Source organism: Lentzea albida, from assembly GCF_900111005.1.
Lineage (GTDB): Bacteria > Actinomycetota > Actinomycetes > Mycobacteriales > Pseudonocardiaceae > Lentzea > Lentzea albida.
This window is the reverse complement of sequence record NZ_FOFV01000009.1, coordinates 1-55,244: the sequence shown is the minus strand read 5'-3', so window position 1 is coordinate 55,244 and position 55,244 is coordinate 1. Positions and strand designations below refer to the sequence as shown.

55 protein-coding genes (1 of these 55 running past the window's edge) are annotated in these 55,244 nt (G+C 69.8%); 29 read left to right on the top strand and 26 right to left on the bottom strand.

Features of this window, described 5'->3' with window-relative positions; all coding sequences use genetic code 11:
- The 3 genes from BMY74_RS22790 to BMY74_RS22780 all read left to right on the top strand — a co-directional run.
- Positions 1-467: the final stretch of an ABC transporter family substrate-binding protein gene (locus BMY74_RS22790; RefSeq protein ID WP_245786303.1), read on the top strand. 1,228 nt of this gene lie to the left of the window's left edge; the window shows 467 of its 1,695 coding nt (coding positions 1,229-1,695); the start codon falls outside the window, past its left edge; it ends in the stop codon at positions 465-467.
- Positions 468-536: 69 nt separating this feature from the next.
- Complete coding sequence (locus tag BMY74_RS22785) at positions 537-1,415, top strand: hypothetical protein (protein ID WP_143091668.1); 879 nt, start codon at positions 537-539, stop codon at positions 1,413-1,415.
- Positions 1,416-1,457: 42 nt separating this feature from the next.
- Positions 1,458-3,842: a caspase family protein gene (locus BMY74_RS22780; protein ID WP_089919256.1), complete on the top strand. Its 2,385-nt coding sequence runs from the start codon at positions 1,458-1,460 to the stop codon at positions 3,840-3,842.
- Here BMY74_RS22780 and BMY74_RS22775 read toward each other — a convergent pair.
- Positions 3,821-4,753, bottom strand: coding sequence for a DNA polymerase domain-containing protein (locus BMY74_RS22775; RefSeq protein ID WP_089919255.1), 933 nt, complete (start codon positions 4,751-4,753; stop codon positions 3,821-3,823). The two genes, BMY74_RS22780 and BMY74_RS22775, sit on opposite strands and share 22 nt — an antisense overlap.
- Positions 4,743-5,687 (bottom strand): non-homologous end-joining DNA ligase, encoded by a 945-nt coding sequence (ligD, locus tag BMY74_RS22770; protein ID WP_089919253.1) that lies wholly within the window; start codon positions 5,685-5,687, stop codon positions 4,743-4,745. The genes BMY74_RS22775 and ligD overlap by 11 nt, the downstream gene beginning before the upstream one ends.
- A gap of 50 nt (positions 5,688-5,737) precedes the next feature.
- On the opposite strand from ligD, the gene BMY74_RS22765 reads away from it, so the two are divergent.
- Entirely contained in the window at positions 5,738-6,382 is a 645-nt protein-coding gene (locus BMY74_RS22765; RefSeq protein WP_089919251.1) for a maleylpyruvate isomerase N-terminal domain-containing protein, read from the top strand.
- Here BMY74_RS22765 and BMY74_RS22760 read toward each other — a convergent pair.
- Positions 6,379-6,741: a DUF5997 family protein gene (locus tag BMY74_RS22760; protein ID WP_218159714.1), complete on the bottom strand. Its 363-nt coding sequence runs from the start codon at positions 6,739-6,741 to the stop codon at positions 6,379-6,381. The genes BMY74_RS22765 and BMY74_RS22760 overlap by 4 nt on opposite strands.
- 56 nt (positions 6,742-6,797) lie before the next feature.
- On the opposite strand from BMY74_RS22760, the gene BMY74_RS22755 reads away from it, so the two are divergent.
- A complete protein-coding gene (locus tag BMY74_RS22755; protein ID WP_089919246.1) occupies positions 6,798-7,508 on the top strand; it encodes a LysR family transcriptional regulator substrate-binding protein in 711 nt (236 codons plus the stop codon).
- A gap of 8 nt (positions 7,509-7,516) precedes the next feature.
- Here the strand turns inward: BMY74_RS22755 and BMY74_RS22750 are convergent, their stop codons facing one another.
- Positions 7,517-7,939 carry a YciI family protein gene (locus BMY74_RS22750; protein WP_089919244.1) on the bottom strand — a complete coding sequence of 141 codons (423 nt, stop codon included), beginning with the start codon at positions 7,937-7,939 and terminating at the stop codon, positions 7,517-7,519.
- Positions 7,940-8,056: 117 nt separating this feature from the next.
- Between BMY74_RS22750 and BMY74_RS22745 the strand changes: the two genes are divergently transcribed.
- The 6 genes from BMY74_RS22745 to BMY74_RS22720 all read left to right on the top strand — a co-directional run bounded on the left by BMY74_RS22745 (position 8,057) and on the right by BMY74_RS22720 (position 11,877).
- Positions 8,057-8,449, top strand: a complete 393-nt coding sequence (locus tag BMY74_RS22745) for a CoA-binding protein (protein WP_089919242.1) — start codon at positions 8,057-8,059, stop codon at positions 8,447-8,449.
- Between the two features lie 76 nt (positions 8,450-8,525).
- A complete protein-coding gene (locus BMY74_RS22740) occupies positions 8,526-9,422 on the top strand; it encodes a ParB/RepB/Spo0J family partition protein (RefSeq protein WP_089919240.1) in 897 nt (298 codons plus the stop codon).
- Between the two features lie 76 nt (positions 9,423-9,498).
- Positions 9,499-10,038, top strand: a complete 540-nt coding sequence (locus BMY74_RS22735) for a YbaB/EbfC family nucleoid-associated protein (RefSeq protein ID WP_177229869.1) — start codon at positions 9,499-9,501, stop codon at positions 10,036-10,038.
- Positions 10,035-10,331, top strand: coding sequence for a hypothetical protein (locus BMY74_RS22730; protein ID WP_089919236.1), 297 nt, complete (start codon positions 10,035-10,037; stop codon positions 10,329-10,331). Before BMY74_RS22735 ends, BMY74_RS22730 begins: the two co-directional genes overlap by 4 nt.
- Positions 10,331-11,383: a hypothetical protein gene (locus BMY74_RS22725; protein WP_089919233.1), complete on the top strand. Its 1,053-nt coding sequence runs from the start codon at positions 10,331-10,333 to the stop codon at positions 11,381-11,383. The genes BMY74_RS22730 and BMY74_RS22725 overlap by 1 nt, the downstream gene beginning before the upstream one ends.
- Positions 11,380-11,877: a DUF6346 domain-containing protein gene (locus tag BMY74_RS22720; protein WP_089919230.1), complete on the top strand. Its 498-nt coding sequence runs from the start codon at positions 11,380-11,382 to the stop codon at positions 11,875-11,877. The genes BMY74_RS22725 and BMY74_RS22720 overlap by 4 nt, the downstream gene beginning before the upstream one ends.
- Here the strand turns inward: BMY74_RS22720 and BMY74_RS22715 are convergent.
- Positions 11,874-12,968, bottom strand: a complete 1,095-nt coding sequence (locus BMY74_RS22715) for a helix-turn-helix transcriptional regulator (protein WP_089919229.1) — start codon at positions 12,966-12,968, stop codon at positions 11,874-11,876. The genes BMY74_RS22720 and BMY74_RS22715 overlap by 4 nt on opposite strands.
- Before the next feature lie 128 nt (positions 12,969-13,096).
- On the opposite strand from BMY74_RS22715, the gene BMY74_RS22710 reads away from it, so the two are divergent.
- Positions 13,097-13,678, top strand: coding sequence for an NUDIX domain-containing protein (locus tag BMY74_RS22710; protein ID WP_245786302.1), 582 nt, complete (start codon positions 13,097-13,099; stop codon positions 13,676-13,678).
- 328 nt (positions 13,679-14,006) lie between these two features.
- Here BMY74_RS22710 and BMY74_RS22705 read toward each other — a convergent pair whose 3' ends face one another.
- Positions 14,007-14,966, bottom strand: a complete 960-nt coding sequence (locus BMY74_RS22705; protein ID WP_143091667.1) for a hypothetical protein — start codon at positions 14,964-14,966, stop codon at positions 14,007-14,009.
- 240 nt (positions 14,967-15,206) lie between these two features.
- Here BMY74_RS22705 and BMY74_RS22700 point away from each other — a divergent pair, with 240 nt between their 5' ends.
- Positions 15,207-17,030, top strand: coding sequence for a S8 family serine peptidase (locus BMY74_RS22700; RefSeq protein WP_245786301.1), 1,824 nt, complete (start codon positions 15,207-15,209; stop codon positions 17,028-17,030).
- A gap of 10 nt (positions 17,031-17,040) precedes the next feature.
- Here the strand turns inward: BMY74_RS22700 and BMY74_RS22695 are convergent, their stop codons facing one another.
- Entirely contained in the window at positions 17,041-17,661 is a 621-nt protein-coding gene (locus tag BMY74_RS22695) for an L-threonylcarbamoyladenylate synthase (protein WP_089919225.1), read from the bottom strand.
- A 267-nt stretch (positions 17,662-17,928) separates the two neighbouring features.
- On the opposite strand from BMY74_RS22695, the gene BMY74_RS22690 reads away from it, so the two are divergent.
- On the top strand, positions 17,929-19,575 hold the full coding sequence (locus tag BMY74_RS22690; RefSeq protein ID WP_089919223.1) for a glutamate--tRNA ligase: 1,647 nt from the start codon (positions 17,929-17,931) through the stop codon (positions 19,573-19,575).
- 677 nt (positions 19,576-20,252) lie between these two features.
- Positions 20,253-22,865: a glycoside hydrolase family 3 protein gene (locus tag BMY74_RS22685; protein ID WP_089919221.1), complete on the top strand. Its 2,613-nt coding sequence runs from the start codon at positions 20,253-20,255 to the stop codon at positions 22,863-22,865.
- A gap of 43 nt (positions 22,866-22,908) precedes the next feature.
- Here BMY74_RS22685 and BMY74_RS22680 read toward each other — a convergent pair whose 3' ends face one another.
- Positions 22,909-23,478, bottom strand: a complete 570-nt coding sequence (locus BMY74_RS22680) for a TetR/AcrR family transcriptional regulator (RefSeq protein ID WP_089919219.1) — start codon at positions 23,476-23,478, stop codon at positions 22,909-22,911.
- A gap of 90 nt (positions 23,479-23,568) precedes the next feature.
- Between BMY74_RS22680 and BMY74_RS22675 the strand changes: the two genes are divergently transcribed.
- On the top strand, positions 23,569-24,348 hold the full coding sequence (locus tag BMY74_RS22675) for an alpha/beta hydrolase (protein WP_089919217.1): 780 nt from the start codon (positions 23,569-23,571) through the stop codon (positions 24,346-24,348).
- On the opposite strand, the gene BMY74_RS22670 is transcribed toward BMY74_RS22675, so the two are convergent.
- From BMY74_RS22670 to BMY74_RS22650, 5 genes are read right to left on the bottom strand one after another with little or no spacing between them, the layout of a single operon-like run.
- Complete coding sequence (locus BMY74_RS22670; protein WP_089919215.1) at positions 24,345-24,950, bottom strand: YigZ family protein; 606 nt, start codon at positions 24,948-24,950, stop codon at positions 24,345-24,347. The genes BMY74_RS22675 and BMY74_RS22670 overlap by 4 nt on opposite strands.
- Positions 24,947-26,011 carry an ATP-dependent DNA ligase gene (locus tag BMY74_RS22665; RefSeq protein WP_089919213.1) on the bottom strand — a complete coding sequence of 355 codons (1,065 nt, stop codon included), beginning with the start codon at positions 26,009-26,011 and terminating at the stop codon, positions 24,947-24,949. The genes BMY74_RS22670 and BMY74_RS22665 overlap by 4 nt, the downstream gene beginning before the upstream one ends.
- Positions 26,012-26,026: 15 nt before the next feature.
- Positions 26,027-27,136: an MAB_1171c family putative transporter gene (locus tag BMY74_RS22660; RefSeq protein WP_089919211.1), complete on the bottom strand. Its 1,110-nt coding sequence runs from the start codon at positions 27,134-27,136 to the stop codon at positions 26,027-26,029.
- Entirely contained in the window at positions 27,136-27,648 is a 513-nt protein-coding gene (locus BMY74_RS22655; RefSeq protein WP_089919210.1) for an ImmA/IrrE family metallo-endopeptidase, read from the bottom strand. Before BMY74_RS22655 ends, BMY74_RS22660 begins: the two co-directional genes overlap by 1 nt.
- A 3-nt stretch (positions 27,649-27,651) precedes the next feature.
- A complete protein-coding gene (locus BMY74_RS22650) occupies positions 27,652-28,089 on the bottom strand; it encodes a helix-turn-helix domain-containing protein (protein WP_089919208.1) in 438 nt (145 codons plus the stop codon).
- A 146-nt stretch (positions 28,090-28,235) separates the two neighbouring features.
- On the opposite strand from BMY74_RS22650, the gene BMY74_RS22645 reads away from it, so the two are divergent.
- On the top strand, positions 28,236-28,634 hold the full coding sequence (locus BMY74_RS22645) for a hypothetical protein (RefSeq protein WP_089919205.1): 399 nt from the start codon (positions 28,236-28,238) through the stop codon (positions 28,632-28,634).
- Here the strand turns inward: BMY74_RS22645 and BMY74_RS22640 are convergent.
- A complete protein-coding gene (locus BMY74_RS22640) occupies positions 28,621-29,862 on the bottom strand; it encodes a ThuA domain-containing protein (protein ID WP_089919664.1) in 1,242 nt (413 codons plus the stop codon). The two genes, BMY74_RS22645 and BMY74_RS22640, sit on opposite strands and share 14 nt — an antisense overlap.
- Before the next feature lie 83 nt (positions 29,863-29,945).
- Positions 29,946-30,800, bottom strand: coding sequence for a lytic polysaccharide monooxygenase auxiliary activity family 9 protein (locus BMY74_RS22635; protein WP_218159698.1), 855 nt, complete (start codon positions 30,798-30,800; stop codon positions 29,946-29,948).
- A gap of 67 nt (positions 30,801-30,867) precedes the next feature.
- Between BMY74_RS22635 and ilvA the strand changes: the two genes are divergently transcribed.
- A complete protein-coding gene (ilvA, locus tag BMY74_RS22630; protein WP_089919204.1) occupies positions 30,868-32,103 on the top strand; it encodes a threonine ammonia-lyase IlvA in 1,236 nt (411 codons plus the stop codon).
- 157 nt (positions 32,104-32,260) lie between these two features.
- Here the strand turns inward: ilvA and BMY74_RS22625 are convergent, their stop codons facing one another.
- The 3 genes from BMY74_RS22625 to BMY74_RS22615 all read right to left on the bottom strand — a co-directional run bounded on the left by BMY74_RS22625 (position 32,261) and on the right by BMY74_RS22615 (position 34,918).
- Positions 32,261-33,496: a hypothetical protein gene (locus tag BMY74_RS22625; RefSeq protein WP_089919202.1), complete on the bottom strand. Its 1,236-nt coding sequence runs from the start codon at positions 33,494-33,496 to the stop codon at positions 32,261-32,263.
- A gap of 91 nt (positions 33,497-33,587) precedes the next feature.
- Positions 33,588-34,232, bottom strand: coding sequence for a DUF4360 domain-containing protein (locus BMY74_RS22620; RefSeq protein ID WP_089919200.1), 645 nt, complete (start codon positions 34,230-34,232; stop codon positions 33,588-33,590).
- Positions 34,233-34,294: 62 nt separating this feature from the next.
- On the bottom strand, positions 34,295-34,918 hold the full coding sequence (locus tag BMY74_RS22615) for a DUF4360 domain-containing protein (RefSeq protein ID WP_089919198.1): 624 nt from the start codon (positions 34,916-34,918) through the stop codon (positions 34,295-34,297).
- Positions 34,919-35,213: 295 nt separating this feature from the next.
- Here BMY74_RS22615 and BMY74_RS22610 point away from each other — a divergent pair, with 295 nt between their 5' ends.
- Positions 35,214-35,459 carry a mycoredoxin gene (locus BMY74_RS22610; protein ID WP_089919660.1) on the top strand — a complete coding sequence of 82 codons (246 nt, stop codon included), beginning with the start codon at positions 35,214-35,216 and terminating at the stop codon, positions 35,457-35,459.
- On the opposite strand, the gene BMY74_RS22605 is transcribed toward BMY74_RS22610, so the two are convergent.
- The 4 genes from BMY74_RS22605 to BMY74_RS22590 form a co-directional block, all read right to left on the bottom strand.
- Complete coding sequence (locus BMY74_RS22605; protein ID WP_089919196.1) at positions 35,456-35,938, bottom strand: DinB family protein; 483 nt, start codon at positions 35,936-35,938, stop codon at positions 35,456-35,458. The genes BMY74_RS22610 and BMY74_RS22605 overlap by 4 nt on opposite strands.
- A gap of 200 nt (positions 35,939-36,138) precedes the next feature.
- Positions 36,139-37,161 carry a glycoside hydrolase family 19 protein gene (locus BMY74_RS22600; protein ID WP_089919194.1) on the bottom strand — a complete coding sequence of 341 codons (1,023 nt, stop codon included), beginning with the start codon at positions 37,159-37,161 and terminating at the stop codon, positions 36,139-36,141.
- Between the two features lie 153 nt (positions 37,162-37,314).
- A complete protein-coding gene (locus BMY74_RS22595; RefSeq protein ID WP_089919192.1) occupies positions 37,315-38,004 on the bottom strand; it encodes a chitinase in 690 nt (229 codons plus the stop codon).
- Between the two features lie 119 nt (positions 38,005-38,123).
- Entirely contained in the window at positions 38,124-38,507 is a 384-nt protein-coding gene (locus BMY74_RS22590) for a VOC family protein (protein WP_089919190.1), read from the bottom strand.
- Between the two features lie 140 nt (positions 38,508-38,647).
- Between BMY74_RS22590 and BMY74_RS22585 the strand changes: the two genes are divergently transcribed.
- Together BMY74_RS22585 and BMY74_RS22580 are read left to right on the top strand one after the other, a co-directional pair.
- A complete protein-coding gene (locus BMY74_RS22585; protein WP_089919188.1) occupies positions 38,648-41,842 on the top strand; it encodes a GH92 family glycosyl hydrolase in 3,195 nt (1,064 codons plus the stop codon).
- Between the two features lie 45 nt (positions 41,843-41,887).
- Complete coding sequence (locus BMY74_RS22580) at positions 41,888-42,781, top strand: phosphotransferase family protein (RefSeq protein ID WP_089919186.1); 894 nt, start codon at positions 41,888-41,890, stop codon at positions 42,779-42,781.
- Here BMY74_RS22580 and BMY74_RS22575 read toward each other — a convergent pair.
- Positions 42,776-43,684 (bottom strand): RluA family pseudouridine synthase, encoded by a 909-nt coding sequence (locus BMY74_RS22575; RefSeq protein WP_089919184.1) that lies wholly within the window; start codon positions 43,682-43,684, stop codon positions 42,776-42,778. The two genes, BMY74_RS22580 and BMY74_RS22575, sit on opposite strands and share 6 nt — an antisense overlap.
- A gap of 93 nt (positions 43,685-43,777) precedes the next feature.
- On the opposite strand from BMY74_RS22575, the gene BMY74_RS22570 reads away from it, so the two are divergent.
- The gene (locus BMY74_RS22570; protein ID WP_089919183.1) at positions 43,778-44,641 is read left to right on the top strand and encodes an EamA family transporter; all 864 of its coding nucleotides are present in this window, start codon (positions 43,778-43,780) and stop codon (positions 44,639-44,641) included.
- Here BMY74_RS22570 and BMY74_RS22565 read toward each other — a convergent pair.
- Positions 44,544-45,431, bottom strand: a complete 888-nt coding sequence (locus tag BMY74_RS22565) for a LysR family transcriptional regulator (RefSeq protein WP_089919181.1) — start codon at positions 45,429-45,431, stop codon at positions 44,544-44,546. The genes BMY74_RS22570 and BMY74_RS22565 overlap by 98 nt on opposite strands.
- Before the next feature lie 80 nt (positions 45,432-45,511).
- Here BMY74_RS22565 and BMY74_RS22560 point away from each other — a divergent pair, with 80 nt between their 5' ends.
- Together BMY74_RS22560 and BMY74_RS22555 are read left to right on the top strand one after the other, a co-directional pair.
- Positions 45,512-46,114 carry a hypothetical protein gene (locus BMY74_RS22560; protein WP_089919179.1) on the top strand — a complete coding sequence of 201 codons (603 nt, stop codon included), beginning with the start codon at positions 45,512-45,514 and terminating at the stop codon, positions 46,112-46,114.
- 14 nt (positions 46,115-46,128) lie between these two features.
- Positions 46,129-46,782 carry a fibronectin type III domain-containing protein gene (locus BMY74_RS22555; RefSeq protein WP_089919177.1) on the top strand — a complete coding sequence of 218 codons (654 nt, stop codon included), beginning with the start codon at positions 46,129-46,131 and terminating at the stop codon, positions 46,780-46,782.
- A gap of 179 nt (positions 46,783-46,961) precedes the next feature.
- Here BMY74_RS22555 and BMY74_RS22550 read toward each other — a convergent pair whose 3' ends face one another.
- A complete protein-coding gene (locus tag BMY74_RS22550; RefSeq protein WP_089919174.1) occupies positions 46,962-47,606 on the bottom strand; it encodes a hypothetical protein in 645 nt (214 codons plus the stop codon).
- 187 nt (positions 47,607-47,793) lie between these two features.
- Here BMY74_RS22550 and BMY74_RS22545 point away from each other — a divergent pair, with 187 nt between their 5' ends.
- The 4 genes from BMY74_RS22545 to BMY74_RS22530 are packed head-to-tail and all read left to right on the top strand — an operon-like array spanning position 47,794 to position 54,300.
- On the top strand, positions 47,794-49,962 hold the full coding sequence (locus tag BMY74_RS22545) for an NHL repeat-containing protein (protein WP_143091666.1): 2,169 nt from the start codon (positions 47,794-47,796) through the stop codon (positions 49,960-49,962).
- Positions 49,959-50,924, top strand: a complete 966-nt coding sequence (locus tag BMY74_RS22540; RefSeq protein WP_089919171.1) for an AAA family ATPase — start codon at positions 49,959-49,961, stop codon at positions 50,922-50,924. The genes BMY74_RS22545 and BMY74_RS22540 overlap by 4 nt, the downstream gene beginning before the upstream one ends.
- The gene (locus BMY74_RS22535; RefSeq protein WP_245786300.1) at positions 50,921-52,027 is read left to right on the top strand and encodes a DUF58 domain-containing protein; all 1,107 of its coding nucleotides are present in this window, start codon (positions 50,921-50,923) and stop codon (positions 52,025-52,027) included. The genes BMY74_RS22540 and BMY74_RS22535 overlap by 4 nt, the downstream gene beginning before the upstream one ends.
- Positions 52,024-54,300, top strand: a complete 2,277-nt coding sequence (locus BMY74_RS22530; RefSeq protein ID WP_143091665.1) for a transglutaminase TgpA family protein — start codon at positions 52,024-52,026, stop codon at positions 54,298-54,300. Before BMY74_RS22535 ends, BMY74_RS22530 begins: the two co-directional genes overlap by 4 nt.
- A 4-nt stretch (positions 54,301-54,304) precedes the next feature.
- Here BMY74_RS22530 and BMY74_RS22525 read toward each other — a convergent pair whose 3' ends face one another.
- Positions 54,305-54,796 carry a hypothetical protein gene (locus tag BMY74_RS22525; protein WP_143091664.1) on the bottom strand — a complete coding sequence of 164 codons (492 nt, stop codon included), beginning with the start codon at positions 54,794-54,796 and terminating at the stop codon, positions 54,305-54,307.
- 252 nt (positions 54,797-55,048) lie between these two features.
- On the opposite strand from BMY74_RS22525, the gene BMY74_RS22520 reads away from it, so the two are divergent.
- The coding region (locus BMY74_RS22520) for a transposase (protein WP_245786322.1) at positions 55,049-55,244 on the top strand (196 nt) is incomplete at its 3' end.

Sequence of the window (55,244 nt, the reverse complement as noted above, 5' to 3'; positions counted from 1 at the left end):
CCCCGAACCCGACCTCGGACCAGATCTCGAAGCTCGTGCAGTCGCAGCTCAAGGAGGTCGGCGTCAAGGTCGACATCCAGGCCGTGCCGTCCGCCGACTTCTTCAAGCAGTACGTGAACGTCGGCAACTTCGACATCACCACGTTCCGCTGGCTGGCCTCCGCCCTGCCGATCTCGGACAGCAAGGGCATCTACGGGTACGACCCGAACAGCACCAACCAGAACTACGGTCGCATCGGTTCGGACGAGGTCAACAAGCTCCTGGAGCAGGCCAACGGCGAGCTCGACGACACCAAGCGCCTCGAGATCGCGAACGAGGCCGACAAGAAGATCTGGGAGCTCGGCGCGCAGCTGCCGCTGTACCAGATCCCGGGCGCGGTCGCGATCAAGAGCAACGTCGCCAACATGGGCGCCGTGGCGTTCGCGAACCGTCCGTACGACTACATCAACATGGGCTTCACCTCCTGATGTAGCCAGTGTCGTGAACGGCCCGGCGGGTCTCTCCGCCGGGCCGTTTCCTTCTGTTTGGAGCTCGTCTTGCTGCGTTCCCGGGTTCGTGCGTTGCGCCACGGTCTGCTCGCCACGGCGGTCGTGCTGGTCGTGTGCTTCGTGGTCGCGTTGTTCTCGTGGCTGTCCTATTCGGACTCGCGTGCGACGCTGACATCGCTCACCGCCCGCGCCACGGGTGAGGTCGTGTCCTTCGCGGACGGTGCGGTCGAGGTGCGCTGGCCGACCGGGAGCGCCCGCGTGGCGTACGAGAACGGCGACCGGGTCGTGGGCAAGCAGACGCAGATCGCGTTCGACCCCGCCGACCCGTCGCGTGCCGTGATTCCGGGCTCGGACCTGTTCCTCGAGACCGACCGGGCGCTGGGCGGCGTGACGTTCTCCATCGCCGTGGCGGTGCTGGTGCTGCTCGCCGGTGCGGTGCGGGTGCTGCTCGCGGTGCGCTCGGCACGCGCTCCTGCCGTGACGGTCTCGGTGCGGCGGATCCGGTTGCAGTCCGGCCTGATGGTCCGGTCGTGGCTCGAGATCGACGGACCGGTCGAGCGCTGGCTGCCCGTCTACTACGACCCCGTGCTCGTGACGCTGCCGTCGCCCGTGGACGTCGAGCTGCGCGGGGGCCGTGTCGCGGTGGTCGACGGCGTGACCGTGTACCCGTCCGGCCGGGCGGTGACGAAGCACCCGCGCGGCCGCCGTCTCGACAACCCCGTGCGGCCCGACCCGGAGACGCGCGCCCCGCGTGGCCTCGGCGCCCAGCTGCGGGTCGACGCGGTGTTCCTGGTGCCCGCGCCGATCGTCGGCCTGTTCTGGGCCTACCTCGACGGCAGCGGGTTCACCGGCTGGATCACGGCCACCGTGGTCGCCGCGGTGCTGGGTCTGTGGTGGGGCGCGTTCCGCGGGTCAGATCCCTCGTAATGTTTTCGCGCGGCGAGCGACCTCCCTCGGTAGGAGGCCGCTATGACCGAGGTCACACTGCGCGTGCACGAGGACGGCGCGGACGACGAGCGCATCGAGCAGCTCACCGCGTTCCTGGAAACCGAGCTGCGGGAACTCGTCGCGGTCGCCGCCGTTCCCGGTGAGGTGCCCGCGGGCGCCAAGAGCGTCGACATCGCCGAGCTCGGCACCCTGCTGACCACGATCTCGTCGTCCACGGTCCTGGCCGCGGTCATCAACGCCGTGTCGGCGTGGCTGGGCCAGCGCCGCGACCGGTCCGTGACGGTCGAGGCGGACGGCGAGCCCCTGGAGCTCACCGGCGCCCCCACGGAAGCGGAGCTCGCGCACCGCTCCGAGTGGCTCGGCCGGCACCTGCACCGCTACGCCCTGATCATCGCGAGCCACGAGTTCACCGACCCGGGCCTGTCGTCGTTGCGCGCCCCGGCCCACGACGCCGCCCGCCTGGGCGAGGTGCTCGCGGACCCGCGCATCGGCGGGTTCCACGTGCGCACTCTGATCAACACCCCGGCCGCCGAGGTGAACGAGGCCGTCGAGGACTTCTTCGCCGACCGGGAACCGGACGACCTCCTCGTCCTGCACTTCTCGGGCCACGGCGTGAAGGACGAGGCCGGCGAGCTGCACTTCGCCACCTCCAGCACCAAGCTCGCCCGCCTGGCGGGCACCGCCGTGTCCGCGGACTTCGTCGCCCGCCGCATGAACCGCTCCCGCTCCCGCCGCGTCGTGCTGCTCCTGGACTGCTGCTACTCCGGCGCCTTCGGCCGCGGCATGGTCGCCCGCGCGGGCGGTGCGGTGGACCTGGAAGAACAGTTCGGCGGCAGCGGCCGCGCCGTCATCACGGCCTCGTCGGCCATGGAGTACGCCTTCGAGGGCGCGTCGGTCGCGGACACCTCCGAGGCGGAACCGTCCGTCTTCACCTCGGCCCTGGTCGAGGGCCTCGAGTCGGGCGACGCCGACCGCGACCAGGACGGCCACGTGGGTCTCGACGAGCTCTACGAGTACGTCTACGACCGCGTGCGCCGCGTGACGCCGCACCAGACGCCCGGCAAGTGGATGCTGGACGTGCGGGGAGACCTGCGCATAGCCCGCCGCGCCCGTCCGGTGTCGGTGCCGGCCGCGCTGCCGTCGGAACTGCAGGACGCCATCGACCACTCGCTGCCGGGGGTGCGCGCGGGGGCGGTTCCGGAGCTGCGGCGGATGCTGTCGGTGGCGCACGAGGGGCGGGTGCTGGCGGCCCGGCTCGCGTTGCGGCGGCTGGTGGACGACGACAGCCGGATGGTGGCCGCGGCGGCGAGGGAGGCGCTGGGGGAGAAGCCCGCCCCGGCGGCCAAGGTGACGACGGGGTCCGTGCCGGCCGGGGAGAAACCGAAGGCGGTCACGGCACCCGCGCCCACCTCGCAGATCAGGCGGAAGCCGGAGGAACCGAAACCCCCGGAACCCCAGCGGCCGGCCGTCGACCGCGCCGCGCCGAAGCCGTTGGTCGCGAAACCCGCGCCACCATCCTCCGCCGCAGACCGCGCGTCCACCTCGGACCGCGCGTCCACTTCGGACCGCGCGTCCACCTCGGACCGCGCGTCCACCCCGGACCACGCGTCCACCCCAGCGCAAGCGCTCGCCGTCCTGCCCCGCCTCGCCGGGGGCCTCGCCCTCGTCCTCCTCGTCATCGCCCTGATGACGATCCCCGGCAGCAACCTCCGGGCCCTGGGCGAGGCCAGCCTCACCACGTCCGTCTTCATCGCGATCTGGCCGTGGGCCCTGGCGGCGGCCCTGTTCGTGATCACCTGCCGCGACCACCCGTGGGTCCCGGGCGCCGCGCTCGGCCTGCTCGCCGGCACCACCGGACTGCTCAGCGGCGGTGAGATCTACAGCTGGATCCCGTACGCGCTGGCCGCCGTCGTGCTGGCCGTCGCCGCCACCACGACCCCGTCGTGGCTGGCGCTCGCCGGCGGCGGGCTCGGCGCGCTGGGCGTCTTCGTGGTCGCGGCGATGGCCACCGACCTGACGCCGATCGACGACGACGGCGAGGAGTTCACCTACTTCGCCACCGCGGCCGCGCTGGTCGCCCTCGCCGGCTACCGCGTCTGGCGCGACCGGCACTGGCCCGCCGCGATCGCCCCGGCCCTGCTCCTGCTGGACGTGGTCCTCACCCTGAACGCGGAGGTCCCGCCGTTCGTCACGCACGCGAGCCTGGCCGGCCTGGTCGTGGTCCCGCTGATCGCGGTGCTCACCACCGGCACGGCCGCGTTCGCCGCGTACGCCGCCGTCGCGGCCGGACTGCTGGTCCGGGCGAGCGACTACGTGACCGGGCACGACCCGTCGTTCACCGGCGTCGCGCACGTGACGTTGCCGTTGGTGGCCGCGCTCGTCGCCTACTTCTCGCGCTCGCGCTGAGCCTTGCGGCGCTTGCCCTCGTGCATCGCGGCCACGCGGGCGACGGGGATGGTGTGGCCCTCGGCGACGAGGTCGTCGGGCAGGCGTTGCGGCGCGGGCATCAGCGAGGTCCACGGGTCGCCGTCGAAGCGCGTCCTGATGGTGAAGTCGGAAGGCTGCACGTCCTCCAGCGACTCCCACGGGACGGGGAACGAGATCGGCAGGCCCTCGCGCAGGCGGGGGCTGTAGGCGGCGACGACCGTGGCGCCCCAGGCGCGCGTCGAGTCGAGGAAGACCTTCCCCTCGCGCTCGTCCTTGATGTAGGCGGTGGTGGCCAGCGACGGGTCGAGCTTCTCGGCCCGTGCGGCCACCGCGCGCGTCGCCGCGGCCACGTCGTCGGGGGAGTGCTCCCGCAGCGGCACGAAGATGTGCACCCCCTTGGCGCCGCTGGTCTTCACCAGACCCTCCAGGCCCGCGTCGGCCAGCGCCTGCCTGATCAGCAGCGCGGAGCCGACCACGACGTCGAAGCCGGCGCCCTCGGGCGGGTCGACGTCGAGCACCATGTGGGTCTGCACGTGGTCCTCGCCGAAGTGGTCGCCGAGGTAGAGCGGCACGTGGTACTCGACGGCGCGCTGGTTCGCGAACCACATCAGCGTCCGCTCGTCGTCGCAGACCGCGTACCTGATCTTGCGGTGCGACGCCTCCGCCCACACCTCGACCGTGCGGACGAACGACGGCGTGTACTTCGGGACGTTCTTCTGCATGAACGGGTCCTGGCCGCGCAGGACGCGCCACACCGAGAGTTGCCGTCCGGCGAGCACCGGCACGAACCTGTCCGCCACGAACTCCAGGTACTCCACCAGGTCGCCCTTCAGCGCACCACCGAACAGCGGCTGGTCGAGCGAGGAGAACTTGATCGGGCTACTGCTCATCCGGGACCTCGAGTTCGTCGCGGGCGGCCCACTCCAGCAGCGGCTCGATCGACCACACCGCGTCGTCGATGCCGGCGTGCAGGTCGCCCAGTTCGGCGTAGCGCTTCGGCACGGTGGCGATGGTGAAGTCCCGCGGGTCGACGTCCGGGACCTCGTCCCAGCGGATCGGCGTCGACACCGTCGCCTCGGGGAAGCCGCGCACCGAGTAGGCGCTGGCGATCGTGTGGTCGCGCGCGTTCTGGTTGTAGTCCACGAAGACGAGCTTCGGGTCGCGGTCCTTGCGCCACCACGTGGTCTCGACGTCGTCGGGCGCCCGGCGCTCGACCTCGCGCGCGAACGCCAGCGCGGCCTTGCGCACGTCGGCGAAACCGTGGTCCGGCCTGATCCGCACGTAGACGTGCAGTCCCTTCGAGCCGGACGTCTTCGGGAACCCCGTCGCGCCCAGTTCGGCGAGCACCTCCTGCACCACCAGCGCGACCCGCCGCACCCGGTCGAACGTGCAGTCCGGCCCGGGGTCGAGGTCGATGCGCCACTCGTCGGGCTTCTCGGTGTCGGCGGCGCGCGAGTTCCACGGGTGGAACTCCACAGTGGACATCTGCACCGCCCAGATCACGTCGGCGACGTGCGTGACGCACAGTTCGTCCGCGTGGCGGTTGTAGCGGGGGAAGTGCACGCGCACGGTCCGCACCCACGGCGGCGCGCCGTTCGGCAGTCGTTTCTGGTGCACCTTCTCGCCCGTGACGCCCTCGGGGAAGCGGTGCAGCATGCACGGCCGTTCCCGCAGCGCGCGGACGATGCCGTCGCCGACGGACAGGTAGTACTGCGCGAGGTCCAGCTTCGTCTCCCCGCGCGCGGGGAAGTAGACGCGGTCGGGGTTGGAGATCCGCACGACGCGGTCCCGCACCTCGAGCTCCACAGCCGGGGACTTGCCCATGCCCACCAACCTAACCGGTAGTCCGCCCTCGATCCTTGTAGTTTGCGGCTGTGGACCTTTTTTCGCAGGCGCTGGGGGCGCTCCTGAGAGCGGTCGGCGAGCTCACCGACGACGACTTCGCCCGGCCTTCCGGGTGCGAGGGCTGGCTGGTGCGGGACCTGGTGTGCCACTTCGTGATCGACGCGCAGGACGTGCTGATCACGCTGGTGACGCCCACCGCCGACGCCGTCACGCACGACGAGGTGACGTACTGGGAGGTCTCGCACGAGCCCGCGGAGGACGACCCGCTGGCCGCGCTGACCGTCCGGCTGGCCGCCGCCTACGGCGAGCCCTGGATGTTGAAGCACCACGTCGACGACGTCGGCCAGGCGGCATTGCGCGCGGCGCAGCTCGCCGACCCGACGCTCAAGGTGACCACCCAGGACATGGTGCTGTGCACGTCCGGCTACCTGGGCGCGTACGTGTGGGAGTGGACGCTGCACCACCTGGACCTGGTCGCGCACCTCCCGCACCTGGAGGGACCGCCGCCGCAAGCGCTCGCGCGGTGCCGGAGGACGCTCGAACGGATCGCCGGAGCGTTCCCCGCCACGTGGTCCGACGTGGACGTGCTGCTCGTGGGAACAGGACGGCGCGCCCCGACCGGGCCGGAACGCGCCGCACTGGGTGGGATCGAGATCCCGTTCGTGCTCGGTTAGCTCTCCTGCTCCTCGAGGCGGGCCTTCTCCGCGAGGCGTGCCTCCTCGGCCTTGAACTCCTGGTAGGTGGCGCGCTCGCGCACCAGCCACTCGGGGTTCTCCTCCTTGAGCGCGTTGATCTGCTCGGTGGTGAGCGCCTCGGTGATGCCGGCGCGCACCAGGCCCGACGAGGAGATGCCGAGCTTCTGCGCGATGAGCTGCTTGGGGTGCGGGCCGTTGCGGCGCAGGTCCGCCAGCCACTGCGGCGGGTTGGCCTGCAGCTCGTTCAGCTCGTCGCGCGACACGACGCCGGCCTGGAACTCCTCGGGCGTGGCCTCGAGGTACACGCCGAGCTTCTTGGCGGCGGTGGCGGGCTTCATGGTCTGCTGCGACTTCATGCGAAAAGGGTAACGGGCTCGTCCGGTAGCCTCAGCACGTGACCGGATCGTTCACGCTCGCGTACGTCCCAGGCGTGACGCCGGGCAAGTGGGCGCGGGTCTGGCAGGACCGCCTGCCGGAGACCGAGCTGACCCTCGTGCAGGTACCCGCCGCCGAAGCCGCCGCCAAGGTGCGCTCCGGCGAGGCCGACGTGGCGCTGCTGCGCCTGCCCGGCGACCGGGAGGACCTGCACGCGATCCCGCTCTACACCGAGACGAGCGTCGTCGTGTTCCCCAAGGACCACGAGTTCGCCGCGGCCGACGAACTGTCCCTCGAGGACCTGGCGGAGCACGTGCTGTGGCAGCCGCTCGACGACGCGCTGGAGTGGGAGTCCGTTCCCGGTCAGCCGCCGGTGGAGCGCCCGGAGACCACGGTGGACGCCGTCCAGATCGTGGCGGCGGGTGTCGGCCTGCTGGTCGTGCCGCAGTCCCTCGCGCGGCTGCACCACCGCAAGGACGTGAAGTACGTGCCGCTGACCGACGCACCGCAGTCCCGCGTGGCGCTGTCGTTCCCGATCCGCGACGAGAACCCCGAACTCGTCGAGCACCTCATCGGCATCGTCCGCGGCCGCACGGTCAACAGCACCCGCGGCCCCGCGCCGGAACCGGCGAAGAAGCAGGCGCCGCGGCAGCACCAGCAGCGACGGGGTCCCGCGCCTGCCCAGAAGAAGCAGCCCGCCAAGCGCGGGAAGACCCGTCGCGGTCGCTGACCGTCCACTCAGGACCGCTGCGCGGCGATCTGCTCGCGCATGCGGTCCTCCTGCGCCTGGATCTCGGGCGTCAGCGCGTCACCGAACGCCTCGGGGCCGTGGACCTGCCGGATCTCGACCTCGCCCTCGGCGAACGGCGCCTTCTTCAGCCACTCGACGGCGTCCTGCAGCGACGGCAGCTCCCAGATCCAGAAGCCCGCGATCAGTTCCTTGGTCTCGGTGAACGGGCCGTCGATGACCGTGGTCGCGCCCTTGCCGTCGAACCGGACGCGCGCGCCCTTCTCGCTCGGGTAGAGGCCGTCACCCGCGAGCATCACGCCGGCCTTGACGAGCTCCTCGTTGTAGTCGCCCATGGCGGCGAGTTCCTCGGTCGTGGGCATCACGCCGTTCTCGGTGTCCTCGTTGGCCTTGACGATGACCATGAACCGCATGTCGATCTCCTCTGGCTCGTGTCCGGTGCGTTTCTACCGGGGCGTCGATCGGGCACCCCCGCCTTTCGACCGGCGCGCGGCAATTGTGACCGGGGTCACAGGATTAGTGTTGAAGGCATGCGCGAAGACGTCGACTGGATCCTCGGGAACTGCCAGGTCTGGGCCATCGTGGGCCTCTCGGACAACCCGTCCCGCGCGGCCCACGGCGTGGCCCGGTTCCTGCAGCAGCGCGGCAAGAAGATCGTGCCGGTGCACCCGTCCGCCGAGACCGTGCACGGCGAGCAGGGCTACGCGTCGCTCGCGGACATCCCGTTCGAAGTCGACGTCGTGGACGTGTTCCGCCGCTCGGAGGACGCCGGTCAGTTCGCCGACGAGGCGGTGGCCATCGGCGCGAAGGCCGTCTGGTTCCAGCTCGGCGTGGTGGACGACGCCGCGTACGCCCGCGCGAAGGACGCCGGCCTGCGCATGGTGATGGACGTCTGTCCCGCGATCGAGTGGCGCTCCCGTTGAACGAGTAGCTAACCTGGCGTGGTCGTCCGGACACCTGGGGGTTCCGGAGACATCAGCCTGGGGGGCTTGATTTCGCATGCTCGTAGACATCACCGCGCTGCGGTCCGCCGAGTCGCCGCGGCTGCGCGGCTGCAGCGACGACTTCATCCGTTCACTGGCGTCGTCCGGCGCCCAGCTGCCACCGATCGTGGTGCACCGCCCGACGATGAAGGTCGTCGACGGCACCCACCGCCTGAAGGCCGCGGCGCTGCGCGGCTGCCGGTCCGTCGAGGTCGAGTACGTCGACGGACCCGCGGAGGACCTGTTCGGCCTGTCGGTGTCGCTGAACCTCTCCACCCTGTCGACCGCCGACCGCGAGGCCGCCGCCCGCCGCCTGCTCCGGTCGCACCCGCAGTGGTCCGACCGCGCCATCGCCGCCTCGACGGGCCTCGCCGCCAAGTCCGTCGGCGTGCTCAGGCGCGCCGTGGGCGGCCAGGCCCCGATCAGGGTCGGCCGCGACGGCAAGGTCAGGCCGGTCAACTCCGCCGCGGGCCGCAGACTCGCGGGCAGGATCGTCGAGGAACGCCCGGACGCCTCGCTGCGCGACGTCGCCCGCGCCGCCGGCGTGTCCCCGGGAACGGTCCGCGACGTGCGCCGGCGCCTGAGCGCGGGCCTCGACCCGGTACCCGAGCGCATGCGCGCCGCCGAACGCGCGGAGGCCGTGCTGCCCTCCGGGCGCACCGAGGCCCGCGACCCCGACGCCACCCTGCCCATCCTGCGGCGCGACCCGTCGCTGAGGTTCAACGAGCACGGGCGGCTGGTGCTGCGGTGGCTCGAGGCGCACGCCGTGTCGTCGGGGGAGTGGGCGGGCGTCGTGTCCGGGGTGCCGTCGCACTGCCGGGAGCTGGTGGCGGACATGGCCCGCGGGGTCGCGGAGGCCTGGGTGGAGATGGCGGAGGCGCTGGAGCGGGAAGGGCGGCGGACCGCGGTCTAGGCCGATTAGCCCGTGTGGTCCATCCTGTTCCGCTACCGTCTGGTCGCATGATGTTCGAGGCGATCCTGGGGGACGCGTGATCGACCCTGACCAACTGCTCAGCCAGTACGAGGGCAAGCTCGCGGAGGCTCAGGCCAAGAGCGACGCCATCCGCGAGAACCTCGCGCATCTGCAGATCACCGAGCGCAGCCCGGACGGGCAGATCACGGTGACCGTGAACGACGCCGGCAACCTGGTGGGTCTACAGCTCGGGCAGGCGCTCCAGCGCAAGGACGGCACGGCGGTCGCGCAGGACATCCTGCGCACCTTGCAGGCCGCACAGAGCAAGGTTGCGGCCACGGTTCAAGAGGCCATGGCTCCCTTGATGGGCGCGGACTCCGAGGCCATGCACATGATGATGGACAAGCTGCGCAGCGCCCAGCCACCGCCCCCTGCCGAGCAGTACGTGCCGGGTGGCGGTGGCGGATGGGCGCCGACCGAGCGACGTCTTGGCGCCATTGAAGACGACGGCGTACCACCAGCGCCTCCGGCTCGCCCGCAGCAGCCTCCTCAGCCACCTCGTCGCCGGCCGGTCGACGATGACGACGACTTCAGCAACGGAGGGTTCCTCCGATGAACTACCGCATCGACCTCGGCGAGATGGAAAGCCATGCCGGACGGGTCAGCGAGATCGGAGGGCGCATCAACACCGCCCTCGGCGCGGGCAACTCGGCAGAGAACTCCGAGGCTTTCGGACTGCTCGGCATTCCGCTCGCGGCCATCTGCTTCGGCGCGCAGCACATGGCCATGAACGTGCTGAAGGAGGCGGCTCAGGCCGCCACCGACCACCACAAGCGTGTGCTCGCGTGGCGCGAGGACGTCAGGAACAACGAAGAGATGCAGCGCGATCGCTTCAAGGTCGAGGACTGATGACCACGCCGAGCGTGGGGCCCGCACCGGCCCCGAACCCGTTGATCCGCAAGGGTTCTGAGACCCCGGCCACCGAAGGCGCGGGAATGTTCCACGATGCCACCGAAGCCGTCAACGGCTTCGCCGACGGCAACTGGGCCGAGGGTCTGCTGAACGTGGCGAGCGCTGCCGGCGACTTCGCCAAACTCGCCACCGATCCGCTCGCGTACCTCGCGAGCGCGGGTATCGGCTGGTTGTTCGAGCACGTCAGCTTCCTCAAGGAACCGCTCGACTGGCTGACCGGTGACCAGCAGACGCTGGACGGCATGGCACAGACGTGGCAGTCCGTCGGCAGCTACATGGATGAGATATCCACCGACCTCAAGAGCGTGGTCGACAAGGACGCCGGGCAGTGGCTCGGCGACGACTCGGTCGCCTACCGCACGTTCGGCCACGACCGCGCGGACACCTACGGCGCCGTCGGCACCGCAGCCAGCGGCATGGGCATTTTGATCACGATCTGCAGGACGATCCTCAAGGTCGTCCGCGACATCGTGCGCGATCTCATCTCCGAGGCGGTCGGCAAGCTGATCAGCATCTGCCTGCGTTGGGCCCCTGCGATGGCGGCGTTCGGCGCAGGTGTTGCCGGCGCCATCGCCGAATGCGTGCCCACTGCGGTCCGCTACGCGAACAAGTGCATCGAGTGGTGCCGCAAGCTGACCAGTGCGTTCGGCAAGGCGGGCGGTCTGTTCAAGAAGCTCGACGACATCCTCGCCAACGCGAGCAAGAACCTGGCCAAGAGCGGGGACGACTTCGTCACGGTGTTGCGCGCGGGCCAGGCAGCGGATGTCGCCCGCCAGACGAGGGCGTTCAACTTCGGTGAGATGATGTCGGAGGCTGGCCAGGCCGCCAAGAAGGTCGTCGTCGACGGCGTCACCGGCCTGCCGAGAGACATCGGCCCCGCCATGGGTGAGGAGTTCCGCAAGGAGGTCGCCAAGGTCTGGGACAACGGCGGCTGGCTCGACTGGCGCCAGCTCAAGCAGAAGCAGGAAGAGGACGAGAAGAACTCATGAAGGTCTTGCACCGCGTCTTCGCCTTCTTGCTCATTCCCCTCCTCGGCTACCTGCTGGGCGCCACGATCTTCAACTTCTTCTGGGACAAGGCCGAACCCGGCGACCTGGCCAAGGCAGACATGGTGGCGGTGGCGAAGTCCTGCGAACGCAAGGGGCCCGTGGCCCTGCGGGGTTTCGGCTATTACCACGAGTGCACGATCGAACGGCGGTTCAAGAGCGGAACCGTCAACACTTCGACCGTGACCGGCTGGCTCGACCCGTCTGACATCGGCAAGGAGTACGCCGCCAACATTCCAAGACGTTCGCAGGCGCAGCCGGACGAACGGCCCCAGGTCTTCCTCGGCTGGCTGTGCACGTTCGTCTTCGCGATCCTGTTCCTGTTCGTGTGGGCAAAGATCGCTGCCCCTGCTTTCCCGAGCAGGTATCTGAAGACGCCTGAGCAGCCCGAGCCACCGCATGCCCCCGATCGCACGGACGCCCAGCCGCCCGTCTAGGCGAACAGGATCTCGCCGATCTCGCGCGCGACCTCCCGCCCCGCCGCGGGACGCAGGCGCGACAACAACCTGCTGAACGCCGTCAGGTCAATGTGGACGGTCGCCGACCGCACCTGACGGATGTCGTCGAGCAGGTCGGCGACCAGTTCGCAGGCGTGGTCCACCTCCCCGGCCTCGGCGTGGGCCAGGGCCCGGCGCAGGCCGAAGCGGGTGCGGGCGCGCAGGGCGGTCGGGGCGATCAGCGGCATCTGGGCGTCGAGGATCGCGGCGGCCTCGGCGTGGCGGCCCAGGTCGTGGAACGACCAGGCGCGGGCGACGGCGACCTGGTCGATGAGACTCGTTGTGCCGTAACGGGTTTCGCTGGCGGCGCGCTGGAGTTCCGCGGCGCGGTCCAGTGCGTTCTGGCAGCGGTCGGCGGCTCCGGCGAGGGCGTAGCCCTGGGCCTCGCGCAGGGCGGCCGCCGCCTGCACCGCGATCGAACGGGACTTGCCCGCCTGGCGCGCGTAGCTGACGGTGGCGTGGGCGTCGCCGCGGTACAGGGCGAACTCGGCCATGCGGACATGCGCCCAGGACCCCAGTTCCGGGTCACCGCCCTTCGCGGCGTACTGCACGGCGCGTTTGGTGAGCTCGGCGGCCGAGGCGTCGTCGCCCCGTTCCTGTTCCATCCAGCCCGCGTACTCGGCGTAGCGGGCCGCGAGCAGCCACAGGCCGCGGCCGAGACCCGGGTCGTCGGCGGAGCGCGCCATGGAGCTGAGGACGTCGACCTGGGGGCGCAGGCTCGGCAGCACCACCTCGGAGCTCAGGCGGTGGCCGAGTGCCCGGTGGTGGTCGAACATCGCGTCGAACGTGTGGAGCGTCGTGTGGTCGCTCGGGATCGGGCGGGCCGGCGCGTCGGCCAGCTCGATCAGGTGACCGCCGGCCTTCAGGACGTTGTCGAAGAGCCTCGCCATTTCGGGGTTCGGGTGAACCTGACCGTTCTCGATCTTGCTGAGGTGTCCCTTGCTGTACGGTACGAGATCGGTCATCTTGCTGAGCGAGAGCCCGCGCTCGTTGCGCAGGCGGCGAACCTCCTGGGCGAACGTGGGCGGCACGGCTTCACCCCCTCCCCCGGAAGTGTGGACGCCGAGGAAGAGCCTCCAGCCGAATGTCCATTAATTGGCCTGTGATTGACGATCAACTGGGATCAACTGGAGCGGTCGGCGATGGTTCCATGTGAGTCATGGTGATGACGCGCTCCGACGAGGCGGCTGGTGTGGTGATGGTCTGGCAGCGCTTGGCGACCAACGTGGTGCACCGGTCGCGTTGGTTCGAGGTGCGCTCCGACAGCGTCGTCAGACCCGACGGCGGGCACGGCACCTACACCCACGTGGTGGCGCCGGGGTCCGTCACGGTCCTCGCGATCCAGGACGACGACGAGGTCGTCCTCACCCGCCAGTGGATCTACACGCACGGCGGCACGGAGTGGCGGTTGCCCGGTGGCGCCGTCGACGAGGCGGACGCCGATCCGCTGGCAGCGGCACGTCGTGAGCTCGCGGAGGAGACCGGGCTGCGGGCGGGCCGGTGGGAGCGGCTCGGCCAGATCCACGGCGCGGACAGCCTGAGCAACCACGTCGACCACATCTTCCTCGCCACCGACCTCACCCAGGGCGAGCCGGCGCTCGAGCCCGGTGAGGCCGACCTGCGCGTGCGGACCATGCCGTTCTGCCGCGCGCTCGACCTGGTCCGCCAGGGCATGCTCCCGCACGCCGGCAGTTCGCACGCGCTGCTCGTCATGGCGTTGCGCCGCACGACCCAGAAATAACGCTGGCTCAGGGTTTCCTCATTCTGCACGCAACAGGAAACCCATTCTCATCCGGCTGACTGGAAGCCATTCTTGGTGCATCGGCGAGAACAACAGGCCGAAAGTCAGTCAGATGAGAAGGTGAATTTCTCGATGAGAATGATCTGCTCACTCGCCACCGTTGTGAAAGTTGCCGCGATCTGCCTTTTCGTGGGATTCATGGCCGGCAGCGTCTTCATCGCGACGGTGATCTGACCCGTCTTTCGGGCTGCGGTTCTCCCTGACCGTCAAAGGGAGGTGTCAGCCGTGGAACCGCACTTCTGCATCGAGATGATCTGAACGTCTCCGGCTATCCGCGTGGCGTCCACTGCACGCCGTAGCCGCGGCCCTGACGAGGGTGTGGGAACTGCACGTCGATCTCACCGATCTCGTCCAGCGGCAGCGTCTGCGGCCAAGGCGTCAGGTCATCGGTGTCGCGCGCGAGGGCTTCCTCGACGCGCCACACCGATGCCGGCAGGTCGTCCTGGTCGAACCGCACGCGCAACCGGAACGACTCGCACATCCGCTCCGGCCAGAACACGTAGGTCGGACGCATCGACTGTCCTCGTGGCACGCGCACTTCGAGCGCGAACTGGTGCGTTTGTCCCGCGTTGAGGGGTCGCGGCAACCGCAGCTTCATCAGGAAACGTCGAGGGGACGGACGTTCGTGGCCGATGAGCTCGACCCCGTGCAGCACCTCCACGTCCAGGTCACCTGGAGCACCGTCGGGCGTGGGTGAGGGGATCGTGATCGACCACGCGATCTCGTTGACACCGTCGGTGTCGGCCACCACGGTCCGGCGTTCCGTGCACGCGGGCGTCGGACCGTCCAGCTTCAGCAGCGCGTCGAACTCCTTGACGTGCCACAGTTCCGACGGCGCCACGTGCGTCGTCGAAGGAGCCGGCTGCAGCGCCACTTCCACCAGGCGCTGCAGCCCGGCGTCCATCCTCCTGCGCACCGTGCGCGCGCCCCGGTCCTGCTGTTTCGCGAGCCACTCGATGCGTTCGTTGAGGAAGCGGAACTGGGCGTCGTCGTGCAGGCCGAGCGGCGCCAGAACGGCGTTGCGGACCTCGACGGGGAATCCGCGCGTCGCGTTCGCCACCCAGTCGCGCAGTTTCGTGCGCACCGCTTCCGCGCCGTCCGTCTCCACGATGCCGCACACCTGGCGCAGCGCCGGTCCGACGTGCAAGTCGATACCGGGAGTCTGCACACCGCGCCCGCGGCACAGGGTGCGCAGCTCTTCCATCAGCTGCTCAGGTGAGACAGGCATCCGTCCTCCGCGCGGAAATGCTTTGCCGGGCATGTCGGGCTTACCTGATCGGACGTTACTCCGGATGCACCATCCGGGTGAACGCGAATGTCGGCGGGCGAGGGGATTCTTCTACACCGTCCCGCAAGATGATCACCGCCGAACGACTGATGTCCCGGCCACCTCGAAACCGGTAACGTGCTGGTCACGGGCAGTGACTCCCTCCGGTCGCCGCCACCCCTGCCGTTGGAGGTTTTCTCAGTGCTGCGCACAATATTGAGCGTCGCCGCGGTGTTCTCGCTGCTCAGCGGCGTGCCCGCCGTCGCGGCCCCGGCCGAGGGCGCGTACCTGCTGCAGTTCCGCGCCACCCTGTCCGACAGCCAGCGCGACCAGCTCGAGGGTCTCGGCGTTCGGCTCGGCGCGTTCGTCCAGGACGGCACCTACCTCGCCCGCATGACGGACACCGCGCGCGTCTCGAAGCTGGGCTACGTGCGGCAGGTGACGCCGTTCCAGGCCCAGCCGCGGGTCATGGCCCTGGGCGGTTCGTCGAACTACCTGATCACGCTGGTCGAGCAGGACGAACGCGACCAGCGCACCGTCGCCGCCAAGGTGAAGTCCTTGGGCGGCAAGGTGAACGAGGTCTCCGCGAGCCGTGAGCACATCATGGCCACCCTGGACGCGGGCCAGGTCGCGCAGCTCGCGAAACTGCCCGCCGTGATCGCGATCGACCCGGTGTCGGCACCCGAGACCGACATGGCGATCTCCCGCGAGTCTTCCGGCGCCAACTACATCGAGAGCGTCGGCGGCTACAAGGGCCAGGGCGTGCGGGGCGAGGTGATGGACGGCGGCCTGCGCACCACGCACCAGGAGTTCCGCGCTCGCCCGCCGCTGATGCACACCGGCAACTCGTCGAGCACCTCGCACGGCACGTCGACGTACGGGCAGATCTTCGCGTCCGGCGTCTCGTCCGCGCACCGCGGCCTGCTGCCCGAGGCGCAGGGCATCTTCGCGATCTACGGCTCCGGCGACCGCTACGCGCACACCCAGCAGCTCGTCGACCCGTCCGGCCAGTACCGGGCGGTGTTCCAGAGCAACAGCTGGGGCGACTCGCTCACCACGGCGTACAACTCGATCTCGCAGCAGATGGACAGGATCGTGTTCGACCACGACATCCTGATCTGCCAGTCGCAGAGCAACGCGGGCACCCGCAGCTCGCGCCCGCAGGCGTGGGCGAAGAACGTGCTCTCGGTCGGCGGCCACTACCACTACAACACCCTCGACCGCGCCGACGACAAGTGGAACGGCGGGGCGTCGATCGGCCCCGCCGCCGACGGCCGCATCAAGCCCGAGATCTCGAACTACTACGACCGCATCGACACCACGACGTCCACCAACGACACCGCGTACACCACGTCGTTCGGCGGCACGTCCGGCGCCACGCCGATCACCTGCGGCAACGCCGGCCTGATGTTCCAGATGTGGGCGGACGGCGTGTTCGACGGCGGCCCCGGCAAGGGCCGTGACGTGTTCGCCTCGCGCCCGCACGCCGCGACCGCGAAGGCGCTGCTGATCAACACCGCGAACCAGTTCACGTTCAGCGGCACCACGCACGACCAGACCCGCACCCATCAGGGCTGGGGCACGGCGTCCGTGCGCAACCTGTACGACCGCGCGAAGGCGGGCGGCTGGAAGCTGCCGGTGCTGGTGAACGAGACCGACCTGCTCACGACCGGTCAGTCGCGCAAGTACACGTTCACGTCCAACGGCCAGCAGCCGCTGCGCGCGACCCTGGCCTACACCGACCCGGCCGGCTCGCCCACCGCGGCCAAGGCCACGGTGAACGACCTGTCGCTGAAGGTCACCGCCCCCAACGGCACCGTCTACTGGGGCAACAACGGCCTGCTGGCCGGCAACTTCTCCACCTCCGGCGGCAGCGCGAACACCGTCGACACCGTGGAGAACGTGCTGCTCCAGACCGCGGCCGCGGGCACCTGGACGGTCGAGGTGGTCGCGACCGCCGTCAACGTGGACGGCCACACCGAGACCGCCGCGACCGACGCCGACTACGCGCTGGTCGTCTCCTAGGCCCTCGGGGCTATTCGAAGCGCTCGGGGTCGCCCGCGCCGTAGCGGATGATCTCGGCCTCGCCGCTCGAGAAGTCCACCACCGTGGTGGGCGTGGTGCCGCACTCCCCGGAGTCGATCACCGCGTCCACCACGTGGTCGAGGCGTTCCTTGATCTCCCACCCGTCGATCAGCGGCTCGGCCTCGTCGGGGAGCAACAGCGTGCTCGTGAGCAGCGGCTCGCCCATCGCCTGGAGCAGCGCCTGCGTGACGACGTGGTCCGGGATGCGCGCGCCCACCGTCTTCTTCTTCGGGTGCATCATGCGGCGCGGCACCTCCTTCGTCGCGGGCAGGATGAACGTGTAGTTGCCCGGCGTCGAGGCCTTCACCGCGCGGAACACCGCGTTGTCCACCACGACGAACTGGCCGAGCTGGGCGAAGTTCTCGCACATCAGCGTGAAGTGGTGCTTGTCGTCGAGCTTGCGGATCTCCCGGATGCGGTCGATGCCGTCCTTGTTGCCCAGGCGGCAGCCGAGCGCGTAGCAGGAGTCGGTCGGGTACGCGATCAGGCCGTCCTCCTGCAGGATCCGCACGGCCTGGTCGATGGCGCGCTTCTGCGGGTTGACCGGGTGGACGTCGAGGTACTTGGCCATGGCGTGTGAGCCTAGAGCCTGTCTGCCCAGTCCCGCCCGCGAGACCCGGGCCTGAGGTGGCTCCTGGGGGCACGGGCGGCCGACCCGAATACAACACCGGTATGCGGGTCGGCCGCCCGCACCGCCAGGAGCCACCTCAGGCGCACCTCTCGGGGACGGGACCGGGCAGACAGGCTCTGGGCCGATCATCCGGGGCCCGGCATTTCGGCTGGCCCGCGTTGCTAACCTGGGGAGACTTCTTCCACCCCGTTTTGGAGACCCCTAGCGATGCTCGACCGTGCCGTCGTCGACGCCCTGTTCCCCTCGGACCTGCCTGAGCCGTCCTTCTGGGAGGAGCAGTACCCGCCCCGCGGGCTGGGCGAAGGCGCGAAGGTCACCCGCCTGGGGCCGTCGCCGACCGGGTTCCTGCACATCGGCGGCCTGTACGTCGGCTCGATCGACCGCGACATCGCGACCCACTCCGGTGGCTCGTACATCGTGCGCGTCGAGGACACCGACCAGGCCCGTGAGGTCGCCGGCGCCGTCGAGCAGTTCAACCAGGCGTTCGAGTACTTCGGCATCCAGCCCGACGAGGCCGACGAGGTGGGCGCGTACGGCCCGTACCACCAGTCGCAGCGCGAGCAGATCTACCTGACGTACGTGCGCGAGCTGCTGCGCGCCGACAAGGCGTACCTCTGCTTCGCGACGAAGGAAGAGCTCGCGGACATCACCGCGCGCCAGCAGGCCACGAAGCTCCCCACCGGCTACTACGGCCGCTGGGCGATCTGGCGCGACAAGACCGCCGAGGACGTCCAGGCCGCTTTGGACGAGGGCCGCCCGTACGTCGTCCGCTTCCGCTCACCGGGCAAGGCGGGGGAGCGCACGTCGTTCGTCGACGCCATCCGCGGCCCGCTGGAGCACGAGGCCAACCGCAACGACGTGGTGATCCTCAAGGCGTCCGACCAGTCCCCGCGCCTGCCCACGTACCACTTCGCGCACGCCGTCGACGACCACCTGATGCGCGTGAACCTGGTGATCCGCGGCGAGGAGTGGATCTCCTCCGTCCCGACCCACCTGCAGCTGTTCGACGCCCTGGGCTTCGAGCGCGTCGAGTACGCCCACATCGCGCCGCTGATGAAGCAGCAGGGCGGCTCCCGCCGCAAGCTCTCGAAGCGCAAGGACCCCGAGGCCTCCGTCGAGTTCTTCATCGAGGCGGGCTTCCCGGCCGAGGCCGTCCAGTACTACCTGCGCGGCCTGGTGAACGCCCGCCTGGCCGAACTGCCGCTGGACGAGGCACTGGCGTCGCCGATCTCCCTCGCCGAGTGCGGCGTGGCGGGCCCCCTCGTCGACCTCGTCAAGCTGGACGACATCTGCGCCGACTACGTGGCCACCCTCTCCGGCGAGGAGATCATCGCCCGCGTCTCGGAGTGGGCCACCAAGTACGACCCCGAGCTGGTCGAGGTGCTGGCCGCGGAGCGCGACGCGGCCCTGGCCGCCCTGCGGGTGGAGCGGGGCCCGGAGGTCGCGAACCCGCGCAAGGACCTCCGCAAGTGGTCGGACTTCCGCACCGCCTACGGCTTCTTCTTCCCGTCGCTCTTCCCGCTCGTCTCCGACAGGACCGACGAGCGCCTCGGCGGCCTGCCGCCGGAGCTGATCTCCGCGTTCGCCGCGGACTTCGCCGACGGCTACGCCGACCTGGAGGACGGCCAGGAGTGGTTCGGCCAGATCCGCGAGCTCGCCACCAAGCACGGCTTCGCGCCGAACCCCAAGGAGTACAAGAAGAACCCGGACGCGTACCCCGGCTCGATCCGTGAGGCGGCGCAGCTCATCCGGGTGGCGCTGACCGGCTCCAAGGCGAGCCCGGACCTGCACGCGGTGGCCCGCACCCTGGGGGCGGACGAGGTGCTGCGCCGGGTGCGCGCGCTGGCAGGCTGACACCTCCGCACGACGGCCCCTGGCTCCTACGTGAGCCGGGGGCCTTCTGCTGTCCGACGGCACGGGCGAAAGCGATGCCGAGTCACCCGCCGTCGACGCAATGGCGAAGCCGAGGCGTCCCTCCACGACCCAACGGCCAACGGCGAAGCCGAGGCACCTGCCGCTAACGGCAATGCCGAAGGCGAGGCGTCCCTCCTTCTACCGGCCCGGGCAAGCGGTGGTGACTCAACCCCGACGGCGATTGGGGCTTGACTTCGGGTGCGAGGCCTTGAACTTGACCACTCGGCCGGGCTTCACAACCCCGGCTTTTCCAGGCCGAGGAAGGCCTCGCAAGGGCCCCGAAGTCAAGCCCCAATCGCGATCGTCGCGAAGCGGCGATGACCGGCACCGGCTCGACACGACCCAAGCCGACCACGCACCCAAGGTGACGCGACCGCAGAAGGCGACCCCTCCGCTGGAACCGGCACAGCCCACACAAGCTGACCCGCCGATACGCCGAGGACTCGGCCACCAGCACCCGCCACACGCCTCCACCCCACCCACCCGCCAAATCTCCCTCAAAACCGCACAGCACCGAACAAGCCCGCTATGGGACTTTCGTCCCGAAAGTTTCCGGAACAAAGTCGTGAGAGCGTTCCCATTGACGCGGACGTAACACGCCGTTGAGGATCGGCGGCATGCAATGGAGAAGCACTCTCGCCGCAGTGCTGGGGCTGACGCTCGCCGCCGGCACGACCTCGGCGGCCGTGGCGCAGGACGCGCAGCACTGGCCGCCGAAGCCGCCCAAGCAGACGGTCATCGGGCAGCCGAAGACGCAGAACGGCTGCGCTCGCATCGAGAAGTCCTTGCCGGAGCTCAAGGGCTGGCCGAAGGTCGAGAGCCAGCTCACGGGTGACCGCAAGGACGAGGCCCGGATCAAGGCGATCCTCAAGGACATGACGCTGGCCGAGAAGGTCGGCCAGATGACGCAGCCCGAGATCGCCGCGATCACGGCGGAGGACGTCAAGAACTACGGGTTCGGGTCCGTCCTCAACGGTGGTGGCAGCTGGCCCGGCGCGAAGAAGAACGCGACGCCGCAGGAGTGGCTCGCGCTCGCCGACGCGTACTTCGAGGCCTCGAAGCAGTCGCGCACCAAGATCCCCGTCATCTGGGGCATCGACGCGGTGCACGGCAACAACAACGTCTACGGTGCGACGGTCTTCCCGCACAACATCGGTCTCGGTGCGACGCAGGACCCGTGCCTCATCCGCGACATCAACGAGGCCACGGCCGAGCAGATCCGCGCGACCGGCCAGGACTGGGCGTTCGCGCCGACGCTCGCCGTCGTGCAGGACGACCGGTGGGGCCGCACGTACGAGGGCTTCTCCGAGGATCCGCGCATCACCCGCGCCTACGGCTACGAGGCCGTGAAGGGCTTGCAGGACAACGCGAAGAAGCGCATCGGCGAGGACGGCGTGATCGCCACCGCCAAGCACTTCCTCGGTGACGGCGGCACGACCGGCGGCAAGGACCAGGGCGTCAACGCCTCGTCCGAGAAGGACATGATCAACATCCACGGCCAGGGCTACTACGGTGCCCTCGCCGCGGGTGCGCAGACGGTGATGATCTCGTTCAACAGCTGGACGAACGACGTCATCAACGAGGGCAAGGTGCACGGCTCCAAGTACGTGCAGACCGGCATCCTCAAGGAGAAGATGGGCTTCGACGGCCTGCTCGTCTCCGACTGGAACGGCCACGGCCAGGTCACCGGCTGCACCAACGCGAGCTGCCCGCAGGCGATCAACGCCGGTCTCGACATCATCATGGTGCCGAACGACTGGAAGGCCTTCATCACCAACACGATCGCGTCCGTCGAAAAGGGCGAGATCCCGATGGCGCGCATCGACGACGCGGTGACCCGCATCCTGCGCGTCAAGCTGCGCGCCGGTGTGTTCGAGGCCGAGAAGCCGTCGCTGCGCGAGCACGCCGGTGACGCGAAGGCGTTGCAGCACAAGGAACTGGCACGCGAGGCCGTGCGCGAGTCCGCCGTGCTGCTCAAGAACGAGAAGCGCGTGCTGCCGCTTTCCAAGCGCAGCAAGGTGCTGGTGGTCGGCAAGAGCGCCGACAACATCGGCAACCAGACCGGTGGCTGGACGCTGTCCTGGCAGGGCACCGGCAACACCAACGCCGACTTCCCCAACGCCACCAGCATCCTCAAGGGCATCCAGGACACCCTGGGCACCTCGAACGTCACGTTCGCCGAGACCGCGGAGGGCGTCGACCCGAGTCAGTTCGACGCCGTCATCGCCGTCATCGGTGAGACGCCGTACGCGGAGGGCGTCGGCGACCTCGGCAAGCGCTCCTTCGAGGCCGCTCGCCTGCACCCGCAGGACATCGCCGTGCTCGACAAGGTCTCGGGCAAGGGCAAGCCGGTCATCACCGTCTACGTCGGCGGCCGTGCGCTCTACATGAACAAGGAGATCAACCGCTCCGACGCGTTCGTGGCGGCCTGGCTGCCCGGCTCCGAGGGCGGCGGCATCGCCGACCTGCTGATCCGCGGCAAGCACAACGGGTTCAGCGGCAAGCTGTCCTACTCGTGGCCCGGCGAGGCCTGCCCGGCGCTGCCCGGTGAGCCCGCGAAGAAGCCGCTGTTCAAGCTCGGCTACGGCCTGCGCGACTGGGAGACCGGCCGCGTCGGCAAGCTCGACGAGACGAGCCCCGGCGCGCTGTGCTCCGGTGGTGGCGGCGGCACCGCGACCGACGACCTCGAGATCTTCAACCGCACCGACATCGCGCCGTACCAGTCGATGATCGGCTCGGCGGAGAACTGGGGCGGCACGGTCATCGGGCCCGACGGCCAGGCCTCGCACGCCGAGATCAACGTCGTGCAGTCCGACGTCAACGTCCAGCAGGACGCGCTCAAGACCACGTGGACCGGCACCGGCCCCGCGCAGGTGTACCTGCAGAGCCCGGCGGTCAGCGACCTCCGCGGTTACGGCAACGCCAACGCGGCCATCCAGTTCGACGTGATCGTGCACCAGGCCCCGGCCAACCGCACGGTCATCAGCGCGCACTGCCAGTACCCGTGCATGGCCGAGATCGATGCCACGCAAGCGTTCCGCAACCTCCCGGTCGGGCAGAAGGCGACGGTCAAGGTGCCCGTCTCCTGCTTCTCCGACAAGGGACTGGACCTGGAGAGCGTCAACACGCCGTTCCTCGTCTACACCGACGGCGCGTTCCAGGCCTCGTTCGCGAACATCCGGTGGGTGCCCAAGGCGGGCGCCGATCCCGATGTCATCCCCTGCACGTAACCGCCCTTGTACGTGAGCACCAACGGGTGAACCGCGGCGCGCTTCAGGCTGTCTTCTCCAGCAGGAAGCGCGCCGCCACCTGTGCCTGCCGGGCGGGTTCGGACGACACCGTGATCGCCGTGTTCGTCATCGCCCCCTCGAACAGCAGGAAGATCGAGTCCGCCACCCACTCCGGCCGCCCGGTCGCCGCGACCATCGCCGCGATCGCGCCCCGCACGCCGGACTTCTGGTGGCGCACCACCGCCGTCACGCGCTCCGAGGACGGCCCCAGCTCCGCGTAGGAGTTGATGAACGCGCACCCGCGGAAGTCCGTCGTCCCGGACGAGTCCGCCATCCAGTCGAAGACCGCGAGGATCTGGTCCTCCGGCGTCGACGCGCGCAGCACGTACTTCATCGTCGCGGCGGTGATGGCCTCCTCGCGCCGCCGCAGCACCTCCTCGACCAGCGCCTCCTTGCCGTCGAAGAGCGAGTAGAGCTTCTTCAGGGAGACGCCGGCCTCCGCGCGCAGCTCGTCCATGCCGACCGCGTGCGCGCTCTTCGCGTAAAAGAGCCGGTCAGCGGCTTCCAGGACCCTTTCCCGGGCCTCGGCATCACCTTGTGTGGTCGTGGTCACTTCAATTACCCCTTGCCGTGGAGAACGCTCGTTCTCTACTGTAGCAAACACACCGGAGAACGATCGTTCTCCGCAGCTGGAGGAGACGAAATGTCGAAGATCGTGCTGGTTCACGGACTGTGGCTCACCGCGGCGAGCTGGAAGAACGTCGCCGAACGCTTCGAGGCCGCCGGCCACGAGGTGCTCACGCCGACCTGGCCCGGCTACGGCGAGGTCGCGCAGATGCGGGCCCACCCGGAGGTCGCGAACGGCCTGGGCGTCGTCGAGATCACCGACCACGTGGAGAAGTTCATCCGCGACCACCACGCCGAGGACGCGATCATCATGGGCCACTCGTTCGGCGGCCTGATCACGCAAAAGCTGCTCGACCGGGGCCTCGGCAAGGCCGGCGTCGCGATCCACTCCGCGCCCGCCAAGGGCACGCTGGGCCTGCCGTTCTCGTCGCTCAAGGCCGCGTTCCCGGTGCTCAAGAACCCGGCCAACGTCAAGCGCAACGTCGCCCTGACGGCCGAGGAATGGCATTACGCCTTCACGAACACGCTCCCGGAGGACGAAGCCGAGGCGCTGCGCGAGAAGTGGGCCATCACCGCGCCGGGACGTCCGCTGTGGCAGGCCGCGACCGCGAACTTCACCACCCACAACGCCACGAAGGTCGACTACAAGAACCCGAACCGCGCGCCGCTGCTGTTCATCGCGAGTGAGAGCGACAACGTCGTGCCCGCCTCGATGAACCGGGAGAACGCCCGTCGGTACAAGACGCCCACCGTCACGGAGATCAAGGAGTTCCCGAACCGCCCGCACTTCGTGATGGGCACGCAGGGCTGGGAAGAGGTCGCCGACTACGCCCTCGACTGGGCCGAGAAGTTCTAGTCGGCAACGTCCAGGTCGACCGGCTCGCCCCTGATCGCGGTGACCGCACCGCCGGTCTGAGCGGCGAGCCAGACCTCGAACGCCTCCGGGTCCTTCGTCAGAACGGTGAAGGTGACGTCATGACCGTAGTCGGTGTCCGCGACGTGGTGCCCGGCCGCGCGCAACGCGTTCTCCAGCTTCCCCGCCTGATCGTGGTCCACCGCCAGCAGCACGCTCTCGTGCCGTTCACGACTCAAGGTCCCCAGCGCGTCGACGGCCTCGGACACGGCCCGTCCGTACGCGCGGACCAGGCCACCGGCCCCGAGCTTGATCCCGCCGTAGTAGCGGGTGACGACGACGGCCGTGTCGACCAGGTCACGCCTGGTCAGGACCTCCAGCATGGGCACGCCGGCCGTCCCGGCGGGTTCGCCGTCGTCGGACGAGCGCTGGGTGTCCGCGGTCCGGAACGCCGTGCAGTTGTGCGAGGCCTGCCAGTGCTCCTTGCGGATCCGGGTGAAGAACTCCGAGGCCTCGGCGTCGGTGATGACGCGAGCGACGTGGCACAGGAACCGCGACCGCTGGATCTCGATCTCGTGCGTGCCGTCCCGCCTGATCACCTTCACGGTTCGATTGTGCGCCTGCGCTCGGCCTCGCCGAACAGGGCGTCCAGCTCGGCGGGCGGCACCTCCTCGAGCTGCTCGTACGTGCAGTCCAGGGGCTCCCTGTCGGGGCGGAACCGCACCAGCCGGGCCGTGTGCCGGAACCGCCCGCCCTGGACGTGCTCGTACCGCACCTCCGCCACCCGGCTGGGCTCCAGCAGCACGACCTGGAGCTGCTTGCCGGGGTTCCACCGGCTGTTCATGCCGGGACCCTCGTACGTCGCCCACGCGGCCCACGGGTGCTCGGCGGGGTCGAGCAACGGCGCGAGCTCGTCGACCAGCTCCCGCCGCCGCGCCGCCGTGAAGCTGCTGGCCACGCCCACGTTGTGCAGCTCGCCGTCCTGGTAGAGCCCCAGCACCAGCGACCCGACCGTCTCGCCGTCCTTGTGCAGCCGGTAGCCCGCGACCACGCAGTCGGCCGTCCGCTCGTGCTTCACCTTGAACATCACGCGCTTGTCGGGCTCGTAGACGCCGTCCAGGGCCTTCACGACCACGCCGTCGAAGCCCGCGCCCTCGAACCGGGTGAACCAGTCCTGCGCGACCTCGGGATCCGTCGTGGACGGTGTCAGGTAGATGCCCGGCACCTCGGTGACGGCCTTCTCCAGCAGGGACCGCCGCTCGGCCAGCGTCAGGCTGGTGAGGTCGGAGTCGCCCAGCGCCAGCAGGTCGAACGCCACGAAGCTCGCCGGTGTCTCGACCGAGAGCTTGCGGACGCGCGACGCGGCCGGGTGCAGCCGCAGCTGGAGGGTGTCGAAGCTCAGCCCGTCCGGCGTGACCAGCACGATCTCGCCGTCCACGACGCACCGCGGCGGCAGCGCCCGCTTCAGCAGCTCCACGACCTCGGGGAAGTACCGGGTGAGCGGCTTGTCGTTGCGCGAGCCGAGCTCGACCTCGTCGCCGTCGCGGAACACGATGCAGCGGAAGCCGTCCCACTTCGGCTCGTACGCCAGTCCGTCCCCGCGCGGCAGCTCGGGGACGGACTTCGCGAGCATCGGCTTCACCGGCGGCATCACGGGCAGGTCCACTGGGCGACCATAAGCTCAGCGCAGGGACACCGCGAGCTTTTCGAGTTCGCGCACGTCGGCGTCCATCCCGTCGTCCTCGGGGATGGCCAGTGCGATCGGCAGCCTCATCGTGACCGCTCCCGACCTGCGCGTCTCCAGCCCGGTCCGCAGCCGTTCGGACAGCGGCAGCTCCTCGGGCGTCTCCGCGACGTACGGGCTGATCCGCACGAGCCCGTCGCGGCACTCGATCACCCGCCGGTAGTAGCGCCGGTGCACGCCCCGCAACGAGAACGCGTCCCGGCGCGACGGCACGCGGTGCAGCGCGTCCTCCGGGAACGACTGGTGCAGCAACGTCCACAGTGGAGCCAGGCGGTGGTACGCGCGCAGGTGCCGCAGCCACAGGCGGCTCGCCGCGAACCGCATCGCCGCGATCGGGTAGATCACGCCGATGACGGCCAGCAGCACGCCCGGCAGCAGGAACCACACGGCGGTGGTCAGCAGCCAGCGGGGGAGCGGCTCGCCGAAGTAGCGGGAGATGTTCGACGACACGAAGATCGCGTCGGCGGGCACCAGCAGCGCGAGGCCCGTCGAGGTGATCAGCAGGCCGCGGCGCAGGCGGGGCTCGGCCTCGCGGGCGTAGCGGCGGGCCCAGACGAACATCGTCGCGAAGCCGTAGAGCAGGTAGCCGTTGCCCAGCGCGTAGAACACCGTGATCGCGAGGATCCCGGTCGGGCCGCCGCCGAGCGAGTTCGGCACGCGGGCCGCCGCCACGCGCAGCTCGTCGGGGATCGCGAGCACCGCCCACGTCATGATGCTGATGCACAGCACCAGGGGCGCGAGCTGGAGCAACGCCTGCCGTTTCGCGCGGGCGTCGTCCAGGGCGGAGAAGATGAAGAAGCAGATCAGCCCGTACACGCCGACCTGCAGCATCGAGTGCTGGATGAGCTGGCAGACCATCGGGTCGAGTCCGAACAACCACCGGCCGGCCGAGGCCGCCCGGCCGAACGGGTAGCCGATCGCCCAGCCCGCCACCAGCGCGGTCACCGATCGCAGGCGCGGGTCGCGGGGCCGGCGCACCAGCAGGTACAGCACGACCGCCAGCGCCGAGAACGCGACGATGCCCTGGGTCTCCTTGAGGTACTCCACTACAACCACCCCAGGCGGTCCGCGAGTGACGAGGACATGCGGCGCGCGGGGCCCTCCGAGGCCCGTGGCGCGACCTTGTCGAGCACCGACGCCCACTCGAGGATGATCGTCGCGACCGTCTCGGCCTCGCGCTCGTGCTCCGAGTCGTAGGAGGTGCGCCGCAGCGCCCGCCGCACCGCGTCCGGCTCGAGGTCCGGGTACAGGCCCGTGAGCAGGCCGTCGTCCTGCTCGTCGCTCGTGTGACCGGCCAGCAGGTGACCGAGCTCGTGCAGGATGATGTGGTTCTGGTGCGCCTTCGACGTCTCCTGCTGGTACAGGATGTAGTCGGCCTTCGCGGTCGCGATCCACACGCCGTACGGGCCGGGCACCGGGATCGGGTGCGCGATCAGCCGGATCGGCTTGCCGCGCTGGTCACCGACCCGGCGGCAGAGCTCCGAGACGTCGAGCGGAGGCTGGATGTCCAGCTCGTTCAGCAGGCGGCGGCACCGCTTGCGCAAATCCCGTTCGGCCACGAGTCATCCTTCACCGCGCTCGGCCTGTTCCTGTCGGTAGACCACGTCGAGCAGTTCCATGACCAGGCGGCGGCGGTCCGGTGACAGCTCCCCCGCGCGCATCGCCATGAGCTGCGCGTCACTGCCCGCGGCGATCTCGTTGAGGCGCGACTGCTCGTCCTGCAACGATTTCAGCTGCTCGTCGACGCGGTCGGTGACCTCGTCGTCGAAGAAGTAGCTCACGGGCACACCGAAGAAGCCTGCCAGGGCCTGCAGGTGCTTGAACGTCGGGTTGTCCTTCTTGCCCTTGCGCAGCTGCCAGATGTAGCTCTGGGAGATCGTCACGCCGGTCTCGGCGATCGCCGCGGCCACCTGTTCGTTGCTGAACTCGTGGCCGGAACGGGACGTGTACCTGGCGAAGAGGTGGTTGAGCCTGTCCGCCAGGGAGCGTTCCCCCGCCATCGCCTGATCCCCCCGGTTGCGCGGTGAGCGTCTCCACTCGTGGAAAGGGCCGAGCGGGTGAGTGGATTTTCACCAGTTGAAAGCCCTCCACTGGCCAACATAGACTCACGCCGTGCCTGTCTCAACTTCGCGGAGGACATCCGGACATGGCGCTTGCTGAACGACAGGACTCGTTCCACCGGTCGGTGATCGACGTCGTCTACAAGACCATGGACCGGCTCGCGCGGTCGGAATCGCCTCACGAGGCCTTCGAACTGCGCGAACAGCTCCGCGACGCCCTGCCGTGGTGGCGGGGGCTGCTGCGGATGCACGAGCCGAACGAGCGGCACCGGTGCAAGTCGTGCCGCACCTGGTACGGGCAGCACCGGGCGTGGCCCTGCCCGGTGTGGCGGGACGCGGTGCAGGCGTTGCACCAGCTCAACGACATGTACGGGTTCTTGGGCGCGCCGCACCAGAGCGTGCCGGTGCCGGGGGAGCGGGTGGTCGTGAGCGGTTCCGGCCGCCTGACCGGAACCGCTCCCGAACGCCCTGCTAACCGATCTTGAAGCTCTGCGCCGCCGACCCGTTGCACGTCGCCTGGACCAGTTGCACGCCGTCGGAGTTCCCGGCGGGGGCGCTGAGGCACTTGCCCGAGTGCCGGGCGGTCAGCGTCGAGTAGCCGTCGGCGCCGGTCGTGACGCGCCACTGCTGGTTGGTGCCGCCGCCGAAGTCCCACAGGTGGATGCCGGCGTTGTCCGCGTTCGACACGTTGCTCACGTCGAGCACCTTGAGCGGGTCGTTGCGGTACTCGACGCGCGAGTAGCCGTCGGTGGTCGCCACCGCGCGGAAGTTCTGCGCCGTGGTGCCGTTGCACGTGTACTGCTGGATGACGGTGCCGTTGCTCACACCCGCCGCGGCGGCGTCCACGCACTTGCCGTTGCCGCGGTTGACGACCGTCTTCCACTCACCCTGCGGCGGCGGGGTGCCGCCCCCGCCGAGCCACAGCAGACTGTCGATGAGGAAGTTGTTCTGCGTCTGGCTCGCGAACGTGGACGACAGCGGCTTGTTGGCCGCGTAGTCCATGGCGTCGTGGCCGAAGTTCGCGTAGATCATCTTGTAGTTCTTGTTCGTCCACATGATCGGGTAGTAGCCGCTGCGCCACTGCTGGTTCGGGTCGGTGCCGAGCGGGAAGCTCGACGGGTCGACGCTCGCCAGGACCTGGACGTTCGGGTTCTGCCGCAGGTCGCGGTCCCAGCTATACCACTCGCTGACCGCCGAGGTGAACCTCTCCGGCAGGCGCAGCGTCGAGGGGTGGGTGCGGGTCTCGACCTTCAGCACCGCGGTGGTCGGGCCCCACGTGTTGCTGACGAAGTTCCCCTTGGCCAGGAACGTGTTGTGGTACCACGACCACTCGTTCGCGTTCTGCGTGAACGCGCTGACGTGGAAGCCGAAGAACCCGCCTCCGGCCTCGACGTAGCGCTGGAACCCGGCGCGTGCGGCCGACCCGGTGGGCGCGTCGTCGAGGAACACCACGACCTGCGCCTGGGCCGGGGTCAGGTTGTTGAGCCGGTTCCAGTCCGTCGTGGACTCGTAGGTGAAGCCGTTCTCCTGACCCGCGCGGGTCAGCCAGGGGTTCGCCTCCTTGACGAACGCGATGTGCGCCGCGTCCCAGGTGCCGTTGTAGAAGGCGAGCACCTTGAACGGTGCCGCTTGTGCTGTGACGGTTGCCGAGAAGGAGACCGGGACGAGGGTGGCGACGAGCAATGCCAGTGACGCCAACAGTTTTCGTGCCATCGGGTACACACCTTCGTGTAGCAGGGGTTGCGCGCCCGAAGATCACGATAGAGGTGGTATAGACCTGTTGGGGACCGGTACGTTCACAGAATTCTTCTGCGCCACAACAGGAACCCGCCGAGCACGGCGAGACCGCCCAGGGCCGCGACCACGGCCGCCATGCCGAACCTCGTCGCGTCGGAAGGAGGTTGTTCGGCACTCGACGCAACGGGAACCGGCCGGGGAACGCTCGACTTCGGCGCGGACGGCTTGGTGGAGGGCGTCGTGGCCGGGAGTGCGGTCGGTGGCACCGTCTTCACCGGCGGGGCGGCGACGGGTGCGGGCTGGGCCTGCGGTGCCGGCTTCACGGCCGCCGCGATCTCCACGTCGGTGCACGAGTAGTAGGTGTCGGGCGTGTCCGTGTTCTGCCAGACCGTGTAGATCAGGTGGCGCCCGGTCCGGTTCTGCGGCAGCTGCACCTTGAACTCGTAGGAGCCGTTGACGAGCGGGGGCGACGGCACGTTCAGGAACTGGTCCAGGTCCGCCCACCGCAACGGCCTGTCCGGCGTGTAGCCGTCCCGCGTCACGTAGAACCGGAACGAGCCCTGGTGCGGGATCGTGGCCCTGTAGGTGAAGGCGGTGCCCTTGAGCTTCGTCACCGGCCAGGCGGCCGACGGCAGGTCCAGCCCGGCGTACGCCGGGAGCCCCGCGCTGCACAGCCTGCCGTCCGGGACCCTGGCCGCGTCCTGGCCGCGCACGTTCGCCAGCCGGATGTTGTCCCACTCCTTGGACGGCAACCCCGCCGCGATGGCGCTGCGGCAGGGCGAGGATGATGCTGTGGGTTGACCTGGCGAGCAGAGGAAAGCCCTGCTCGCGGGGTCGGTGGGCGCTCCGTGGGCGTGCGCGTGACCCGCGGACAGCACCATGAGCAGCGTCAGCACGCCCAGCAGACGGAACACGGCACCGCCCCCTTCCTTCTAGGGGTACGCGTGCCAGACCCGAGTCGTTCACGGAAGATGTACTGACATGTCCTTCGCTGATGAGGTGTCCGCCGCCGCAGCCCGGCTCGGCGGAGTCGCACGCACCACGCCGCTCGAGGTGAACCAGCGGCTGTCCGAACGGACCGGCGCCCGCGTGTGGTTCAAGCGCGAGGACCTCCAGGTCGGCCGCTCCTACAAGCTGCGGGGCGCGTTCAACCTGCTCTGCCAGACCGAGTTCGCGTTCGGCGGCGCCGTCTGCGCGTCGGCGGGCAACCACGGCCAGGGCGTCGCCTACGCGTGCCGCCGCCTGGGCATCGAGGGCCGCGTGCACGTGCCGCGGACCACCCCGCGCCAGAAGCGCGACCGCATCTCCGCGCTCGGCCAGGGCATGGTCCAGCTGGTCGTCGACGGCGACACCTACGACGACGCGGCCGCCCTCGCGAAGGAGTACGCGGAGGCCACGGGCGCCACGCTCGTCCCGGCCTTCGACGACGCCCGCACGGTCGCGGGCCAGGGCACCGTGGGCCTCGAGATCGTCCAGCAGCTCGGCGGCGCCCCCGACGTGGTCGTCGTGCCCGTGGGCGGCGGCGGCCTGCTCTCCGGCGTCGGCACGTGGTTCAAGGAGCGCTTCCCGCGCACCCGCATCATCGGCGTGGAGCCCGCAGGCGCCGCCAGCATGATCGCCGCGCTCCAGGCGGGCGGCCCGGTCACCCTGCCCGAGGTGGACTCGTTCGTCGACGGCGCCGCCGTGCGCCGCGCGGGCGAGGTGACGTTCCCGCTCGTTCGCGACTCCGGGGCCGAGCTGCTGACCGTGGCCGAGGGCGCGGTGTGCACGGAGATGCTGGAGCTGTACCAGATCGACGGCATCATCGCGGAGCCCGCCGGCGCCCTGGCCTCGGCCGCGCTGCTGGAGGAGATCTCCGTCGCCCCCGACTCGACCGTGGTGTGCTTGTTGTCCGGTGGCAACAACGACGTGTCCCGCTACGCCGAGATCGTCGAACGCTCGATGGTCCACCGCGGCCTGAAGCACTGGTTCCTGGTGGAGTTCCCGCAGGAGCCCGGCGCGCTGCGGCGGTTCCTCGACGACGTGCTGGGCAAGGACGACGACATCGTGCGGTTCGAGTACGTCAAGCGGGACAACCGGGAGACCGGGGCCGCGCTGGTGTGCATCGAGCTGGGGCGGCGCGAGGACTACGACCTGCTGTGGGGGCGGATGAAGGAGTCACCGCTGCGGATCCAGCCGGTGGAGCCGGGGTCCACGGCGTACCGGTTCCTGATCTAGTGGCGTGGCACAGAACGTTGGCGGCGCATCCGCGCTCAGCAGGATCCGTCGCGGCACCGCCCCCACGCCCCCGTACAACCAGTACGAGGCCGTGGGGGCGACACCCCGACACACCCGTCTGACCACGAATACACCGGCAACGTTCTGAGCCACACCACTAGGCGGTGTCGAGGCGGTGCAGCACCGCGCCGGTCGCGACGTCGATGATCTCGACCAGGTGCGGTGACCGTTGCACCGCCACCCACGGCAGTCCGTGGTGCAGGAGCACGGGGCCGTCGAACTCGACGACGGTGTGCACGGTGTCCCGCGTCCGGGCTCGGACGACGGAGCCTTCGCGGGTGAGCAGCACCGGTCCGCCACCGGCCTTCGTCAGGTGCAGCGCCTCCTCCTCGGGCGGAACGGGGATGAGCGTGTCCTCCCAGTCCGTGCCCGTCACCTCCCAGGCCGTGCCGCGGTCCCACGCGTAGCTGATGCTCGTCCCGCGCAGTCCGATGCCGGCGCCGTCGAGCTTGGTGTGGAACGGGAACGTGTCTGGCTGGTGGAGCTTCGAGTTCGACGGTTCGAGCAGCACGTGGCCGGGTGACCAACGCAGGTGCCACCACTCGCCGGCGCGGAGGAAGTAGACACCGATGTCCCAGGACTCGACGCAGTGCAGGTAGAGCGGGGACAGGTCGTGCTCGGCCACCTCGAAGTCGATCGGGGTGCGCAGCTTGACCAGGCCGGTGTCGCCGTCGCCGGTGACGTGCACGAGCAGCTCGCCGTCGACCTCGACCAGCGTGATCAGGGCGTCCAGGTGTGACTGGGACACGTAGGTGGCGGCCAGCACCGGGCCGGGCAGCCGGAACCAGGCGGTAGGCAGGCCCAGCCGCCACAGCACGATCTCGTCCGGCGCGTTCCCGCGTGCGAGCAGGGACGGTCCGGCGGCGGGGAAGACGGGGAAGCTCAGCGCCGCCCCGCGTGCCCCGGCGCCCAGCAGTCGCCGGCATTCCTCTTCGGCCGGGGGCTCGAACTCGAACCGCGCCTCGCCGACGGTGATGCGGACGGCTCCGTCGGGGCCGCCGACCACGGTTGCGGTGCGCTCGCGGGGCATCGTCTCGTCGTCGAGGAAGGTGAGGGCGGGAGGCGACTCCTCCCGGGACACCAGCCAGCCGTGGTCGGGCAGGTACCCGAAGGGGTTCGTGACCGGCACGGGGTGGACGGTTCCGCCCACCCGTTCCAGCGCGACGAGCACGGCCAGCCGCATCAGGTCCACCCGTGCCGACGAGTCGGGCAGGTCGTCGAGGAACACCGGCAGGTGCGGGTACCGCGGTGCCGGCACCACCGCTGCTATCGCGTCCACCACCGCGTGGAACGCCGGTCCCAGGTCCACTCCGGACAGCGCGTGCAGCTTCATCGTCCCCCCAGACGGTCGGCAGGGGACGATCTTCCCAGAACGGGGCGTGCCGGGCACCCCGTTCGCGGGATGCCCGGCACCTGGCGCGGTACTACGGCCTCGGAGGGGGACAGGTCTTCCAGGCGAAGTGGTAGGTCGTCTCGATGGACCCGTCCGTCGAGTCCATCGCGATGAAGCTCGTGAGCTTCTTGTCGGACGTGCCGGCCATGACCCGCAGCTCCGTGTTGATGTTGAAGTTCCGCTTCTCGCCGCACGGGTGGTAGACGATGGCGGCCACGTCGGTCGTGTCCGTCGCCTGCCAGTCGTCGCTGAACGGGCCCTTGTAGTTGTGCTGCTTGTACTCCGTCTGCGACATGCCCTGGAAGTAGTAGTTCGCCTTCTCCAGGGCGGTGGCGCCGCGCTCCAGGTGCGCGAAGCCGCGGTAGTCGGTGGAGGAGATGCCGTAGGTGAAGCCGGACGGCACGTTGACGCGCAGGTTCAGCTGGCAGTTCTTGCGGAAGTCGGTGGGCAGGGCCTGGGGGCCGACCTGCGCCATGAACTCGCTGTAGGTGACGGTGAACGCCTTGTTGTCCGGGCTGACGGCGACGGCGGCCGTTCCCGCCCGGCAGCCGGAGCCGTTGATCGTCACGACGTCGATGGTGATGTGGTCCGGCGGCGGGGTGTCGCCGGGGGCGCCGCCGGGCGGGAAGACGATCGTCGACATCGCGAGCGCGGCCGCGGCCAGTGTGTTCAGCATGGGGCACCTTTCCGTCGGGGATGTTCAACGAAATGAACGGGCGGCGGTGATCGGTGCCTTTGTCAGCAGCGCTTCCAGGAGAGCTGGTACTTCGTGCTCACGCTGCTGTCGGTGGAATCCATCGTCATGAAGCTGTTCGCCTTCGACGCGGTTCCGGCGTGCACGCGGAGTTCGGTGTTGATGTTCAGGTGACGGACTTCTCCGCAGGGCGCGTAGACGATTTCCGCGACCTGCGCGCGGTCGGTCGCCTGCCAGTTGTCGCTCTTCGGGCCGGTGAACGTGTGGCTGCGGCTCGCGCCCTGCGACATGCCCTGGAAGTAGTAGTTGCCCTTCTCGGTGCCGGTGGCACCCTGCTGGAGGTTCGCGAACCCGCGGTAGTCGGCCTGGGCGATGCCGAACGTGAAGCCCTGCGGGTAGCTCACCCTGATGTTGAGCTGGCAGTTCTTGCGGAAGTCGGTGGGCGCCGAGCCCTGGCCGGCCTGCGCGAGGTACTGGCTGTAGGTCACCGTGAACGCCGTGCGGTCGTCCGCGGCCGCGACCGCCGCGGTGCCGGCGGGACAACCGGAACCGTTGACGGTGACGACGTCGATCGTCACGAAGTCGGGTACGTCGGGCGCTGCGTGGGCGGCCGGCGCGGTGAGCACCGCGGACAGCGCGAGGGCAGCAGCCGCCACTGTTTTCAGCATGGCCAGCCTTTCTCATCAGTACTGCGGTAGCGGCGGCGGATTTCAGACGATATCCGAAACCCTGCGTGGTGGCGGGCCTCCGATTGGGTGACTGAATTAGTAGGTGGTGAAATGGGGAATGCACGACCAAGTGCACGGCCGAAATCTTCGGACGTGCGCGAACCATGCTCACCCGCGGTGGGAGGAATTGACCTGACGATTGTCTGACGATCGGGTCCGGGGCCGCGGGAAGAAGCGGGCGGCGCACGGCGTTGACCTGGGTGACACCGTCCGACCCCGACGAGGAGTGCGCCTGATGGCTCCCGACCAGCTGACCGTCTACTCGACCTCGTGGTGCGGCTACTGCCGCATCCTCAAGAGCTCGCTCGACCGCGAAGGCATCGAGTACGTCGAGATCAACATCGAGGAGACGCCGGGTGCGGCCGACTTCGTGATGAGCGTGAACGGCGGCAACCGCACGGTGCCGACCGTCCACTTCCCGAACGGCGCGGCGCTCACCAACCCGTCGCTGGCGCAGGTGAAGGAACAGCTCGCGGCCTAGAGCAGCGCCGTCGTCGACTGACCGTCGAGCGCTTCCCGGATGATGTCGGCGTGACCCGCGTGCTGCGCGGTCTCCCGCATCAGGTGCAGCACGATCCGCCGGACCGACATGGGCCGCGGGTCGGGATCCCAGGGAGCGCTGGGCAGCGGGACGAGCTTGTGCAACGAGGCGGTGCGCACGGCCTGATCGGTCGCGCGCGCCGCCTCGTCGTATTCGGCGAGCAACGCCTCGAAGTCGTTGCCCGCCCAGGTGTACTGGCTCTGGTCCAGCATTCCGGGCGGGGGCAGGGGTTGCTCGGTGATGATGTGGGTCCAGCCGCGCTCACCTTGGACGAGGTGGTTGAGCAACCCGCCCAAGGTGAGCTCGCTGACCGTGGTGCGCTTCGCCGCGTCGGCGGCGGTGAGACCCCGCATCGTGATGCGGAAGGTCCCGCGCTGGTCGTTCAGTTCGTGCAGCAGTTCTTCGAGCTCTTCGGTCATGGGGTGAAGCTAGGACCGAAGTAGGACAGCTCGGGTCCTAGTGGTGTGGCGCAGGAGGTTGCCGGGGGGATTCGCGGTCAGACGGGTGGATCGTGGTGCCGCCCCCACGTCCTCGTACTGGTGGTACGGGGGCGTGGGGGCGGTGCCGCGAGGCGCCCTGCTGAGCGTGGATCACCTCGCCGACCTCCTGGGGCGCGCCACTAGCAGTAGAGGTTTCCGCCCGGCGTCACACCGATGACTCCAGTGATCCGCTGGTAGTTCGACACGCGGCTCTGGACCTGCGCCGGGTTGCGGCCGTCGCACTCCAGGGAACCGTTGATGCTGCGGATCGTCTGGCCGAATCCGGCGCTGTTGACCATCGCGTCGTGCGCGGTCATCGAGCCGGGGCCGCGCTGCGTCATCCAGTACCAGATCGCCGTCCGCCACGCGGTCGTGGAGTTCTGCGCCACCTGGTACGGGTTCTGCAGCAGGTTGAGGCCGAGGTAGTCGCCCGCGGCCTTGTAGTTGAAGTTCCACGACAGCTGGATCGGGCCGCGGCCGTAGTAGGCGTAGGTCCCGGCCGGGCAGCCGTAGGGCTGGCTCTCGTCGCAGAGGTCGTTGTTCTTGTTGATCTCTTCGATGTAGACGAAGTTGCCGGTCTCGTGCGCGGTGTTCGCGAGGAACGCCGCGACTTCCTGCTTCTTCACCGTGTCGCTGCCGGACGTGCCGAACGCGGGGATGGTGCGTGCCGCGTCGACGAAGCCCTGGTAGGTGTAGAAGCTGTTGCGACCGGAGAACAAGCTGTTGAACTGCGACTCGCTGATGGGGAAGCCGGTGCCGGGGTTGCCGCCACCGCCGCAGTTGTGCGGCTCCCAGAACCACGTCGAGATCGTCGGGTCGTAACCGGGGTTGTCGTGCTCGGCGATGTAGTAGGAACCGTTGTAGCGCACGATGTTGCCGGTGTAGTACTGCCGTCCCGCGACCCAGTCGGTGGCGCTGGTGCAGGTGCCGCCGCCGCCACCTCCACCGCCGTCGCAGCCCGTCGGTTCCCAGTACCAGGTGGAGACCGTCGGGCTGTAGCCCGGGTTGTCGTGCTCAGCGACGTAGTAGTTGCCTTCGAATCTCACGATCGACCCGGCGGTGTACCACTGTCCCTGAACCCAGTCCGTGAAGGTGCAGGCCTGCGCGGACACTTCAGCTTGCGAGGACGCGGTCGGTGCGATGACGGCGAGGGAAGCCGCCATCACACCCGCCGCGAGAGACGCCAAGATGCGTTTTTTCAGCAAGGTCACCCACTCCTGGAGTCTTGTTGCATCCGAGGAATCAAGGATGTGAACAGTGCTGAGATTGGCATCAGTGGTCCAGACCAGTCAAGGGTCTAGACCTGTTCTGCTCCGTCAGCAGTACAGGTTCGAACCCTGTGCCACCTTGATGATCCCGGTGAACTGCTGGTACTTCGAGACGCGGCTCTGCACCGTGCCGGGATTCTTGCCGTCGCACTCGAGGGATCCGTTGATGCTGCGGATCGTCTGGCCGAAGCCGCGCGAGTTGACCATCGCGTTGTGCGGCGTCATCGTGCCGGGGCCGCTCTGCGTCATCCAGTACCAGATCGCCGTCTTCCACGACGTCGTCGCGTTCGTGGCCACCTGGTCCGGGTTGCTCAGCAGGTTGATGCCGAGGTAGTCGCCCGCGGCCTTGTAGTTGAAGTTCCACGACAACTGGATCGGGCCGCGGCCGTAGTAGGCCCTGGTGCCCGCGGGACAGCCGTAGGACTGGCTTTCGTCGCAGTAGTCGCCGCTCTGGTTGATCTCACGGATGTACACCAGTCCGCCGGTCTCGTGGGAGACGTTGGCGAGGAACGCCGCGAGCTCCTGCTTCTTCACCGTGTCGCTGCCCTGGTTCGCGAAGGAACCGAACGAGTTCATCGCGTTCTTCAGGCCGCTGTAGGTGTAGAAGCCGTTGCGGGACGGGAACATCTGGTTGAACTGCGCTTCGGTGACGATGAACGGCGCCGCCGTCGCCGGCTGAGCGAGCGTGAAGACGCCGATCAGCGCGACGATCAGGGCGGCGGCGCGTGTTCCGAACATGGGGACCAACTCCTCGGAGCATCTGCGCGCCCACTGTGTGTTACCGCTCTCACGGTGGCAGGCAGGACGCTCCGAGCACAAGAGGTGGTCTATACCTTTTAGGTACGTGAACCGGTTCGTCAGGCTCCGGAGCCGTACGGGCGGGTGATGATCTCGAGGTTGTGGCCGTCGGGGTCCTGCCAGTAGACGCCGCGCCCGCCGTCGTTGCGGTTGATCTCGCCGGGCCTGCTGTGGAACGGGTCGGCCCAGTACTCGATCCGCTGCTCCTGGATGCGGCCGAAGATCTGGTCGAACTCGTCCTCGGTCACCAGGAAGGCGTAGTGCTGCTCGGCGATCGGGCCGGCGACGGTCGCGTAGTCGAGGGAGACGCCGTTCGCGACCTCCACGACGAGGAACGGGCCGAAGCGCACCGGCTCCGGCAGGCCGAGCAGGCCGGTGAGGAAGCGCGCGGAGCGCTCCTGGTCGGTCGAGTGGACGATGGTGTGGTTGAGCTGAACGGGCATGACACCTGCTTACCGCAGGCGGCTGGACGCGTGCTGGGGTCAGGTGGCCGCTGACAAAATGCGACAGGAATCAGCAACATCGCGCATCGCCCACGTCCGACGGGTGTCGATACGGCGACCGGCAGGCAATACTGCCCTTCATGCGGACACTGGTTGTAGTCGGGCTGTTACTAGGGTTAACAGTCCCTGCGCAAGCGGCTCAGGCGGACGAGGACCCCTCGTCCCTGGTGAACCCCTTCGTGGGGACGCAGAACTTCGGCAACACCTTCCCCGGCGCCTCGGTGCCGTTCGGGATGGTGCAGGTCAGCCCTGACACGGGTGGTCAGGGCGGATACGACTACAAGGCCACCTCCCTCTACGGCTTCTCGCAGACCCACCTGTCGGGAGTCGGGTGCGGCGTCATGGGCGAGCTGCCCGTCATGCCGACCGTCGGGGCCGTCGACAACGTTGACATCAACGGGTACAAGTCCGACTTCAGCCATTCGGACGAAGCCGCGCAGCCCGGCTACTACCGCGTCGGGCTCTCCCGGTACGGGGTGAACGCCGAGCTCACGGCCACGCAGCGGACCGGTTGGCAGCGCTACACGTTCCCCTCGACGGGCGCGGCGAACGTCCTGTTCAACACCGGCCGCTCCAACCAGACCGTGCTCGACTCCGAGATCCACGTCGTCGGCGACCGGACCATCGAGGGCCGGGTGCGCAACGGCCGGTTCTGCGCGGGCAAGGACGAACACACCGTCTACTTCACGGCCTCGTTCGACCGCCCGTTCGCGTCCTTCGGCGCATGGCGCGGGAACACGCCCACGCCGGGTGTCCGGGACGCCGCAGGTACGGGAGGGAACGGCGCGTGGGTCACGTTCGACGCCTCCGCGGACCGCGATGTCGTGCTGAAGCTCGGCCTGTCGTACACGGGGATCGAGGGCGCGCGGAAGAACCTCGCGGCGGAGGCTCCTTCCTACGACTTCGACGGTGTCGTCGCGGGCGCGAAGGACGTCTGGAAGAAGCAGCTGGACGCCGTGAGGGTGTCCGGCGGGCCGCGTGATCGCCAGGTCGCGTTCTACACCGCGCTCTACCACTCGGTGCTGCACCCGAACCTCGCCGGTGACGTCGACGGCAAGTACACGGGCTTCGACGGGAAGGTGCGCACGGCGTCGGGTTACACGCCGTACCAGAACTTCTCGCTGTGGGACACCTACAGACCGCAGAACCAGCTCCTGCAGATCCTGGAGCCGAAGGTCGCCCGTGACGTCGCACTGTCCGTCGTGGCCAGCGGACGCGATGGCGGATGGTTGCCGCGCTGGGCTCTGGCTTCGTCCGAGACCAACATCATGACCGGCGACCCGGTCACCCCGTTCCTCGTCGAGGCCTGGTCCAAGGGGCTGCTGAAGGGCTACGAGGAGGAGACGTACAACCTTTTGCGCGCCAACGCCACCTCGCTTCCTCCCGCCGACTCGCCGTACAACGGCCGGTCCGGTGTGCAGTTCTACTCCGACCGCGGCTACATCCCGTCCGGCCTGGAGCTCGGCGAGGACTGCGCGCACAAGGGCGGTGACAACGACTGCGTGCACCCGGCGTCCGCGACCCTCGAGTACTCGGCCGCCGACGCCTCGCTCGCGCTGATGGCCGAGGGCCTCGGCAAGAAGGCGGACGCGCGCCTGTTCTCCGACCGCGGCCAGTGGTACCGCAACCTGTGGGACTCCTCGATCGGCCAGTTCCGCCCGCGCACCACCGCCGGCACGTGGCTGTCGCCGTACAACCCGGTGGACGCCTCGCACCAGTTCCACGAGGGCGGCGCCTACCAGTACCAGTGGCTCGTGCCGCAGGACCCGGCCGGCCTGGTGTCGCTGATGGGCGGCAGGCGGGAGACGGAGAAGCGGCTCGACTCGTTCTTCGTCTACGACAAGCTGCTCGCCGACCCGGCCGGCACCGCGAAGCGCGACTGGATCACCGAGCCGTACGACTACTACGGCAAGCCGACCTACAACCCGAACAACGAACCCGACCTGCTCGCGCCGTACATGTACCTGTGGGCGGGCACGCCGTCGAAGACCGCGACGGTCGTGCGGGCGGCGATGACGTTGTTCACCACCGGTCCCGACGGCATGACCGGCAACGACGACCTGGGCACCATGTCGGCCTGGTACGTCTTCTCGTCGCTGGGCATCTACCCGACCTTCAACGGCGCGGACTTCCTCGCGCTGTCCTCGCCGCAGTTCGAGTCCGCGACCGTCCGAATCGGACAGCACGGCTCGCAGGGCGGGACGCTGACCGTCTCGGCGCGCGGTGTGTCGGACACCAACCGGTACATCAAGAGCGTGTCGTTCGGTGGCCGTGACGTCCGCAAGACCTGGTTGTCGTGGTCGTCGTTGCAGCGCGGCGGCAAGCTGACCCACGAGGTCTCGTCCAAGCCGTCGTCGTGGGGCACCGGGCGCGGGGACGAGCCGCCGTCGCTGAACAAGGGCAACGAGGACTCGCGCCGCGCGTTGTCGGCGTCGCTGCGCAACTCCGAGATCGTCGTGCCGACCGGGGACACCGCGACGTCGCTGACGCTCCAGCTGGACGTGCTGGCGCAGTCGCCGGGCGCCACCACGGTGCGTCCCGTCGTCACGGCTCCCGCGGGCTGGAAGGTGAGCGGTGCCAAGCCGTTCGCGATCGTGTCCAGGTCCCTGCCGACGCAGAAGACGGTACCGCTGACGCTCACGCTGCCCGCCGGGATCGCCGCCGGGTCGTACGAGGTCTCGGTGCAGGTCGAGTCGGTGGCGCTGAAGGCCGTCGTCGAGGTCAAACCGGCCGCGCTGTGCGCGTTCTCGACGTGCTCGGTGGACCTGGCGCCGGAGCTGAACCACGACGGCACCGCGACGGTCGCCGAGTCGGCGTCCGGCAACTTCGACGGCGGCGGCTGGAGCTACGACGCGGCCCTGCTGCCCGCCAAGGGGCCCGTGACGTGGGGCGGCATCACCTACCAGGCGCCCGATCCCACGGGCACTGCGCCGAACTTCGTCGAGGCGCGTGGGCAGGGGCTCCTGCTCCCCGGCGGCCAGCACTCCTGGCTGCACGTCGTCGGTGCGTCGCACAACGGACCGGTGACCGCGGCCTTCACCGTCTGGTACACCGACGGCACCTCGGCCGAGGTCGCCGCCACGGTGCCGGACTGGGCGGGCGGCGGCTCGGCCGTGCTGGAGATGCCGCACCGCATCAAGGCGGGCCAGGGCGTGGACGGGCCTCCGGTCCGGCTGTTCGGCCAGTCGCTGCGGCTCGACGCCACCAAGACGGTCCGTTCGGTGACGTTGCCGGACGACCCGCGGGTGGAGCTGTACGCGATGACGCTCGCCTGAGGTGATCGGGGGTGCCCGTGCGCGGGCACCCCCGATACTGGTGGCGTGGAGCGTCTCAGCAGCGGTGTGCGGTCGCGGGTGTGGGCGGACGGCGACCGGATCGTCAAGCAGGTGGTCGGGGACCCGGCGGCGTTCGAGCGCGAGATCACCGCGCTGGAGCTCGCCGAGCACACCGGTGTGGTGCCGCGGATCCTCGACGTGGACCACGGGAAGCGGACCGTGGTGCTCGAACGGCTGCGCTCCGACCCGTTCGGCGAGGACTGGGTGATCGACTACGCCCGCGGCCTCGCCCGCCTGCACCAGGCCACCGGACCGGAGCACGCCGGACTGCAGCCGCGCCAGCAGGTGCCGGACCCAGTCCCGTTCCTGCGGTTCGTGCGCGCGATGGGGGTGGAGATCGGCCGTGCGGAGGACGAGCTGGTGTTCGAGGACACCGGGAAGTTCGACCTCGTGCACGGCGATCCCTGCCCCGGCAACGACATGTACTCGCCGCACGGCGCGAGGTTCGTCGACTTCGAGAACGCGACGCTCGGCGACGGGGTGACCGAGGTCGTCTACCTGCGCATCGGCTTCCCGACCTGCGCGACCGTCTCCGAGACGCCCCGCGAGCTGCGCGAAGCGGCCGAACAGGCCTACTTCGAGGAACGCGGCTTCACGGCTCCGCTCGAAGACGCGTGCGTCCGCTGGTTCGTGAACGGCGACGCGCTGGTGCAGCGCGCGGAGCGGGACGGCACCGACCACCTCGCCAGGGTCGTCGGCGAGGACTGGTTCTGGTACAGCACGACGGCACGCGGCCGGCTGATGTTCCGGGCGCGCGTGGTGGCGACGTTCACCGAGACCCACCCGGAGACGAGCGCGCTGGCGCGGCGGCTGCTCGACCGGATGAACCAGGTCTGGGAGCCGCAGCCGATCGACACCCGCCGCACCCACATCTCATGACCAGGCGGAGAGTTCGAGCCTCGACGTGAACGACCTCTCGACCCCCGACACCGGGTCCACGAAGGACAGGTCGCGGGCCAGCAGCTGCAGCGGTGACGAGAAGTCGTCCAGCGGGCGTTCGTGCAGCACCGGGTAGAAGTCGTCGTTCACGATCGGCACCCCGAGGCCGGACATGTGCAGCCGCAGCTGGTGCGTGCGCCCGGTCAACGGCTTCAGCCGGTAGCGCCCCAACCCGTCGCGATGCTCCACAAGGGACACGTGGGTCTCGGCGTTGGGCTCGCCCTCCACCTCGAACGCGGTGATGATGCCGCGCTCCTTGACGATCCGGGACCGCACCACGCGCGGCAGCTCCAGCGCCGGGTCGTACGGCGCGATCGCCTCGTACTCCTTGCGCACCACCCGGTCGCGGAACATCGTCTGGTACTTGCCGCGCAGCTCGCGGCGCACGACGAACAGCACCAGACCGGCGGTGACGCGGTCCAGGCGGTGCGCGGGGGAGAGGTCGGGCAGGCCCAGCGAGTCGCGGAGCTTCACCAGCGCCGTCTGCATGATGTGCTGCCCGCGCGGGATCGTCGCGAGGAAGTGCGGCTTGTCGGCGACCACGATGTCGTCGTCCTGGTGCACGACCCCGACCTCGAACGGCACCGGCACCTCGACCGGCAGGTCGCGGTGGAACCAGATGTAGGAGTCGGGCACGAACGGCGCGTCGAGGCCCAACGGCCCGGAGACGCCCCAGATCCGTTCCTCCGCCAGCATCTCGTCGATCCGCGCGGCGGCCACGCGTGGCAGTCGTTCAACCAGGTGGTCGCGCAACGACGACCAGGCGCCCTCGGAAGGCAGCTTGAGCCGCGCCGCGTCCAGGCCGGCGCGCTGCGGAAGAGGGGAGGAGGGTTTGCGTCTCATCGCACCGGCCAGTCTAAATCGTCGGGAAAACCGAACGACATCGCTCAGAAACATTCGCTGTACTGAACGGAGGGCAGGACGAAGACTGGCGGCATGTCGGTCTTCCTCGTTCTCGGCTCGGTCATCTCACTGCAGTTCGGCGCGGCGTTCGCGAACCAGCTCTTCGGCCAGATCGGCGCGCCCGGCGCCACGGCGCTGAGGCTGGGCATCGCGGCGTTGATGCTGGCTGTGGTCGTGCGGCCGAAGTTCCGGCAGGAGACGCTCGTGCTCGGGATGACCATGGCCGGCATGAACGGCACGTTCTACCTCGCGCTCGACCGGATCCCGCTCGGCGTGGCCGTGACGATCGAGTTCCTCGGGCCGCTCGGGCTCGCGGCCGTGCTGAGCAGGAGGCCGCGGGACTTCGTGTGGGTCGGGCTGGCGCTCGTCGGCGTGGTCGTCCTGGGAGTGCGGGAGTACACCGGCGCGAGGCTCGACCTGATCGGGGTGCTGCTCGCGTTGATCGCGGCCGCGTTCTGGGCGTGCTACGTGCTCGCGGGGCGGAAGGTCGCGACGGCCGGGCTCGGCACCGGCGGGCTGGCGGGCGCGAGCCTGATCGCGGCGGCGCTCACGTTGCCGTACGGCCTGTCGACGGCCGGCGCCGCGTTGTTCGAGCCCAGGATGCTGCTGCTCGGCACGCTGGTGGCGCTGCTCGCGTCCGCGATCCCGTACACCCTGGAGATCCGCGCCCTGAAGACGTTGCAGCCCAGCACGTTCGGCGTCGTGCTCGCGCTCGAACCCGCCGCGGCCGCGCTCGCCGGGGCGTTGCTGCTCGGGCAGCACCTCGGCGTGGTCTCGCTGCTCGGCATGGCCCTGGTGATCACGGCCGGGGTCGGAGCGGCGCTACGGAAAGCGCCAGCGCCTCGCGAAACGCCCGCACGGCCGGATGCTGACCTCGTCCTGCCCGTGCCGCAGTGAACAGCAGCCGGGACCTCGGTTCCGGCAGCTCGTGCAGGTCGACGGTGATCTCGCGGTCGTACCAGACCAGGTCCGGCAGCAACGCGACCGCGAGACCCCGTTCCACGAACCGCAGCTTCACCAGCACGTCGGTCGAGGAGAAGCGCACGTCCGGCTCGAAACCGTTGTGGCGGCACCAGTTCACGTTGAAGATCCGCTGCGGGAAGCCCTCGGTCTCCATGATCCACGGGTAGGAGCCGATCTCGTCCACCGGCAGTCCGCGCGGGACGGCCAGCCGGATCGGGTCCCGGGTCAGTTCCCGGTACTCCAGTCCGGAGAACCGCGCCTCCGGCTGGTCCGGCCACTCCTCCACGAAGACGAGGTCGAAGTCCCTGGCGTTCAACGCGGAAAGCGCTTCCGCCGGGTCGAGCACCTGGAACTCGATCCGCAGCGACGGGTGCTCGTCCCTCATGCGCGCGAACGTCGCCGGGATCAGCGCGAGCGCCGCGGTCTGGAACGTCGCCACCCGCAGCGTGCCGGTGATCTCGTGCAGCGAGGCGGCGACCTCGGACTCGGCCTGGTCGAGCCGGGTGAGGACCTCCTCGGTGTGCCGCACCAGGATCTCGGCCTGCGGGGTGAGCTTCACGCGCCGGCCGACCGGTTCCAGCAGGGGTACGCCGACCTCCGTCTCCAGCAACGACAGCTGTTGCGACACCGACGACGGGCTGTAGTTCAGCGCCTGCGCCACGGCGGCGAGGGTTCCCCTTCGGGAGAGTTCGCGGAGCAGACGCAGACGGTGGAGGTCGAACATCCGATCATTATCGGCTACGCTCCCGCTACCGCCCCCTGAGAAAACGTGCTGCCTTCAGCACGCTTTGAGGAGGTATCGGTATGTCCAAACGACTCCGCATCGCCGCGGGGATCGCGCTGGCAACCGGTCTGCTCGTGTCGGTCGCCCCGGCACAGGCCCAGGTCGAAACCGGTCCGTGGACCAGCTACTCACCGTCGTTCACCGTCCAGGAACGCGGCTGCGGCACGGTCAGCAACCTGACGTTCCAGCTCACCTGCTCCACCGCGAGCGGTGACCAGCGTGCCGAGCGGCGTTACGCCACTTACACCGGCGGCACGCGCCAGTTCGAGGGGAGCTTCCGGATCACGAGTCTCGGCGGCACCCGCGTCAGCCTCAAGCAGACGTTCCGGGAGGCCCCCAGCGCGGGACCGTTCTGGATGCTCGCCGTGGAGCGCGGCGGCCGTCTCTACGCCGTGCACGGGGGCGACACCATCGCCACCGGCGCGACCGTGGGCACCACCGTGCGCGTCAACACCGTCCACAACACGGCCACGGAACACCGCACGTACATCAACGGCTCGCGTGCGCACACCTACGCGAGTTCGGGTACGAGCTTCTACGACAAGTTCGGCGCGTACCGGACGTCCAGCGGCCAGGGCCCGGCCACGGTCGTGTGGAGCAACATCAAGTTCTGGCGCAAGTGATCAGACGAATTTCTGTGGTGGGACTGCTGTTCCTGGCTGCCTGCGGCCAGGGGCAGCAGGACCCCGTGCTGACGTCCGAGCTGACCTCGCCCGTCGACGTGACGCTGCACTGGCGTCCGGAGACGGGGTCGGCCGGGCAGGTCGTCGAGTACGCGAACGCGGCGGACGGCGAGTACACGATCCTGGAGTTCGCCGGACCGGCGAAGGACACCTTCCGGCACCCGGACCTGATCCCGGAAACCCGGTTCTACTACCGGGTCCGGCCGTTCACGGGCACCGCGTCGGCCGCGGTGGACGTCGTGCTGCCCCCTGGCGACGACGTGCCGGAGATCGAGGGGCCCGACTGGACCGCGCCGGTCAAGGCCGGCGGCGGGAAGACACCGGTGGCCTCACCCGAGGCGGCGGCGTCGGATCTGCGGGCCGAGGTGAAGCACGCCAACGGCATCCTGTTCACCTGGCAGGACAGGGCGTCGGACGAGGACGGGTACCTCGTCGAGGTGCGGCCCGCGGGCGCGGCGGACTACCGGGTCGCCGTGCAGCTCGACCCGGACACCACGTCGTACGGGGTGATCACACTCCCAGACGAGAAAACCGCGACCTATCGGGTGCGGGCGTTCCGGTTCGGCGCGCCGTCGAACCTGACGCACCAGACGACGGGAAAGGTCTGAGCGCCTGTCTCGCGCACCACGCGCTCGCGGCGAAAAGCATCGCCGCGAGCGCGTAGGGCCATGTCGTGCGTTCGGTGATCGCCAGCAGGACGTTGGTCGCGGACAGGAGTCCGAAAACGCCGCTGAGCAGCCACCAGGTGAGGTTGTCGTCGTGCGTGCGGGCCGTCATGGCGGCCGGGTTACCCGTTCTCGAGCTCCCTCACACCTTCTTCTTCCTCTTTTTTCTCGCCGCGGCGGCGCATGAACCCGAAACCGGGGATGCCGAGGATCGCCTGGCGCATGTCGCTCGTAACCTCGAGCAGCTGGTGGACCTCCGGGCCGACCTTGTCGAGGGTCGCGAGGATCGGCAGGATGTCGCTGGTCAGGTGCTCCGTGAGCACCGGCAGCTCGTCGACCAGCTTGATCGCGGCCTCGACCTCGTGCGGCGACAGCTCGTCCACGAACCGCTTCGCGAGCGGCTGGGCCTGCTTCGCGATCGGTTCGTAGATGCCGATCAGCTCGTTGGCCGTGTCCGCGGTGTGGCCGGCCGTCGTGACCACCAGGCCCGCCCGTTCGGCGACTTCGCTCGCGCTCGCCGTGATCGCGCGGACCTCGACGACCGCCTTCTCCGCGTCCGACACGACGTTCGCCGTGCGGTCGACCAGCTCGTCGGCCCTGCGCACGACGCCGTCGACGGCGTCGATGGTGCCGTTCACCTTGCGGACGAGCTGCTCGACCTCGCCGATCAGGTCCAGCACGCGGCTCGGGACGGCCGCGACGGCCGCGGTCGTGTCGAGCGCGGTATTGAGCGCCTGCTTGGCAAGTCCCATGCCGGGGATCTCCATGCGTCCACTCTGCCTTACGCGTTGGTCGGTTCGGGGTAACGCCATTCGGTTTTCAAAACTGTCAGACCTCCGGATTACCGTTTTCGATGTCTGCCAGTCGGTGGACCGGACGAACCGGGAACCGTGCGCCGTCCGAAGTTGTCAGAGCCGGGGGCTAGCATCCCCGGCGGGCGAGGGAGGGCGCGTTATGTCTTGGTGGCACCGGATCAGACGCATTATCTCCGGTGGAGGGCGGGAGTCGGCGAGTTTCGTCGCGGCACTGCTGGGGGTGCTGGTGCTCGCGGGCGCCGCGCTCGGCCAGGGCATCTCCCGGACGTCGGTCGCGGTGTCGGACGGGCTCACCTGGCTCGGTGACGACCAGCGCGGTGAGGTCGTGCAGGTCAACCCGGTGTCGGGCAAGCCGCAGACGCGCCTGCAGATCAGCGGGCCCGACTCGCAGCTCGAGATCGCGCAGGAGGACGGCCGGCTGATCGTCCTCAACCGGCGCACCGGCGAGATCACCGTCATCGACCTGGCCACCCTGCTCGCGTCCGGCCGCCGCCAGGCGCCGCCCGGAGCCACGAGCAAGGTGCTGGTGGCGAACGGCCTGGTGTTCGTCGTCGACCGCGCCTCCGGCACCGTGCACACCGCGGACCCGTTGACGCTGGCCGACATCGGGCAGCCGTGGCAGGCGGGCCAGCCGCTCGCCGACGCCGTCGTGGACGAGCGCGGCGTGCTGTGGCTCGTGGACCACGGTGGCACGTTGCGCTCGCTGGACTGGTCCGACGACCAGGAGAAGTTCGAGGAGCGCTCGCAGCGGCAGGTCACCGGAGCCGGGCCGCGCACCGTCCTCGTGCCGCACGACCAGGGCGTGACGCTGATCGGGCTCGACGGCGGTGTCGTCGTGCGCGACGGCACGGGCGAGGACGTCGACTCGCTGACGGACCGCTCGGACGCCGAGGTGATCGCCGCCCAGACGTCGCCGCTCGGTCTGGTTCCCGCCTCCCTGCCGTCGTCCTCCGTCGTGGTGCTCGTCGTCGGCCGTGAGGTGCTGCGCGTCGACGTGGGCGCGATGGGGTGCCCGAACCCCGGCCGTCCCGCGGTGTTCCGCGACAAGGTCTACGTGCCCTGCAAGGGATCCGGCAAGGTCATCGTCCTCGACCGCGGCGGCAACCGCGGTGGCGACGACGTCCGCACGTCCGGCGGGGCCGACCCCGAGCTCGTGTTCGACGACGGCCGGTTGTTCGTGAACGTGCCGGGCTCGTCGACGGGTGTGCTGATCGACCCGGACGGCGCCACCCGCACGCTGACGATCCGCAGCCCCGAGCTCCCGGTGAAGGACCCGGACCGCTCGCCGCCGCCCTCCGTGCCGCCGCCTCCGCCGCCGAACCCGAACGAGCCGGTGAAGCCGCCGCGCAACCCGGGCAACGGCAACGGCAACGGCAACAACAACCCGACGACGGAGACCTCGTCCCCGCCGACCACGTCCTCCGTGCCGCCGTCGACCGGTGGTGGCGCCGCTCCCGGCGCGCCCGCGGGGGTGAGCGTGCGGGAGAAGTCGCGCAGCTCGTCGGCGCTCGTCGTGACGGTGAGCTGGAACGCGGCCACGTCCTCCGAACCGGTCGTGGGCTACACGGTGTCGGGCTCCGGCTCGTTCTCCGGCGGTTCGGTGTCGGCGCAGACCGCAGGGACGTCGGCCGACCTGACGGTGCCGTGCACGGGATCGACGTTCTGCTCGGGCGGCCGCCTCGACGTGACGGTGCGCGGGTCGACGGCGACGACGGCCGGTGCCGCGGGCATGGCCGCGTTCACGGTGTCCGCGCCGAACAACCCGCCGCCTCCGCCTCCCGTGACGACCACGACGACCACCCCACCGCCTCCGCCGCCACCCCCGCCCGTCACGACCACGACGACGACCCCTCCACCGCCACCTCCTCCGCCGTCGCTGCCGACCGCGGGTGCCGCGGTGATCACCGGCATCTCCGGCGGGCGGCAGTTGCCGAGGCGCACGGTGAGCATGGCGCCGCCCGCGGACTGGGCCAGCCACAACGGGCGCTGCGAGGTCGTGAACAGGACGCAGGGCTACTCGGTCGGCATCGCCTGCAACGCCACCACGGCGCAGATCGACGTGGAGGAGGGCAGCAACTCGATCGTCGTGCGCGCCTACGCCGCGTCCGGCGCCGGGCAGGTCGACTCGGCGGCCCGCAGCGTCGTCTACACGAGCGACGGCTGCCTGCCGAACAAACCGACCTGCATCCCCCAGCGGATCGCGGAGGGAGGAACCGGGACCGCGCCGATGGGCGCGGGTGGCCTGGGTCTGCTCGCGGTCGCGTTCCTGCTGCGCATCGGTGTTCGTCGTGGAGATGAGGAAAAGTGATCGACACCGGTGAGGTCTCCGCCTTCCGCGATCTGCACACCCGCCTGGGCGACGCGGTCGAGAGCGCCGTGCGCGGCAAGCGCGACGTGATCGACCTCGTCCTCGTGGCGATGTTCGCGGGCGGCCACGTGCTGCTGGAGGACGTGCCCGGCACGGGCAAGACGACGCTGGCGCGTGCCGTCGCGGGCGCGCTGGGCGGGGTGTCGCGGCGCGTGCAGTTCACGCCCGACCTGCTGCCGTCCGACGTCACGGGCACGTCGGTCTACGACCCGCAGACGGGCCAGATCCGGTTCCGGCCGGGCCCGGTGTTCGCGAACATCGTGCTGGCGGACGAGATCAACCGCGCGGCGGCCAAGACGCAGTCGGCGTTGCTGGAGGTCATGGAGGAGCGGACCGTCACGATCGACGGCGTCGGGCACTCGGTGCCCGACCCGTTCCTCGTGGTGGCCACGCAGAACCCGATCGACCTCGACGGCACGTACCGGCTGCCCGAGGCGCAGCTCGACAGGTTCATGCTGCGCACGTCGATCGGCTACCCGTCGGTGGAGGACGAGCTGGACGTGCTGCGCCCCGGCAGCGGCGCGGGCCGGATCGCCGACGTGCGCACGGTGTCGTCACCGCGCGAGGTCAGCTCGTTCAGCGGCCGCTTGGCGCTGCTGCACGTCGCCGACCCGATCCTGCAGTACATCTCGGCGCTGGGCACGGGCACCCGTACCGACGAACGGCTGCGCCTGGGCACTTCGACCCGCGGCCTGCGCACGCTCGTGCGCTGCGCACAGGTGTACGCGGCGTCGAAGGGCCGGCACTTCGTGGTGCCGCAGGACGTCCAGGACATCGCCGACCCGGTGCTGGCCCACCGCCTCGTGCTGACGCGGGAGAGCGTCCTGTCGGGCGTGACGACGTCCGAGGTGCTGGCCGACGTGCTCTCGCGCGTGCCGGTGCCCAAGCCCGCGGCGCAATGAGACTCACGCTGCGCGGCACCGGCGTGGCGGTGCTGGGCCTGCTGATGCTCGGCGTCGGCCTGTGGTGGCGCTACGCGGGCATGGCGGCGTTCGGCCTGGCGCTGACCGCACTGGTCGTCGCCTCGATCGTGTCCGTGCTGGTCGCGTCACCGCTGGCCGTGTCCCGCACGGTCCGCCCGCGCACCGTGCCGCGCCTGGCGCGCTGCAACGGCCGCCTGGAGCTCTCGTCCACGGGCCGCTGGCCCGTGGCGCTGGACGCCGTCGACATGGTGGCGGGCGCACCCATGGCGGTCGACGTGCCACTGCTGGCACCGGCCGCGGTGGAATCCGTCGACTACGCCATCCCGACCGAACGCCGGGGCGTGTTCGACGTGGGCCCGCTGACGTTGCGCCGCAAGGGCCTGGCGGGCCTCGCCCAGGCCCGCACCGTGCTGGGCGAGGTCGTCCAGGTGCGCGTGGTACCGCGAGTGCTCCCGGTCCGCGGCCTCCCGTCCGGAGCCCGCCGGGGCCAGGTGGGCGCGGACGAACGGGTGGAGCGGGGCGGCACGGACCTGGTGGGCCTGCGCGAGTACGTGCCGGGCGACGACCTGCGCCGCCTGCACTGGGCGACGTCGGCCCGCACCGGCACCCTCATGATCCGCGAGGACGCCGACCCGGCCCGCCCGCACCTGGCCGTGCTGCTGGACGACAGCGCCACCTCCTACGCCGACCCGCAACGCTTCGAGGAGGCCGTGGAAGTGGCGGCGTCCCTCATCACCTCCGCCCTGGAGCAGGGCCACCCGGTGCGGCTGCTGACGTCGTCCGGCGGCACCGACATCGAGGAGCAGCAGGACTCGGCCCCGATCCTCGCGGCCCTGGCCGACCTCGAACTGCAGGACGTGGCCGGCCGCCCGACGGTGCCGGTGCGCGACCTCGACGTGGTGGCCGTGGTGAGCGGCACGACCGTGCCGGCGCTGGTGCTGGAGGCGGGCCGCGCGGCGTTCGGCACCGTGCTGGTGGTGGACGAGACGCGGCCGGTGAGCGCGGCGGGCAGCGTGCTGGTGCTGAGCGGTGGGCGGGCCGAGGACCTGGTCGACTCGTGGAACGCGGTGGTGGCGCGATGAGCCGCGCGGACGGCGGGAACGGCACAGCGGGCACGGGCGATGGCCGCGGCTCGGGTGGCGGTGCGACGAACGCACCTGCCGGCGGATCCGGTGCGGTGGGCAGTGCGGCGAACAGGCCTGCTTCCAGCTCTGACCGCGCCGCGAGCGGTGCGGCCGGCAGCGCGGCGAACAGACCTGCTGCCAGCCCCCACCGCCCGAGCGGCCACGCGTCCCACCGAGCACCCGGCAACACCACGTCCCACCGCGCGAGCACTCACTCCGCCACCGACTCCCTCCTCAAGTACGGCTGGGTCACCGCCCTCCTCCTCGTCGCCTCCCTCCAGCTGGCCCAGGCCTGGGACGGCGCCATCCTCTACTTCGGACTGGCCGCCCTCACCGGCTTCCTGGCCCTGCTGCTGAAGAAACTCGTCCCGGCCGGCCTGGCCGCGCTCGGCGTCATGGTCGTCGCGATGGCCGGCGGCTTCCTCCTGGCCCGCGGCGCCTCCCCGAACCGCGATCCCGCGTGGGTGCTGCTCGACACCGTGCCGAGGCTGCTCACGGCGGCGCGCCCCGCACCCGCCACGCCCGAACTGCTCGTGCCCGGACTGTTGCTGATCATCGGCATCTCCACGGGCGCGGTCCTGTCGGTGGCCCGGCGCGGCACGGCCCTGTTCGTGCCGGCGCTCGGGGCGGCGGCGCTGTACGTGTCGGCGGCGCTGCTCACCACGGGCCGCGCCGACCGGTACGGGCTGGTCGCGCTGACGCTGGTGGTGATCCTCGCGCTGGGCTGGCTGGTCCTCGACCGGCGCGGGCCCGTGCTGCCGCCCGCGGTGCTGGCGACGGCCTTGGCGGCGCTGACGTTGCTCACGTTCGTGCTGCCCACCAACGGGTTCGAGCCGCGCAGGCTCGTCACGCCGCCGGTGACCGACATCGCCATCTCGAACCCGCTGCCACAGCTCGCCTCGTGGGCGGCGCAGGGGGAGGCGGAGCTGTTCCGGGTGCGCGGGCCCGAGGTGCCCCTGCGGCTGGTGACGCTGAGCCGGTACTCGGGAGCGTCGTGGGAGGCGGCCTCGACGTACGGGCCGCTCGGCGTGGTGGACGCGCCCGACCTGCCCACGGGCGGGAAGTTCCAGGACGCCAGTGTGGACCTGCGGATCACCGGGTTGCAGGGGGAGTGGCTGCCGGGGGTCGGCAGGCCGCAGGCGGTGTCGTTGAGCAACGCCATGGTGGATCCGGACACCGGGTCGCTGGTGGTGGCCGAGGGATTGAGGACCGGGCTGAGCTACACCGTCCGGGGTGTTCTCGAGACGCCGTCGGACACCGATCTCGTCGAGGCGCAGGTGCCGACGACGGCGACGAAGTACACGGCGTTGCCGCGGTTGCCGTTCACGTTGTCGGAGTACGCGCGGCAGGCGACGCAGAACGCGCGCACGCCGTACGAGAAGGCCGTTGCGCTGGAACAGGTCGTGCGGCTCAACCGCAGGCCGGACGCCGAGGCGCCGGTCGGGTCGTCGTACGCGCGGCTGGAGACGTTCCTGTTCGGGTCGCCCGGCGAGTCGGGTGCGGGAGCGGGGACGGCGGAGCAGTTCGCGTCGGCGTACGCGGTGCTCGCGCGGGCCGTCGGGTTGCCGACGCGGGTGGTCGTCGGGTTCCAGCCGGTGCCCGAGGAGAACGGCGAGCGGATCGTGCGGGCCGCGGACGCCACCGCGTGGCCGGAGGTGTACTTCAGCGGGTTCGGCTGGGTCGCGTTCGATCCCGTGTCGGGCAACGGAAGCGGGCCCAGCGCCGCGTCGAAGCGCGAGGTGCTGAACCGGCTCGCGTCGACCACCGCGAAGCCGACGCCGACCTCGCTCGCCTCGGTGCCTCCGCTGGTGCAGCCGACGGCGGTCGACCCCGATGCGGTCGCCGCGCCCGAGGCCGCGAAGTCCTTCCCCTTCTGGGTGTTCACGCCGGTGCTGCTGCTCGTCGCGCTCTACGTGGCGCGCACGTCACGGCGTGTGAGACTCCGGGCGGCGGGGCCGGTCGGGGCGTGGAACGAGGTGCTCGACTCGTTGCAGCTCGCAGGCCTCAAGCCGAAACCGAGCCGCACCGTGCCGGACGTCGCGCGCGATTGGGGCGAAGCGGGCGCACGGCTCGCGGTCGCGGTCGACCAGGCCGCGTTCGCGCCGCGGCCCGTCCACGACGAGAACAGCTGGCGGCTCGCCCGGCAGGTGAAGAAAGCTGTGCGGCGCAAGGCTTCCTGGTGGCGCAGGATCGTGTGGCCGGTCGACCCGAGGCCGTTGTTCCGCCGCTGACGGATCAGCGGACCACCTGGGCCGGGATGCAGTTCTTGCCCGTGACCTTGAGCAGCGCCTCGCACAGCGAGGGAGCGATGTCCGACTGGAACGGCCCGAGCCACACGAACTGCGTGAACCTCGTGTCGTTGGGCACGATCGCGGAGCAGACGTCGTCGCGTCGGCTCAGGAACGCGGTCTGCCCGCGCAGCGCCGGGTTCACGCTCTCACGGTGCTGCACCCACATCGTCTCGTAGTCCAGCAACGTCTGGACGTCCTCCGCTCGCATCGCACCCTCCAGCGAGTGCAGCACGAGGACGGACGAGCCCGGATCGCACGGCATGTCCGAGTATTCGAGCTGAACGGGCTCAGCGGAGGGCGTGGGTGCGGCGCCGGTGTTCTCCGGGGACTCCGGCCGCAGTTCGCCGCCGATGAGCACGCCGATCCCGATGCCGATGACGAGTGGGATCGCCGCCAGCGCCACGACTGTGCGGCGCTTCCCTCCACGGGCGAACATCGGTGGGCCGGCATAACGAGCGCTTTGCACCGGGGGACCGTACGCCAATGCGTGCGGACGCAACAACACTGACCCGAAACGACCAGTCCGCGTGCTGGGAGCCCGTTCGCCGGGAGGCGGAACGCGACCTAGCTTGAGTTTTAACCTCTGAACGGTTGGGCGTGACCCTGGTTGATCATGAGTGAAGCCCTTGGTTGATCATTCTTCTTGTCTAGGGAAGAAGATCGTCACCAAGGGCTTCAGTTGATCAGTGTGCACCATGCCCGTGACGCCGCCGCGTCCAGGGAGCTGTCCGGAGTGCGTCAGGAGTTCTACCGCTGTCTGACGCGGCGTGCGGACGCGTTGTTCGAGCTGAGCGATGCGGTGTTGTGCGGGGACGGCCCGGTGCGGTCGATCGCGGAGCTGTCGCTGGCCGGCGAGCATCGCCGCGGGCATGGCAGCGGCTATG

What these genes read in the sequence shown, in the direction of transcription:
- BMY74_RS22780 (WP_089919256.1), top strand. Translation starts at nt 1,458, where the DNA reads ATGACCGAGGTCACACTGCGCGTGCACGAGGACGGCGCGGACGACGAG.
- BMY74_RS22775 (WP_089919255.1), bottom strand. Translation starts at nt 4,753, where the DNA reads ATGAGCAGTAGCCCGATCAAGTTCTCCTCGCTCGACCAGCCGCTGTTC.
- ligD (WP_089919253.1), bottom strand. Translation starts at nt 5,687, where the DNA reads ATGGGCAAGTCCCCGGCTGTGGAGCTCGAGGTGCGGGACCGCGTCGTG.
- BMY74_RS22760 (WP_218159714.1), bottom strand. Translation starts at nt 6,741, where the DNA reads ATGAAGCCCGCCACCGCCGCCAAGAAGCTCGGCGTGTACCTCGAGGCC.
- BMY74_RS22750 (WP_089919244.1), bottom strand. Translation starts at nt 7,939, where the DNA reads ATGCGGTTCATGGTCATCGTCAAGGCCAACGAGGACACCGAGAACGGC.
- BMY74_RS22745 (WP_089919242.1), top strand. Translation starts at nt 8,057, where the DNA reads ATGCGCGAAGACGTCGACTGGATCCTCGGGAACTGCCAGGTCTGGGCC.
- BMY74_RS22740 (WP_089919240.1), top strand. Translation starts at nt 8,526, where the DNA reads ATGCTCGTAGACATCACCGCGCTGCGGTCCGCCGAGTCGCCGCGGCTG.
- BMY74_RS22730 (WP_089919236.1), top strand. Translation starts at nt 10,035, where the DNA reads ATGAACTACCGCATCGACCTCGGCGAGATGGAAAGCCATGCCGGACGG.
- BMY74_RS22725 (WP_089919233.1), top strand. Translation starts at nt 10,331, where the DNA reads ATGACCACGCCGAGCGTGGGGCCCGCACCGGCCCCGAACCCGTTGATC.
- BMY74_RS22720 (WP_089919230.1), top strand. Translation starts at nt 11,380, where the DNA reads ATGAAGGTCTTGCACCGCGTCTTCGCCTTCTTGCTCATTCCCCTCCTC.
- BMY74_RS22710 (WP_245786302.1), top strand. Translation starts at nt 13,097, where the DNA reads ATGGTGATGACGCGCTCCGACGAGGCGGCTGGTGTGGTGATGGTCTGG.
- BMY74_RS22705 (WP_143091667.1), bottom strand. Translation starts at nt 14,966, where the DNA reads ATGCCTGTCTCACCTGAGCAGCTGATGGAAGAGCTGCGCACCCTGTGC.
- BMY74_RS22695 (WP_089919225.1), bottom strand. Translation starts at nt 17,661, where the DNA reads ATGGCCAAGTACCTCGACGTCCACCCGGTCAACCCGCAGAAGCGCGCC.
- BMY74_RS22690 (WP_089919223.1), top strand. Translation starts at nt 17,929, where the DNA reads ATGCTCGACCGTGCCGTCGTCGACGCCCTGTTCCCCTCGGACCTGCCT.
- BMY74_RS22685 (WP_089919221.1), top strand. Translation starts at nt 20,253, where the DNA reads ATGCAATGGAGAAGCACTCTCGCCGCAGTGCTGGGGCTGACGCTCGCC.
- BMY74_RS22675 (WP_089919217.1), top strand. Translation starts at nt 23,569, where the DNA reads ATGTCGAAGATCGTGCTGGTTCACGGACTGTGGCTCACCGCGGCGAGC.
- BMY74_RS22650 (WP_089919208.1), bottom strand. Translation starts at nt 28,089, where the DNA reads ATGGCGGGGGAACGCTCCCTGGCGGACAGGCTCAACCACCTCTTCGCC.
- BMY74_RS22645 (WP_089919205.1), top strand. Translation starts at nt 28,236, where the DNA reads ATGGCGCTTGCTGAACGACAGGACTCGTTCCACCGGTCGGTGATCGAC.
- BMY74_RS22640 (WP_089919664.1), bottom strand. Translation starts at nt 29,862, where the DNA reads ATGGCACGAAAACTGTTGGCGTCACTGGCATTGCTCGTCGCCACCCTC.
- ilvA (WP_089919204.1), top strand. Translation starts at nt 30,868, where the DNA reads ATGTCCTTCGCTGATGAGGTGTCCGCCGCCGCAGCCCGGCTCGGCGGA.
- BMY74_RS22625 (WP_089919202.1), bottom strand. Translation starts at nt 33,496, where the DNA reads ATGAAGCTGCACGCGCTGTCCGGAGTGGACCTGGGACCGGCGTTCCAC.
- BMY74_RS22620 (WP_089919200.1), bottom strand. Translation starts at nt 34,232, where the DNA reads ATGCTGAACACACTGGCCGCGGCCGCGCTCGCGATGTCGACGATCGTC.
- BMY74_RS22615 (WP_089919198.1), bottom strand. Translation starts at nt 34,918, where the DNA reads ATGCTGAAAACAGTGGCGGCTGCTGCCCTCGCGCTGTCCGCGGTGCTC.
- BMY74_RS22610 (WP_089919660.1), top strand. Translation starts at nt 35,214, where the DNA reads ATGGCTCCCGACCAGCTGACCGTCTACTCGACCTCGTGGTGCGGCTAC.
- BMY74_RS22605 (WP_089919196.1), bottom strand. Translation starts at nt 35,938, where the DNA reads ATGACCGAAGAGCTCGAAGAACTGCTGCACGAACTGAACGACCAGCGC.
- BMY74_RS22600 (WP_089919194.1), bottom strand. Translation starts at nt 37,161, where the DNA reads ATGGCGGCTTCCCTCGCCGTCATCGCACCGACCGCGTCCTCGCAAGCT.
- BMY74_RS22595 (WP_089919192.1), bottom strand. Translation starts at nt 38,004, where the DNA reads ATGTTCGGAACACGCGCCGCCGCCCTGATCGTCGCGCTGATCGGCGTC.
- BMY74_RS22590 (WP_089919190.1), bottom strand. Translation starts at nt 38,507, where the DNA reads ATGCCCGTTCAGCTCAACCACACCATCGTCCACTCGACCGACCAGGAG.
- BMY74_RS22585 (WP_089919188.1), top strand. Translation starts at nt 38,648, where the DNA reads ATGCGGACACTGGTTGTAGTCGGGCTGTTACTAGGGTTAACAGTCCCT.
- BMY74_RS22575 (WP_089919184.1), bottom strand. Translation starts at nt 43,684, where the DNA reads ATGAGACGCAAACCCTCCTCCCCTCTTCCGCAGCGCGCCGGCCTGGAC.
- BMY74_RS22570 (WP_089919183.1), top strand. Translation starts at nt 43,778, where the DNA reads ATGTCGGTCTTCCTCGTTCTCGGCTCGGTCATCTCACTGCAGTTCGGC.
- BMY74_RS22565 (WP_089919181.1), bottom strand. Translation starts at nt 45,431, where the DNA reads ATGTTCGACCTCCACCGTCTGCGTCTGCTCCGCGAACTCTCCCGAAGG.
- BMY74_RS22560 (WP_089919179.1), top strand. Translation starts at nt 45,512, where the DNA reads ATGTCCAAACGACTCCGCATCGCCGCGGGGATCGCGCTGGCAACCGGT.
- BMY74_RS22550 (WP_089919174.1), bottom strand. Translation starts at nt 47,606, where the DNA reads ATGGAGATCCCCGGCATGGGACTTGCCAAGCAGGCGCTCAATACCGCG.
- BMY74_RS22545 (WP_143091666.1), top strand. Translation starts at nt 47,794, where the DNA reads ATGTCTTGGTGGCACCGGATCAGACGCATTATCTCCGGTGGAGGGCGG.
- BMY74_RS22535 (WP_245786300.1), top strand. Translation starts at nt 50,921, where the DNA reads ATGAGACTCACGCTGCGCGGCACCGGCGTGGCGGTGCTGGGCCTGCTG.
- BMY74_RS22530 (WP_143091665.1), top strand. Translation starts at nt 52,024, where the DNA reads ATGAGCCGCGCGGACGGCGGGAACGGCACAGCGGGCACGGGCGATGGC.
- BMY74_RS22525 (WP_143091664.1), bottom strand. Translation starts at nt 54,796, where the DNA reads ATGTTCGCCCGTGGAGGGAAGCGCCGCACAGTCGTGGCGCTGGCGGCG.